This window comes from Brachybacterium kimchii, from assembly GCF_023373525.1.
GTDB lineage: Bacteria > Actinomycetota > Actinomycetes > Actinomycetales > Dermabacteraceae > Brachybacterium > Brachybacterium kimchii.
Genome location: NZ_CP097218.1, coordinates 1,699,134 through 1,756,804, shown reverse-complemented (window position 1 = coordinate 1,756,804; position 57,671 = coordinate 1,699,134). Strand labels below are relative to the sequence as shown.

Sequence of the window (57,671 nt, the reverse complement as noted above, 5' to 3'; positions counted from 1 at the left end):
TCTGGACCGCCCTGTGCGACGAGATGGACGTCCCGGAGTCGCGGCGCTGGGAGATCCCTCCCGAGCTGCGGCATCGCTGAGCGGCCGGGCGACACCTGAGCAGCATGCGAGCACCACTCCCACGCGGCGCGCCGGATCACCGGCGCGCCGCGTGTCGCATGCGTGCGTTCGAACATCTGTTCGGGTATCGTGGTGCCCGACGACCGGTTCCGCACAGGACCGATCCGCCCTCCCTCACGGGTCCTCCCCAGGGGCCCTCCATCCACAGGCGGGGCGGGATCCTCCCGGATGTCCGACCGTCGACCTAGTGTGGCCGCACGGCACGCATCCGCCGGTCGCACCGGCTCCCCGGAAGGAACACAACATGCCCGCAGCGAAGTCCAGCTCCGCACCCAAGGACCGCGCGTCCAAGGACCGAGCGTCCTCCCTCGACAACGCCCTCGCCCAGATCGACCGCCAGTTCGGCAAGGGCTCGATCATGCGCCTCGGCGATGACACCCGCCCTCCGGTCGAGGTCATCCCCACCGGCTCGGTCGCCCTCGACGCCGCCCTCGGCATCGGCGGCCTGCCCCGCGGGCGCATCGTGGAGATCTACGGCCCGGAGTCCTCGGGCAAGACCACGGTGGCCCTGCACGCGGTCGCCAACGCCCAGCGCAACGGCGGCATCGCCGCCTTCATCGACGCAGAGCACGCCCTGGATCCCGAGTACGCGAAGAAGCTCGGCGTGGACACCGACGCCCTGCTGGTCTCCCAGCCGGACACCGGCGAGCAGGCCCTCGAGATCGCCGACATGCTGATCCGCTCCGGCGCCCTGGACGTGGTGGTCGTCGACTCCGTCGCCGCGCTCGTGCCCAAGGCGGAGATCGAGGGTGAGATGGGCGACTCCCACGTCGGCCTGCAGGCGCGCCTCATGTCCCAGGCGCTGCGCAAGCTCACCGGTGCGCTGTCCTCCTCGGGCACCACCGCGATCTTCATCAACCAGCTGCGCGAGAAGATCGGCGTGTTCTTCGGCAGCCCGGAGACCACCACGGGCGGCAAGGCCCTGAAGTTCTACGCCTCCGTGCGCATGGACATCCGCCGCATCGAGACCCTCAAGACCGGTCAGGACTCCGTGGGCAACCGCACCCGCGTCAAGGTCGTGAAGAACAAGATGGCCCCGCCCTTCAAACAGGCCGAGTTCGACATCCTCTACGGCGAGGGCATCTCCCGCGAGGGCGGTCTCATCGACATGGGCGTGGAGAACGGCATCGTGCGCAAGTCCGGGGCCTGGTTCACCTACGAGGGCGACCAGCTGGGTCAGGGCAAGGAGAACGCCCGGCAGTTCCTCAAGGACAACCCGGACCTCGCCGCCGAGATCGAGCAGAAGATCCTGCAGACCCTCGGTGTGGGCGAGTACGCCGTGAAGGAGGAGGCTCCGGCCGAGGCCGCGAGCGAGTCCTTCGATGCCGGCGAGTTCCTCGACGAGGACGTCCCGGCGACCATCTGATCCGGTCCTCCGGATCGGTCGCTCATGATCGGAACGGAATCCGACTCAGCGCGCGGCGGCATGCATCCCATGCCGCCGCGCGCTCTCGTCCCCAGGACTCCTGAGCCATGACACCGACGCACTCCTCATCCTCGCGGCGCGCGCCCGTGCATCGCGATCTCGCCGCGCGCACCGACGAGATCCTCTCCCACGCACCCGCCGAGCCCACGGAGGCCGAGCGCGAGCGCGAGAAGCAGATCGTCTCCCAGTGCCGCTACCTCATGCGCCTTCTCGCCACGAGACGCCGCAGCGCCGGGGAGATGTCCGCGCGACTGCGCGAGCGCGAGGTCCCGGCCGATGTGGCCCACGAGGTCATGCAGCGGATCGCCCGCGCGGACCTCATCGACGACGCGGCCTTCGCCCGCGACTGGGTGGCCCAGCGCCGGGAGCTCCGCGGCCTCGCGGACGAGGCCCTGCGGCGCGAGCTCGAGGCGAAGGGCGTCGCGGACGCCGACATCGACTCGGCACTGGTGGCGCAGGCTGGCACGCCGCAGCATGCGGAGCTCGAGGAGGAGGAGCGGTGCCGCGAGCTCGTGCGCGGCCGCATCGCACCGGAGAGCCGCCGCACCGACATGGAGGACCGGGCCCAGCGGGCCCGTATGGCCCGCCGTCTCGAGGGATACCTGCGCCGCCGCGGCTATGACGGCGCACTCATCCGGCGGGTGGTCTCGAGCGAGCTGCTCGCCGCCACCGGACGCTGACGGCGCTGACGGCGCTGCGGCGGGGCGTCACTCCTCCACGAGCGTCGCCGTGCGCGCCACGCGGGCGCCCCTCCGCTGCAGACGGCCATGGCGCTGTACCCACACCGCCAGGCGCGAGAGCAGCACGTTGAGGGTCACGAACACGGCGGCGCCCACGGCCAGCAGCGGGAGCAGGTAGTCGGCATTGGTGAGGGCGTCGGCGACCCGGCTGATCTGCCGCAGCAGCTCCGCGTAGCCCACGATGTACCCGAGCGAGGAGTCCTTGATGAGGACGACGCCCTGGGCGATGAGCGAGGGGAGCATCATGCGCACCGACTGCGGCAACTGGATCGTGCGGTAGATCAGGCCGCTGCGCATCCCCAGCGAGTACGCGGCCTCGGTCTGGCCGGCAGGCAGCGCGCTGATCCCCGCGCGCAGGATCTCCGCGAAGACCGCCGCGTTGTAGACGACGAGGCCGAAGACCACGGCGACCAGGGGCGAAGCACCGGGAAGCACCAGGATCCCGAACAGCATGACGAGCACGACGGGCAGCGCGCGGAAGACCTCGATCACCGCCGAGGCGAGCCACCGCAGACCTCGCCACGGCGCCGAGCGGAGCGAGACCAGGAGGATCGCGAGGATCATCGCGAGCGGCAGGGAGATCACCGCGGCCAGCATTGTGTTGAGGAGCCCTCGGAACACGGCCGACCAGATGTCCTGCACCTGGTAGCCGGCGAAGTTCGGGGGCGCCTCGAAGAGGATCCTCCAGCGGTCGTCGAACACGCCGTTGGAGGCGAGACGCCACCCCAGCACCGCCAGGACGATGATCACGACCGCGCCGACCACCCAGCTCACGCGGCGTTCGCGCCGCTTCTCGTCGGGCCCGGGGACGTCGTACAGGACAGGACCGCTGCTCATCGTGCGAACGCCGCCTTCCGTTCGAGGGCCGCCGCGAGACGGCCGAGCGGGATGCAGATGATCAGGTAGCACAGCGCGATGCCCACGAGGATCGCGATGACGTCCGAGGAGTGCGCGTTCGTCAGCCGCTTCGAGAGCGCGAACAGCTCGAGCACGCTGAACGCACCTGCGACCGACGTGTTCTTCACGAGGGCGATGAGCACGCTGATCAGCGGCGGGATCGCCGTGCGGAAGGCCTGGGGGAGCACCACGATCGCGAGGTTCTGGCCGAACGACATGCCCAGCGACCGCGCCGCCTCCGCCTGGCCCACCGCCACCGAGTTGATGCCGGAGCGCACCGCCTCCGCCACGAACGCCGAGGTGTAGCAGGTCAGCGCGATCACCGCCGCCACCTTGTAGGCGAAGGTGAACCCCATCGAGGGAGTCACGAACACGAAGAAGAAGAACACGATCGTGAGCGGGGTGTTGCGCAGGAACTCGGTGTACACCGTCGCCACGGTGCGCAGCGGCATGTAGGGGGAGACCCGCATGGCGGCGAGCAGCGTCCCCAGCAGCAGTGCGAGCACTCCGGCGGTGACGGCGAGGAAGAGGGTGGTGGTGAACGCGTCCCAGACGGCGGCGCGCGAGGCGAGGAGGCTTCCCATGGGCGGCGGCTCGGCGGCGGGCGCTCAGTAGCGGTCGATCTTGGGCGGGTCCGGGGTGGGCAGGACCTGCCCGGCCGTGGACTTCCAGGCCTCCGCCCAGCTGCCGTCGTCGTAGGCCTTCTGGAGGGTGTCGTTGATGAACTCGCGGAAGTCGTCGTCGCCCTTCTTCAGACCGATCCCGTAGGGCTCCTTCGTGAAGGTCTTGCCGTCGTCGACCATCTGCAGCTTGTCCTTGTCCGCGGCGACGAAGCCGGCCAGGATCACGTTGTCGGTGGTGACCGTGTCGGCCTGACCGTTGTCCAGGGCGGTGACGCACTTGGAGTAGGTGTCGAAGGTGACGAGCTTGGCGTCGGGGTAGTTCTCGTCGATGTTCTGCGCGGGGGTCGAGCCCTCGACCGAACAGACGTTCTTGTCCTTGAGATCGTCCGGTCCCGTGATCGCGTCGTCGCCCTTCTTCACCATGAGCGCCTGTCCGGCGGTGTAGTACGGGCCCGCGAAGTCGACGACCTTCTTGCGCTCGTCGTTGATCGTGTAGGTCGCGACCACGATGTCGACCTGGCCGTTCTGGATGAACGGCTCGCGGTTCGCCGAGACTGTCTCGGTCCACTCGATCTTGTCGGCCTTGATGCCCAGGGCCGCGGCGATCATCTTCGCGATCTCGACGTCGAAGCCGGTGGGCTTGCCATCCGGCCCCGCCTGGCCGAACAGCGGCTGGTCGAACTTGGTGCCGACGGTGATCTTCCCGGCGTCGGCGAGCTTCGCCATCGTCGAGCCCTCCTCGAAGCTCGAGGAGTCGACATCGGCGACGTCGTCGGAGGCGTCGTCGCCCCCGCCGCACGCGGCGAGGGTGAGCGCCGCGGCGGCGCCGACCGTGCCGGTGAGGAAGACGCGCCGGCTGAGGGCTCCCGGGCGCAGGGAGAGACCGGTGAGACCGGTGCGGTCGGCGGGGCCGGTGGGGGAGGACCGGTGCTCGGTGGGGACGTGATCGGGACGCTGGCGTGACATGGCGGGCTCCTTCGGTGCCTCGGGTGCCGGGCGGCTCTGCGCGGCGGTCAGTGGTGGAGGATCTTGGACAGGAAGTCCTTCGCGCGCTCGGACTCGGGCGCGGTGAAGAACCGGTCGGGCGGGGCGACCTCGAGGATCCGCCCTGCGTCCATGAACACGACCCTGTCGGCCGTGCGGCGTGCGAAGCCCATCTCGTGGGTGACCACGATCATCGTCATCCCCTCGCGCGCGAGGTCGGTCATCACCTCGATGACCTCGTTGATCATCTCGGGGTCGAGGGCCGACGTGGGCTCGTCGAACAGCATGAGCTTGGGCTGCATCGCCAGGGAGCGGGCGATCGCGACCCGCTGCTGCTGCCCGCCCGAGAGCTGCGCGGGCAGCTTCTGCGCCTGGTCGGCCACGCCCACCCTCTCGAGCAGGCTCATGCCGAGCGCCTCGGCCTCGCGGCGCGGCAGCCTCTTGACCTTGATGGGGGCGACGGTGACGTTGTCCAGCACGCTCTTGTGCGCGAAGAGGTTGAACGATTGGAAGACCATGCCGACCTCCGCCCGCAGCCGCGCGAGGCCGGGCCCGGAGGCGGGGAGCGGACTGCCGTCGATCGTGATGTCGCCGGAGTCGATGGTCTCCAGACGGTTGATCGTGCGGCACAGCGTCGACTTCCCCGACCCCGAGGGGCCCAGCACCACGACCACCTCGCCCGCGTCGACCTCGAGATCGATGTCCCGGAGCACGTGGAGATCCCCGAAATGCTTCTGCACCTCTCGCATCGTCACGAGAGGAGGGGCCGTCCCGGACTCGCTCCGGGACGCAGATGTGGTCTGGGTCATGGCGTGACCGTACGCTCTCCCGGCCGCGCGCATCCTCGCTCGAGCCGGTCCGTTACCCCATGGTGACCTTCGCGGAGCCCTCGTGGACGGGCTGCACCCTGGTCGCATCATGACTTCCGTGCTCGCCCCGCAGAACGACGACGCCGCCTCCGCCGCCCGCGCTCACACGGGTCAGCGCGCCCCGACGCTCCCGCGACCTGCCAGGGCGCGGCGGGCCCATGCCGGATCGTCGCTCGTGACCGTGTCGACGCCGAGCTCGACCGCGCGGTGCAGGGGCGCCTCGTCGTTGATGGTCCAGGCGTTCACGAGGTGCCCGGCCTCATGGGCACGGGCGACGTCGGCGTCGGGCAGCTTCGACATCTGCAGGCTGACCGCCTCGGTCCGGAGCTCCGCGGCGAGCGCCCAGAAGTCCTCGTCGGCGACGTGCGTGACCGCCGAGAGCGGGATCTGCGGCGCCACCGCGCGGGCGGCGCGCAGCGCCTCGGGCTTGAAGGAGATGATCCAGGCGGGGGCCACCCCGTCGGCGCTCTGGTCCAGGTCCCGGTCGACGAGCAGCTGCGCGGTCTGCTCGGCCGCCGCGACGGCCTTGACCTCGACGTAGATCGGGACGCCCGCACCCTGGGCGATGTCGAGGACGGCCTCGAGCGAGGGGACGCGCTCGCCGTCCGGCAGCAGCACGGTGTCGAGCTCGGCGCGGGTGAGGTCCGCGAGGGACCCGCTGCGCAGCGGCGAGTCCTCGGCGGCGGTGCGGTCGATCGTGGTGTCGTGCATGATCACGAGCTGCCCGTCGGCGCTCAGGTGCACATCGCACTCGAGCAGGTCCGCGCCCGCGTCGACGCCCGCGCGGAAGGCGCGCAGCGTGTTCTCGGGTGCGAGCCTCGCGGCACCGCGGTGTCCTACGATCTTCGGCTGCATCAGCCGATCACCTCCTGCAGGTCGTCATGGTTCTCGTCGAGGATCTTCTGGACGGCCTCGGCGATCGGCACGAGCCCGGTGTTCGGGCACGGACATCAGAGCGGTCGGAACCCGATGCCGGGGCGCTCGCGACGGGTCGTCGGGGTGGGGCGGGGCGGGCTCAGGCGTCGAGCTCGTCGACTTCCGCGCCCAGGCGCTCCTCGAGCTCGTGGAAGAACGCGATGACGGTACGCAGCCCGCACTCGATCGCACGGTCGATCTGCTGATCGGAGGCGCCCGAGCTGAAGTCTGAGGTGACCTCGCCGTACAGCCCCAGCAGGCCCTCGGACTCGCGTCGCACGTACACCTTCGGCCAGACGCGGCTCATGTTCCACTCGTTGCAGAGCTTGAGCATCTCGGGCTTGTGGGCGCGCGAGACGGAGCGGTTCCAGCGGCCGCGGATCTGCAGCACGCTCCCGGCCTCGCCGGTGAGCATGAACTGGAAGCGGTAGTCGTCGAACCGTGCGCGCAGCACCTCGGGATGATCGGTGTCCTCCACGAAGGCATAGCCGTGGCCGGACAGCGCCGCCTCGACGCGGTCGGTGCTGATCGGGTCCAGACCCTCCATCGACGCGGTGGCGGAGGAGGCCTGCTGCTGTGTCACCTGGAACCTCGTGGACGTAGGGGCGATCGGGACGCGCCCCACACTAGCCCCTTGCGCGCGCGAGGGCACCGCCGGGGTCGTCCACGGCACTCCGGGTACAGTGCGCAGCATGCCCGCGCCCGCCCCGCACCCTCCGATCCTGGCGATCGTCGGCGCGACCGCCACGGGCAAGTCCGATCTGGCGCTCGACCTCGCCGAGAGCCTGGACGGCGAGATCGTCAACGCGGACGCGCTGCAGCTCTACCGCGGGATGGACATCGGCACCGCGAAGGTCGGCGCCGCCGAGCGCGAGCGCGTCCCGCACCATCTGCTGGACGTGCTCGACGTGACCCAGGAGGCCAGCGTCTCCGCCTACCAGCGCGAGGCCCGCGCGGCGATCGCGGCGATCCGCGCCCGCGGGCACGTGCCCGTCGTCGTCGGCGGGTCCGGGCTGTACGTGCGCGCCCTGCTCGACGACATCCGCTTCCCGCCCACGGACCCCGAGGTCCGCGACCGTCTGGAGCGCCGCGCGGAGAGCGAGGGCGTCGACTCGCTGCGCGCCGAGCTCGAGCGCACCGATCCCGAGGCCGCCGCGGCGATCGGCGCGCACGACGTGCGGCGCATCGTGCGCGCTCTCGAGGTCGGCGAGATCACCGGTGGCTCCTTCCGCGCCTTCCTCCCGCGGCGTGAGTACCTGGACCCCGCGACGCTGCAGATCGGTCTGCACCGCGAGCGCGAGGAGCTGCGTGAGCGGGTCGCCGTGCGCGTGGACCGGATGGTCGAGCAGGGGCTGCTCGACGAGGTCCGCGCCCTGCGCGCGCAGGGGCTCGACGAGGGCGCGACCGCGCGCCGCGCGATCGGGTACGAGCAGGCGCTCGCCGTCCTCGACAGCGCCATGACGTGCCGCGAGGCGATCGACGCGACGGTCGCGGGGACCCGGCGCCTGGTGCGCAAGCAGGACACCTGGTTCCGGCGCGACGAGCGCGTGGCCTGGCTGCCGGCGTCCTGCGACGACCTCCTCGCACGTGCGCTGGACCTCGTCGCCGCGCATCGCGCGGGGGTGCGCGCGTAGGCTTCCCGGCATGCCGACACACCGTGACGAGTCCTCCGCGGCCACCGCCGCCGCGCCCCTCGCGCTGCGCTTCACCAAGGGGCACGGCACCCGCAACGACTTCGTGGTCCTCGACGACCCGGAGGGCGCCCTCGCGCTCGACGCGTCCGTGGTCGCAGCGCTCGCGGACCGCCGCGGCGGCATCGGCGGCGATGGTGTGATCCGCGTGGTGCGCACCCGCGCCGCCGGCATCGAGGCCCCCGCCGACGCCCCCGAATGGTTCATGGACTACCGCAACGCCGACGGCTCGATCGCCGAGATGTGCGGGAACGGCGTGCGCGTGTTCGCGGCCTTCCTCTCGCGCGCAGGGCGTCTGCCCGAGGGCGACGCGCCCCTGGACATCTGGACCCGCGCCGGCGTGCGCCGCCTCGAGGTCCTCGCGGATCCGCCGGCCCCCGGCGACCCCTGGCAGGTGCGCGTGGGCATGGGCCCTGCGCGCGTGTCCGACGGGCCCGTCCGCACGGTGCGCATCGCCGGGCGCGAGCTCCCCGCCTGGGACGCGGACATGGGCAATCCCCACGCGGTCGTCGAGCTGCCCGAGGACCTGGTGCTCGAGGACCTCGATCTGACCGTCCGCCCGGGCCTCGACCCCGAGCCCGAGCACGGGGCGAACATCGAGTTCGTCGTCCGCCGCGGCCCCGCGCACGTGGCGATGCGCGTCTTCGAGCGGGGCGTCGGCGAGACCCAGTCCTGCGGGACGGGCGCGACGGCCGTCGGCGTGGTCTCGGCCCTGTGGGCCGGGGACGACGGCAGCGGTCCCTGGAGGGTTGACGTGCCCGGCGGGACCCTCGAGGTCGCCCGTGCCGAGGACGGCCAGGTCACCCTCGCCGGCCCCGCGCAGCTCGTGGCGGACGGGGAGACGGCGCTCCCGCACGCCTGATCGGTCCGGAGGAGACGATCGGCCGATCGGCCGATCGGCCCCGCACGATCGCCCCGCATGATCGGCTCCCACACGAGCGATCGGCTTCCGCCCGGCTGCTCGGGCTCTCGCGTCCGCGGTCGCGTGCACCCGTGGAGGCGCGCTCAGCCCTCTTCGCGCGGACCGACCTCGAGGATCCGGAAGCCCTTCGCGCTCGCGACCTTCTGCACAGTGCGTCCGGGCAGCTGGCCGTCGAGCCATGCGGCCAGGGGATCCGCGCCGAGGTTCCTGCCGACCACGAGGCCGGCCGTCCCCGGCGCGGAGAGGCGCCCGCACCAGCGCAGCAGGAGGTCGTGCAGTTCCTGCTTGCCGATCCGGATCGGCGGGTTCGACCAGATGGTGTCGAACAGCAGCTCGGAGGGGACGTCGTCGGGCGCGGCGACATGCACCTGCAGGCCCAGTCGCTCGGCGTTCTCCGCGGTGACCTCGCGGGCGCGCTCGGAGACGTCGACCGCCCAGACCTCCGCATCGGGGTGGAGCAGTGCGGCGCTGAGCGCGATCGGCCCCCAGCCGCAGCCCAGGTCGAGGATCCGCGCCCCTGCCGGCACCGGGGCGAGCGTGTCCAGGCGGTCCAGGAGCACCGCGGTCGCCTTGTCCAGTCCGCGTGCGGAGAACACCGCGCGGGAGGTGACCAGGTCCCGCTCGGCGCCGGCGAGCCGCGCGGTCAGCGGCAGGCGGGAGGCGTCGGTCGCGCTGGTGGGGGAGAAGTAGTGCTCGGACACGGACACAGCGTACGCATCGGGCCCACCCGGACCACGTCCGTCGGTGCGCCCTGGGCATAAATCTCTCGCCCCGCGCGCCGGGGCGTGGGATTCTTGATGCTCACGATCCGCCTCACGGCAGATCCTCGCAGCACCCCGTCCGACGCACCCCACAGGAAGAAGGCCGCCACCGTGCCGATCGCTTTTCACCCGGACTCCGAGAACGCCCCCGCGCAGGAGCACGGCGGCGAGGAGGTCGCCGGAGCGGACGAGCGCACGAGCAGCGACCCCCTGACCCGTCGGATCCTCGCGCGCGGCGACGCCTCCGTCTCCGCCGTCACCTACGCCTCGGACACCGACGGCGAGCAGCTCGACCTCGCCGACCGCCGCGCGCTGCGCCGCGTCGCGGGCATCCGCACGGACATCGAGGACGTCACCGATGTCGAGTACCGCCAGCTGCGCCTCGAGCGCGTGGTCCTCGCCGGCATCTACACGTCCGGCAACTCCGAGGACGCCGAGAACAGCCTGCGGGAGCTCGCCGCGCTCGCCGAGACCGCCGGCTCCGAGGTGCTCGACGGCGTCATGCAGCGCCGCCAGCACCCCGACCCCGCGACCTTCCTGGGCAAGGGCAAGGCGGCCGAGCTCGCCGAGATCGTCACCGAGACCGGTGCGGACACGGTCGTGGCCGACGGGGAGCTCGCGCCCAGCCAGCGCCGCGCCCTCGAGGACATCGTCAAGGTCAAGGTCGTCGACCGCACGGCGCTGATCCTCGACATCTTCGCCCAGCACGCCAAGTCCCGCGAGGGCAAGGCTCAGGTCGAGCTCGCACAGCTCGAGTACCTGCTGCCGCGCCTGCGCGGCTGGGGCGAGTCCATGTCCCGCCAGGCCGGCGGGCGCGTCGCCGCGGGCGGCGCCGGCATGGGCTCCCGCGGACCCGGCGAGACGAAGATCGAGCTGGACCGCCGTCGCATCCGCACGCGGATGTCCAAGCTGCGCCGCGAGATCAGGGAGATGGCTCCGAGCCGCGAGGCCAAGCGCGCCGACCGTCATCGCCGCGAGGTGCCGGCCGTCGCGATCGCCGGCTACACCAACGCCGGGAAGTCCTCGCTGCTGAACCGGCTCACGAGCGCCGGCGTCCTCGTGGAGAACGCCCTGTTCGCGACGCTGGATCCGACGGTCCGGCGGGCCCAGACGCCCGACGGCCGCGAGTTCACCTACGCCGACACGGTGGGCTTCGTGCGCCATCTGCCCACGGAGCTCGTCGAGGCGTTCCGCTCGACGCTCGAGGAGGTCGGCGACGCCGACCTGCTGCTCCACGTGGTCGACGCCTCGCATCCAGATCCCGAGGGTCAGATCCGGGCCGTGCGCGGCGTGCTCGCCGACATCGACGGCTTCGACGTCCCCGAGATCATCGTGCTGAACAAGGCCGACATCGCGTCGCCCGAGACGATCGCACGCCTGCGCAGCCTGGCGGGGGAGTCCGCCGTGGTCTCCGCGCGCACCGGCGAGGGCGTCGACGAGCTGCGCGACCTCATCGCCGACCGCCTCCCGCGGCCCGCCGTCGAGATCGACACCGTCGTGCCGTACACGCGCGGCGACCTCGTCTCGCGCGCGCACTCGACCGGGGAGATCCTCGACGAGGAGCACCTGCCCGAGGGCACGCGCCTGCACGCGCGGGTCGACTCCGCGCTCGCCGCGGAGATCCGGTCGCTCGTCGGCGCCTGAGGCCGCGACCGAGGGGCTGTGCCAGAGGGCCGCGCCCGAGGGCGTCGGCTCCTCCCTGGCCGACGTGACGAGTCCCCTCCGCGGGCACCGACGCGCCTCGGCGATGCGCGCACGGCCCGCGGCTAGGGTGGGCCGGTGCCTGCCGCCCGTGAAGCCTCCGCGTCGCCGATCGCCGATCTCGACGTGCTCATGGAGGCCGCCGTGGAGGGCCTGGAGGGGACGCGCCGCGAGGGACAGACCCGGATGGCGAGCGCGGTCGACACGGCGCTCGAGGGGCAGCGCCACCTGCTGGTCCAGGCCGGCACCGGCACCGGCAAGTCGCTCGCGTACCTCGTGCCCGCTCTGCGCCACGCGGTCGTGACGGGACGGCCGGTCGTGGTCTCCACGGCGACCATCGCCCTGCAGTCGCAGATCGTGCGCAAGGACCTCCCGCGCATCGTCGAGGCGCTCGCCCCCCACCTCCCGCGCACACCCACGTTCTCCCTGCTCAAGGGGCGCGGGAACTACCTGTGCCTGCACAAGATCGACGGCGGCTACCCGAGCGACATCGACCCCGGGGCGCTCTTCTCCCAGACCGCCGCCGATCCCGCGAGCGGCTCCTCCGAACGCCTCGGGGAGCAGGTGAAGCGGCTGCGCGAGTGGTCGGCGCTCACCGACACGGGCGACCGCGACGACCTGGACATGCCGGTCTCCGACCGCGCCTGGCACCAGGTCTCGGTGACCGGCTCGCAGTGCCTGGGAGGGCACTGCCCGCTCGTGGACCAGTGCTTCGCCGAGCGCAACCGCGCCGTCGCCCGCGAGGTCGATCTCGTGGTCACGAATCACGCGCTGCTCGCGATCGACTCCTTCGACAACCACGGCATCATCCCCGACCACGATGCGGTGGTCTTCGACGAGGCGCACGAGCTCACGTCCCGCGTGACGAGCGCCGTCACCGACCAGCTGACCGTGGGCATGGTGCGCGGGGCCGTCCGCGAGCTGCGCGGGCTCGGCGTCGCCGCGACCGCCCTCGACGACGCCGGCGAGGAGCTGAACACGGTCCTTCCCGAGCTGCCCGACGGGAGGGTCATGGGCGCCCTGCCCAGCGCCGCCGCCGATGCGCTCGTCCACCTGCGCACTGAGGCCCGGGGTGCCCACGCCGACGCCAAGGACGCCGGCGGCGACGCCCCGACGGCGGCAGGCGCCCGCAAGGCCGTGCGCGCGAACCTGCAGGAGATCGTCGACGTCTGCGAGCGCCTCACCGCGCCCGACGAGGACGACGTCGTCTCGGTCTCCCACTCCGAGCGCACCGGGCGCTCGAGCCTCCAGGTCGCCCCGCTGGATGTCGCCGGCGCCATGCGCGGACGCATCCTCGAGGACACCACCGCCGTGCTGACGTCCGCGACGCTCGCCCTCGGCGGGCGCTTCGAGCCGCCCGCCCGCGCCATCGGCCTGGGCTCGCGCCGACGCATGGACGCCGAGGACGTCCCCCCGCTCGAGGACCGCAGCGCATGGGCCGGGATCGATGTGGGCAGTCCCTTCGACTATCGCCGCCAGGGCATCCTCTACGTCGCCTCCCACCTGCCCGCGCCGGGCCGCGAGGGCCCGTCGCTCGCGATGCTCGATCACCTCACCGAGCTCGTCGAGGCCTCGCGCGGCGGGGCGCTCTGCCTGTTCTCGTCGAGGCGGGGAGCGGAGGCTGCGGCCGAGCACGTGCGCGCGCGTCTCGACCTGCCCGTCGGCCTGCAGGGGGAGGACTCCCTGCCCCGGCTCGTCGAGCAGTTCCGCGGTGAAGACACCGCGAGCCTGTTCGGAACCATCGGGCTGTGGCAGGGCGTGGACGTGCAGGGACGCACGTGCCGACTGGTGACCATCGACCGCCTGCCGTTCCCGCGCCCCGACGATCCGCTCACCTCCGCACGCTCGGAGCGGGCCGACGCGGAGGGCGGCAGCGGATTCATGCAGGTCTCGGTGCGCCATGCCTCGCTGCTGCTCGCGCAGGGCGCCGGTCGCCTGATCCGCTCGCACGAGGACCGCGGCATGGTCGCGGTGCTCGACCCGCGTCTGCGCACCAAGCGCTACGGGGCCGTGCTGCGCGAGGCGATGCCGCCGCTGTGGCCGACGCAGGATCCCGAGGTCGCGCTCGCCGCCCTCGGACGACTGGCCCGCGCGGGGGACTGAGCCCGCAGGAGCCGAGCGCGCGCAGGGGATCGCAGGCGCGAGCGTCGGGGGCGGGAGGAGCGCGTCAGACGGCGCGCAGCACCGCCACGACCTTGCCGAGGATCTCGGCGTGGTCGCCCAGGATCGGGGCGAACGCGGGGTTGTGCGGCATCAGCCAGACATGGCCGTCGCTCTGGGCGAAGGTCTTGACCGTCGCCTCGCCGTCGATCATGGCCGCCACGATCTCGCCCTTCTGCGCGACCGGCTGCGAGCGCACGACGACCCAGTCGCCGTCGCAGATCGCGGCATCGACCATCGAGTCCCCGACGACCTGCAGCAGGAACAGCTCGCCGTCGCCCACGAGCTGCTGGGGCAGGGTGAAGACGTCCTCCACCTGCTCCTCCGCGGTGATCGGGATGCCCGCGGCGATCCGGCCGACGAGCGGCACGCTCACCGACGCGGAGGCCGCGGCGGCGCCGATCGACTCGACGGGCGCGAGGGTCGGCTCACCGGCGTCGTCGGGCAGCACGACCTCGAGCGCGCGCGGGCGCTTCGGATCGCGGCGCAGGAATCCCTTGCGCTCGAGCGCCTGGAGCTGGTGCGAGACGGAGGAGGGGGAGGTGAGGCCGACGGCATCGCCGATCTCGCGCATGGTCGGCGGGTAGCCGTGGCGCTCGATGGCGGCGGTGATGGTCTCGAGGATCCGTCGCTGGCGCGCGGTCAGGCCGTCGTCGGTCAGGTCGGGACCAGAGGTCGTCGGGGTCATCTGCGCGGCTCCTCGCTTCGTCTGTCCCACCCCTGCGTTTCAGTGGGACTCGTCGCTCAGCCTAGGCGTCGGGCGACCTGATTCCAAACATGTGTTCGAGGAAGGTCTTGCGTGTCGCGCACGGCGGGCCTACAGTCGTACACGTATTCGATCGAACAGGAGTTCGGACAATGGCCACCATGCTTCCCCTCCCCACCTCTTCGGCCCACGCCGGGCAGGGTTCTGCTCGCAAGGGTGTTCGACTGCAGCTCACCCGTCGCGGCCGCATCCTGCTGGCCGCCGTCGCGTTCCTCGCGGGCATCCTCGTCGCCCTGCTGGGCGTCCTGGTCCTCGGTGTCCCCTCCGCCTTCGCGGGCGATCCGCAGGAGCCTGTCACCGTGACCGTGGAGGCGGGCGACACGCTCAGCGACTACGCCGAGCAGTACGCCCCCGCCGGTGAGGACTCCCAGGACTTCGTGCGCGAGATGCGTTCGCTCAACGGCCTCTCGAGCCCCCGCATCACCGAGGGGCAGTCGCTCGAGCTCCCCGAGGGCAGCGTCGACGCCGCCTGATCCGCCGGGGCGCTGCGGCGGGAGCGCCGCGGGCCCTCCCTCGGCCCTCCGGTGCGCCCGGTAGGCTGGAGGACGTGCACTGCCCGTTCTGCCGCCACCCCGATTCGCGCGTCGTCGACTCGCGCACTGCCGACGACGGCGCCTCGATCCGGCGTCGTCGCCAGTGCCCGAACTGCTCGCGCCGCTTCTCCACGATCGAGACGGCATCCCTCGCGGTCCTCAAGCGCTCGGGAGTCAGCGAGGCGTTCAGCCGCTCCAAGGTGATCTCCGGAGTGCGCAAGGCCTGCCAGGGCCGCCCGGTGAGCGACGACCAGCTGGCCGTTCTCGCCCAGCGGGTCGAGGAGACCATCCGCCAGAGCGGCCAGGCCGAGGTCGACGCCCACGCCGTGGGCCTCGCGATCCTCCAGCCCCTGCGCGAGCTCGACGTGGTCGCGTACCTCCGCTTCGCGAGCGTCTACCAGGACTTCGACTCCCTCGACGACTTCGAGTCCGCGATCTCCGAGCTGCGTCAGGACGCCTCCGCGGGCAGCGGCGGCGCCTCGTCCTGAGCCGCGGAGCGGCCCGTCGGCCCTCGGGTCCGAGGCACGCGAGCCGCTGGATTCGTGGCGGATCCGTGTCGATCGGTGGAAAACGGTCCGAAGCACGGGCGTCATGCCCTTAAGATGTTCAGGGCGCGCCCAGCGGGCGCGCCGCCGACCGGCGGTCGTGGAGGGGAAGCCACGGCCGCCGGTCTTCTCATGTCCGGGGTGAGGACTCGGCCTCGGTGCCGGTGAGGCCCACCGGGAGCTCCCGCGCGTGCACCACGTCCAGTCGCTGGGTCGCCCGGGTCATCGCGACATAGAGGTCTCCGGCGCCTCCCTCGGAATCGGCGAGGATCTCCGCGGGCTCCACGAGGACCACCCCGTCGAACTCGAGTCCCTTGGCGTCCTGCGGGGTCATCACCGCGATCGGGTCGTCGATGCCGCGGCTCCCGGTGCCGATGCGGCCCAGGGCGTCCCGTGCCCGCAGCGCGCGCACCACGTCCTCGAGAAGTCGTCCGGGGGTGAGGACGACGAGGCGCCCGATCGCCTCGGACTGCTGCGCGGCGACGGCGTCGGCCACCGCCTCCGGCAGCCCCGCCTCGTCCCCGGAGTGCAGGAGCACGGGCCAGTCGCCCTCGCGCACCGAGGTGACGTCGGTGATCGGGAGGTCGCGGGACTCGGCCACGGCCTGCGCCACGTCCATGATGCGACGCGGCGTGCGGTAGTTGACGCTCAGCGGCTCGACCTCGAGACGGTCCTCGACGTACGGGGCGAGCGCCCGCTCCCACGAGGAGGTCCCCGCCGACGACGAGGTCTGCGCGACGTCGCCGACGATGGTGAACGACTTCGAGGGGCACCGGCGCATGAGCGTGCGCCACATCATCGCCGAGAGCTCCTGCGCCTCGTCCACGACCACGTGCCCGTAGGTCCAGCTGCGATCCTCCGCGGCCCGTTCGGCGAGCGTGCGGCCGTCGGAGGTGCGGTCCATCCGGTCCGCGAGGTCCTCGTCGCGCACGATCCCCGAGGTGTCGATGTTCTCGATGACCTCGCGCGCATAGCTGAGATCCGCCTCGCGGCGTCGTCGGGAGCGCTCGGCATCCGCCTGCTGGGCCTGATCGTCCTCGCCCAGCAGCTCCGCGACCTCGTCGAGCAGGGGCACGTCCTCGATCGTCCACGGGGCGTCCTTGGCGCGCACGAGGACGTCGAGATCCGCGCCGGCGAGGGAGCGCGGCGCGGCCGCGCGCAGCCGCTCGGGATGCGCGAGCAGGACCCGCAGGAACGACTCCGGGGTGTACGGCAGCCACGCCAGGTTCAGCGCGCGGCGCACCTCGGGATCGCGGCGCAGGTCGTCGAGATACCCCGCGCGGTCCTCGGGGATCACGGTGGTCCCGCGGCGGGAGAGCTCCGCCTCGTACTGCTGGACCAGCCGGTCCAGGGCGGCGCGCACGAACACGGCGCGCGCGGCGTTGTGGGGCTTGTGGGTCGAGCGCGCCTCGCGCCGGGCGTCGGCCAGGATCTTCCGGGTGATCCTGAGGGGCGTGCCGTCGATGGCCAGCTCGAGATCCCTCTCCGGCACCAGCTGACGCTGCTTCACCGCGCGCGAGAGGAGCTCGGCCATTGCGGGGGCGCCCTTGAGGCGCGCGACCTCGGGCGCATCGTGCAGCGTCGTCTCCACGCCCGGGAAGAGCCCGCCCGGGGTCGACATCACCACGCCGGACTCTCCGAGGCTCGGCAGCACGCGCTCGATGTAGCGCAGGAAGCCGCGCGTGGGGGCGACGATCAGCACGCCCGAGTGCTCGAGGCGGCGGCGATGGGTGTAGAGCAGATAGGCGGCGCGGTGCAGGGCGACGGCGGTCTTGCCCGTGCCGGGCCCGCCCTGGACGACCAGCACCCCGCGGTTCGAGGAGCGGATGATGCGGTCCTGCTCCGCCTGGATGGTGGCGACGATGTCGCCCATGCGCCCGGTGCGCTGCGAGGAGACGGCGGCCAGGAGCGCGCCCTCGCCCTGCAGCACGACCTCCTCGCCCTCCGCGCCCTGCGCGAGCATGGACTGGTCGAGCACGTCGTCCTCGAGCCCCACGACGGTGCGCCCCTGGGAGATGAGGTGGCGGCGCAGGCGCACGTCCAGCCGCTCGAGGCTGGTCGCCTGGTAGTAGGCGGCCGCGGCCGGAGCGCGCCAGTCCACGAGGAGCTGCTCGCGCTCCGGGGTGAACAGGCCGATGCGGCCGATGTAGTGGCGCTCGCCCTCGTCCGTGTCGAGCCGGCCGAACACGACGCTCGAGCTCACCGTGCGCAGCAGCGCGAGCCGGTCCTCGTACAGCGCCATGAACGCGTCCCGCTCGGAGCGGTTCTGATGGGTCGCCGCGTCCTGCGACCCCTGGACCTCGTCCAGGCTGGTCTGGATCTGCGCCATGAGCTCGTCCACGCGCGCGTACAAGCGGTTCGCGTAGTCCTGCTCGAGGGCGATCTCACGGGCGACGTGCGCCTCCTCGCTCGCCGGCGCATCCGGCCGGGGTTCTGCTGGCTCCACGGGGCGTCCTTCCGGTGGCCGCGCGCACGAGGGGGTGCCGCCCTGATCCTGTGCGCGCGATGACATGGCGATCCATTATGGTGGAACGCGTCGAACGCGGGGAAAAGCCCTGCTCGACGGCGACTGCGAGGAGCGAGGTGCATCGATGCGTGACCCCCGTGACCTCTACGCCTACGAGTCCGCAGATGTGATCGCGGCGGTTCCCCGCGGACGCCTGACCCTCGTGCACGCCCTCCCCGGCCTCGTGGACGCCGGCAACTCCTGCCGGATCGCCTCGACCTACCTCAAGGATTCCCTGCGCCACGTGCGGATCGTGACGTTCGACGTCGACGAGCTCGTGGACTACCGGGGCTCCCGCCCGCAGGCGGTGTTCGACGGCGCGGTCTACACCGAGGTGACCGTTCCCGAGATGTCCCTGTACCTCATGTACGACGAGGGCGACCGCCCGTTCCTCTACCTCGACGGCCCCGAGCCGGACCTGCAGTGGCGCCGCCTCAGCCAGGCCGTGATCGACCTCATCGAGTTCTTCGACGTCGAGAAGGTCGTGGGCATGAGCGCGATCCCGATGGCCATGCCGCACACGCGGCCGATCGCCATGATCACCCATGCCAACGACCCCGACCTGATCCCCGCGCACGAGCCCGAGCAGGGCGGGGAGATCGTGGTCCCGGCCTCGTTCGGCGCGCTGCTCGAGCACGAGCTCGGCAAGGCCGGACACCCAGCCATCGGCTATGCCGCGCAGATCCCTCACTACCTCACGCGCACCGACTTCCCGGCAGGCGCGCTCGCGCTGCTGCGTCGGGTCAGCGAGGGCGCGGGCCTGGACATCCCGCTCGTGGACCTCGGAGACCTCACGGAGGCCGCGGGCGCGGCGCTCGAGAGCACCCTCACCGACAACGAGGAGGTCCTCAGCATGGTCGCGGCCCTCGAGGAGCAGTACGACGCGCAGTCCACCGAGAGCGACGGCGTCTTCAGCACCACGATGGACCTGCCCACCGGCGAGGAGCTCGCGGATCGCTTCGAGCGCTTCCTCGCCGGCGAGGAGGACGACGGCCCCGGCGGCGGATCGGGGCGGGGGCCAGGCTCCGGCCCCGAGGTCTCCTGAGGACGGGCCTCCGCCGCACCGGCGACCCGCCGTCCATCGGTCATCGCGCGCCCTCGGCGCACGCAGCAGCGCATCATCGCAGGACACAGGGAGTGACGCTTTCCATGGCAGAGAGCACCGTGCAGGGCACCGTGAAGTGGTTCAACGGCGAGAAGGGCTACGGCTTCATCGAGGTCGACGGGCCCGGGGCCGACGTCTTCGTGCACCACAGCCGCATCGACATGGACGGCTACCGCACCCTCGCGGAGGGCCAGAGGGTCGAGGTCGACGTGGTGCCCGGCGAGAAGGGGCCGCAGGCCGAGCAGGTCCGCCCGCTCTGAGATCCGGTCCTCCTCCTGGGAGGCGCCGGCCCATCGCGCATCAGCCCTGCGCAGCGCCCTCGAGCACCGTTCCGGGGGCGGCGATCCGCGCCGCGTCCTCCCCGGCGGCCAGCCGCACCGCCACCGGGTCCGAGCGCAGCGCCCGGTCGAGCGAGGCCGGCAGCGGCGCGTCGGAGGCGAGCAGCACGCAGTTCCCGCGCCGTCTGCCCTTGAGGTGGGCCGGCTCGGCGATCGCGCCGACGTGCGCGAACACGCTCGAGAGCGTGGTCAGCTCGTCGGCGAGCAGACGGGATCCCGGGCGGGAGGCGCAGTTGGCCAGGTAGAGGCCGTCGTCGGCGAGCACGCGGCGGGCGTGGCGGGCGGCCTCGACCGAGGTGAGCGAGGCCGGCGTGCGATCTCCCGCGAAGACGTCGCGGGTGAGCACGTCGAAGCGGTCCTCGCGCCACTCCTCGAGCGCATGGGCGGCGTCGTCGACGCGGATCCTCAGCTGCGGGGAGCGGGGGAGGGAGAACCAGGTCCGCACGTGCTCGGCGAGGAGCGCGTCGAGCTCCACGACGATCTGACGGGCGCGCGGCCAGTCGTGGGCGAGCGTGCGCGGCAGCGCGCACCCGGCGCCTCCCAGATGGGCGACGGCGAGTTCGGGCCCGCGCCGCGAGGAGCCGGCGCCGTCCGCCCCGTCCCCGGCGCGCCTCTCCAGGATCCAGCAGCGCATCGCCGTGCGCATCCACCGCATGTACTCGAACACCAGATGGTCCGGATCGGGATCCAGGTGCGAGGAGGGAACGCCGTTGACCAGGAGCAGCACCGATCCGTCGGATTCGACGACGAGCTCGGCGCTGCCCGTCGAGATGGGGACGGCCTCGCCGACTGGCCCGAGACCGGGGAACGGCGCCTCCGAGGAGCTGCGGCGACGGCCGCGGGGTGGTGGGGTCACCCGGACACTCTAGAGCCGGGAGCCCCGCGCATCGGCCTCCGCGCGCGCAGATCCGGAGCGGACTGCGCGAGCCGCCCGTCGGCCCTCCCCAGACGCCCTCCGTCCACAGCGCCGACGCTGCCGCGTCGGATGTCGGTGCATCCGCCTAGCGTTCCCACCATGACCACGCACACAGCGGAGCTCGTCCATCTGGATCAGGATCTCGCCGCCCTCGAGAGGGCCGAGGCGATGCTCGCCCGCGCCCAGGAGCTCGCCGGGACCGACCCGCGCGCCTCCTACGAGCTCGTGCATCGTGCGGCCCTGCGCACCGCCGGCGTCCTCGTCACCCGGGCGAACCGGGCCCGGCGGCGCAAGCTGCCGCTGAACGTGTGGACGGCGCTCGACCGCATGGGCGGGGAGCGCCGGCGCTGGGCGGAGGACGCCTCGCGCTTCGTGGTCGAGCGCGACCGCCTGGACCGCGACCAGCGCGCGACCCCGGACCCCGTCCTGCTGGCGCTGCACCGCGAGGGGACCCGCGCACGCATCGCCCAGGTCCGTGAGGAGCTCCTGGCCTCCCTCGCTCCCACGGAAGCGGTCGCCCTCGCCGGGTGAGGTCGGGGATCCGGCACGGCCGGTGCGGTCCGCGCCGTCGGCGGCCACGGTGTCCGGGCCCGCTCGCGTCGATCGGGGAGCCCGGTCCGATGGCTCCTCCGGGACCCGACTAGCATGGTGCGCTCCGGCCCGCGCGCGCGGCCCGGGGGAGGAGCAGCGGAGGGAGCGCGGATGTCGGGCACGGAGGGCTGCACGATCCTGCACCTGGACATGGATGCCTTCTTCGCCTCCATCGAGATCCGCGACGACCCCGCCCTGCGGGGTCTGCCCGTCGTCGTCGGAGGAGCGGGATCGCGCGGCGTCGTCGCCGCGGCGAGTTATCCGGCGCGCGAGCGCGGCATCCGCTCCGCCATGCCGATGGTCACCGCCCGCCGCCTCGCACGGGACCTGGTCATCGTTCCGCCGCGCATCGACCGCTACCGCGAGGTCTCCGCGCAGGTCATGGACCTTCTCCGGGAGGTGACACCCGCGATCGAGCAGATCAGCGTCGACGAGGCCTTCCTCGACATCTCCGGCGCCCGCCGCCTGTTCGGGTCGTCCGAGCAGATCGCCCAGCGCCTGCGCACCCGCATCCGCGAGGAGCTCGACCTGCCCAGCAGCGTCGGAGGGTCCGTGTCCCGGGCGGTCGCGAAGATCGCGTCCGCCCGCGCCAAGCCCGACGGCATGCTGATCGTCCCGTCCGAGCAGACCGCCGCCTTCCTCTCGCCGCTGCCCGTGGGCGTCATCTCGGGCGTCGGTCCCAAGGCGCAGCAGGCCCTCGAACGGCTCGGGGTGCGCACCGTCGGCCAGCTGCGCGACATCCCCGCGGGGGCGCTGCGTCGGGCCGTCGGCCCCCAGGCGCCCATGATCGCGCGGCTCGCGGCGGGGGAGGACCGCACAGGGCTGGGCACACGGGTGCGCGATCGCAGCGTCGGCACCGAACGCACCTACGAGGAGGACCTCGTGGACCCCGCCGAGGTGCGTCGCCGCCTCACCCTCATGGCCGACGAGGTCTCCCACAGCCTGCGCCGCAGCCATCTCGCCGCGCGCGCCGTCTCCGTCAAGCTCCGTTCACCGGACGGCACCACCATCACCCGCTCGGCCACGATGGACCAGCCGACGGCGAGCGGGGAGCGGCTTCGCGAGCACGTGGTCGCCCTCTGGGAGAGGGAGGTGCCCCGGATGCCGGCGGTGCGTCTGGCCGGGGTGCGGGCGGAGCGCCTGCAGGAGACCAGCGCCCAGCCCGCGGCGGCCGAGCTCTCCGGCCGCGGAACCGGGTGGCAGGGCCTTGAGAGCGCGATGGACCGCGCCCGCGACCGCTTCGGCTCGGGAAGCCTCTCCCGCGGATCGACCCTCCGTGCGCCGGACGGAACCCCGTCGGACGGAGCGCAGCAGGACGGACCCCGGGACGACGCGTCCGGGACGTGAGAGGGAGAGTGTCAGGCGTTGGGCCGACGAGTTCCCAATCTCCAGCGGGCGGCAGTATCCTTAGTGGATCGACGATGGGGCTCGAGCCGCCCACGTCGATCGCGTTCAGCCGCAGGGAACACGGCACGGGACAAGGAGCCGGAACGATGCCGCTTTCGGAGCACGAGCAGAAGATGCTCGATGAGATGGAGCGTCAGCTCTTCGCCGACGATCCCCGGCTCGCCCGCGCCTTCCGCTCCGGCGCCCAGGACCGTCGCGACCGCCGGCGCATCGTCCTCGGCCTCGCCGGAGTCGTCGTCGGACTCGGCGTCCTCGTGCTCGGGGTCTCCCTGAACTTCATCTGGCTCGGCGTCCTGGCCTTCCTGCTGATGCTCGCCGGAGCCGTCTACGCCGTGACCTCGCCGCGCAGCCGCCCGGGAGGCCCGGCCGCCGATCAGGGCGACGGGGGCGAGCAGCCCCGGCAGCCCGAGAACGGCGGCAGCGATTTCATGCGCCGCATGGAGGAGCGCTGGGAGAAGCGCTCGGGGGACGACCCCCGGGGCTGAGCGCTCCGCTCTCCTCCACGCCGCACCACCGCTTCACCAACCCACGACCCCGAGCCCTCGGCCCGGGGTCGTCGTCTGTCCGGGCCCTGCCACTGGGCACCGGGGCACGGGCCCCTCGGTGAGCGTGCGTGCCCGCCCCGCGGGCTCCTCCTCGGCGCTCCGCCGCCTCCCTCCGCCCCGTACGACCGCGCCTCTCCGCCTCGCGTGATCGCGTCCCTTCGCTGCGCGTGACCGCCCCGTTCGCCGCGCGCCTCCACTGCGCTCCCCGCGGACTCCTCCACTCCGCTCCCCGGGGTCCCTCCACTTCGCCCCACGCACGGTCCCGAGTGTGCCCCGGCCTCCGATCGCAGGCCGCACCGGGGCAGTGACCTGCGCGCTTGCTGAACGCACTCCCAGGGTCCGATGGCCTCGCCAGGCACGGACACGCCCCGGAGCGGCTCGGCCGCACGATTCCACTCCACCCCGCTCCACCCTTCTGACCTGCTCTGATACTGCGGATCCGTGGTGGATTCGGCGAATGGGTAGCGGGATGTGGTGAGTTGTGGGGTAAAGTGGGGCGTGCAGGAGGGAGATGGTGATCCCTCGTCGAGAAAGGGGGCGCGGATGTTCCTCGGAACCTTCACGCCCAAGCTCGACGACAAGGGCCGCCTGATCTTTCCCGCGAAGTTCCGGGACGAGCTCGCCTCGGGCCTGGTGATGACTCGGGGACAGGAGCACTGCATCGCGGTGTACCCCCTGGCCGAGTTCCGCCAGAAGCTCGAGGAGGCCAGGCGGGCTCCGACCACGGATCAGCGCACGCGCGACTACCTGCGTGTGCTGCTCTCCGGGGCGGAGGACGTCATCCCGGACAAGCAGGGCCGCATCACGATCCCCGGCCAGCTGCGCACCTATGCGGGCCTGGACCGGGAATGCGCCGTGATCGGCGCTCTGGACCGTCTCGAGGTCTGGTCGCTCCCCGCGTGGGAGACCTACCTCGAGCAGAAGGAGGAGGGCTTCGCCCAGACCGCCGAGTCGGTGGTCCCGGGCCTGTTCTGAGGGACTCCGTCCCGCGAGACCTCTCGTCGCTCCCGCCCCGACGCAACTTCCCCGGTGGCGGGTCGGGAGCGACGAGGAATCCCGCCGGACGGCACCACGAGCAGCACGCGATGCCGCACCACGACGATCGAGAAGCACGCATCACGCAGGAGAGGCGGTGGCATGGACGAGAACCAGCATCCGGTCCGGGCCCAGGACCGCCACGCTCCCGTCATGCTGCAGGCGTGCGTCGATCTCCTCGCCCCGGCTCTCGCCGGGCCGGGCTCCGTCTACGTGGACGCGACGCTCGGGATGGGCGGCCACGCGAGCGCCGTGCTCGCCGCCTGCCCGCACTCCCGCCTGATCGGCATCGACCGTGACACCGCCGCCCTCGAGCTCGCCCGCGAGCGCCTCGCGCAGGAGGGGTTCGCCGACCGCATCGACCTCGTGCACGCCACGTACGACGCGATCCCCGAGGTCCTCGCCGAGCGTGGGCTGACCGCGTCGGCCGTGATGATGGACCTGGGGCTCTCGAGCTTCCAGATCGACACCTCCGAGCGCGGCTTCTCCTATGCGGCCGATGCGCCCCTGGACATGCGCATGGACCCCGCCTCGGGAGGCCCCACCGCTGCCGACCTGCTGCGCGATCTCGACGAGAAGGAGCTCGCCCGCATCCTGCGGGAGTACGGCGACGAGCGCTTCGCCCCGCGCATCGCGCGCCGCATCGTCGCCGAGCGCGCCGAGCACCCGCTGGAGCGCAGCGGAGAGCTCGTCGACCTCCTGGACCGTGCGATCCCTGCGGCCTCCCGCGCCCACGGCGGCCACCCCGCCAAGCGCTCCTTCCAGGCCCTGCGGATCGCCGTGAACGACGAGCTCGCGATCCTCGCCCGTGCGATCGACGGGGCGCTGGACTCCGTCGGCGTCGGCGGCCGCGTGGTCGTCGAGTCCTACCACTCGGGCGAGGACCGGCTCGTGAAGACGGCCCTGGCCCGTCGCACCCGCTCCTCGGCGCCGCCGGACCTGCCCTTCGAGCTCGAGGAGCACAAGCCCACCTTCGCCGCGCTCACGCGCGGCGCGCTCCAGGCCGACGAGGCCGAGCGCGAGTCCAATGCCCGCTCCGCCTCGGTGCGCCTGCGCGCCGCCGAGCGCCTCCGACCCGCACACTGACGAACGACCGACGAATCGGAACGCATCATGGCCATCAGCACCGCACCCCGCGTCGCACCCCGCCGCGCCGCGCGACCCGTCGCCCGCGCCTCCGCCAGGCCCCGCCTCGCGGTGGTCGCCGCGCCGTCGACGCGCCGCAGCCCGCTCCCGTTCGCGATCCTGTGCACCCTGATCGCCGTGGTCACCCTCGCCGCGGTGCTGTTCCTGAACATCCAGATGTCCGACACGAGCTACGAGATCACTCGTCTCCAATCCACCTCCCAGAAGCTCACCGAGCAGTCCCAGGGGCTGCAGGAGCAGGAGGACGAGCTGAGCACTCCCCAGGAGCTCGGCAAGCGCGCGAAGGATCTGGGCATGGTCCAGGCCGGGGACCCGGGCTACATCGATCTGGGAAGTGGCAAGGTCGTCGGCGAGGCGCAGACGGTCCAGGGCGCCTCAGGGGCAGAATCGTCCTCGATCCCCGCGGCCTCGATCTACGAGGACGCGGAGACGTACCACGGAATGGGCAACGAGGGGGACTGATCGATGGCCTCGAACTCCCGTGACCGAGGACGTTCGGGCTCCTCGTCCTCGCGCGCGTCGTCCGGATCGGCGCGCGGCTCGGCGTCGCCCCGACGTCGGCAGACCCGCGCCGCCCATCCGGTGATCCCGGCGCCGCGCGTGGGCGAGCCGATGATGCGCCGCCGTCTCATGCTCACCCTCATGGGCGCGGGCGCCGTCACGCTCGGGGGTCGGCTGGTGTGGGTGCAGGGTCTGGACGCGAGCGCTCGCGCCGCGGAGGCCGTCGACCAGCGCACCACCGATCGCACCATCACCGCCCTGCGCGGCGAGATCGTCGATCGCAACGGCGCGGTGCTCGCGCGCAGCGTCGAGCGCTACGACCTCTGGGTCAACCAGCTGCAGGTCGGCGACTTCAAGCCCAAGGACAAGGACCTGGGCACGGGCGTGAAGGCCGCCGCCAAGGTGCTCTCCCCGCTGCTGGACGAGGACGTCGACGATCTCGAGAAGACCCTCACGGGCAAGCGCGGCTTCCTCTACCTGCGCAAGAACGTCGAGCCCGACGTGCGCGAAGCCGTCATCTCGCAGGAGATCCCCGGGATCGGCTCCGACCGCGTCTCCGAGCGCATCTACCCGGCCGGGGAGATCGGCGCCAACGTCATCGGCTTCATGGGCGGCGACGGCACGGCGCTCGCCGGGGCCGAGTACAAGTACGACAAGAACCTGCGCGGCAGGAACGGCAAGGTGCGCTATGAGCGCGGCGCCGGCGGCCAGGTCATCCCCACCGGCAAGCAGACCACCGAGGAGGCCGTCGACGGTGACGACCTCGTCCTCACGATCGACGAGAACCTGCAGTGGAAGTCCCAGCAGGTCCTCGCCGAGACCGTGAAGAAGTTCGGGGCCGACGCCGGCAGCGCGGTCATCTACAACGTCCGCACCGGCGAGCTGCTCGCCCTCGCCGACTACCCGACCTTCGACCCCAACAAGCCCGGCAAGACCGACCCGGAGTACCTGGGCAACCAGTCGCTGTCCAACGTGTTCGAGCCGGGCTCGACGGGCAAGCTGCTCACCGTCGCCTGCGCTCTCGAGCACAAGAAGGTCACGCCGTCCTCCCGGTACACCGTGCCCTACACGATGGACTTCGACGGCAACCGCATCAAGGACTCCCACCCGCACGAGACCCAGCACCTCACCCTGGCGGGCGTGCTGAAGAACAGCTCGAACGTGGGCACCGTGCAGATCTCCAAGACCGTCTCCGACAAGCAGCGCTACGCGACCCTCAAGGCCTTCGGGATCGGCGAGAAGACCGGCATCGGCCTGCCCGGGGAGTCCTCGGGCATCCTGCACCCCGTCGCCGACTGGGCCGGTCGCCTGCGCTTCACGATCGCCTTCGGCCAGGGGTACTCCGTGACCCCCATCCAGATGACCGCCGCCATCGGCGCCTTCGGCAACGACGGCGTGCGCATGCAGCCCACGATCGTGGCGGGCACCCGCGACGAGAAGGGCTCGCTCACGGCGGCCACCACCGCCAAGGGCGTGCGCGCGTGCTCGAGCGAGACCGCCCGGACCATCCGCAACCTGATGGACAACGACATCGACGACGACACCGCGTCCAATGCGGCCGTCCCGAACTACGCGGTCGGCGGCAAGACGGGCACGGCCGAGAGCGGCGCCGGCTACACCGCGTCCTTCATCGGGATGGCGCCCATCGACGACCCGGAGATCGCCATCGGCGTGTTCGTGTACGGGCTGAAGACCTTCATCTCGGGCAACACGGCGGCCGCCCCCGCGTTCTCCGAGCTCATGCAGTACACCCTCCAGACCCAGGGCATCGCGCCCACCGGGAAGAAGGGCAAGACCCTGGAGGACGAGTGGTGAGCGGAAATCCCCGCGCGGTCCCGCCCCGGCCCCGGCGCGACGAGGACGGCGCAGACGCCCCCGCGGCCCCGCGGATCACGACGGGCGAGCTCGCCCGACTGCTCGGAGCGGAGGTGGTCGGTCCCGGGGACGACGCGATCGAGCTGACCGGCGCGACCCTGGACTCCCGCAGCGTCGAGCCCGGCGATCTGTACTGCGCCCTGCCCGGGGCCCGCACCCATGGCGCCCGCTTCGCCTCGCAGGCCGCGGGCTCGGGCGCGCTCGCGGCCCTCACCGATCCCGCCGGCGCCCAGCAGTGCGTGCGCGCGGGCCTGGTCGCCCTGGTCCTGGACGATCCCCGCGCCGCGACCGCGCGCGCGGCGGCCGCCGTCTACGGCGACCCCTCCCAGCGGCTCACGATGATCGGCGTCACCGGGACGAACGGCAAGACGTCCGTGGCGACGATGCTGCACCGCACCCTGCTCTCCCTGGGGATCCCGGCCGGCGTGATCGGCACCAACGGCACCGAGTACCGCGACGGCGGGGGAGAGGACGCCGAGGTCACCACCGTGCGCACGACCCCGGAGTCCCCGGACCTCCAGGGCATCCTCGCGCGCATGCTCCAGAGCCGCGTGCAGGTGTGCGTCATGGAGGTCTCGAGCCACGCGATGGTCCTCCACCGTGCCGACGAGATCGCCTTCGACGCGGTCGCCTTCACCAACCTCTCCCAGGACCACCTGGACTTCCATCCCACGATGGAGGACTACTTCCACGCCAAGGCCTCCCTGTTCGCGCCCGCCCACGCGCGCGTCGGCGTGGTCTGCGTGGATGACGACTGGGGCATGCGGCTCGCCCGCGAGTCCCTCATCCCTGTCACGACCTTCACCACCGACCCGGGCCGCTCCGCGGACGTCGTGGTCGAGCAGGTCGAGCCGCGTGCCTTCGGCAGCTCCCTTCGCGTGCGCGAGGCCGACGGCTCGACCCACGACCTGCGCTCGCAGATCCCCGGCATGCCGTACGTCGCCAACACCGTCGCGGTCCTGCTCCTGCTCGAGGCCGTCGGCCGCAGCGGCCCCGAGGTGCGAGAGGCGATCTCGAGCTCCGGCCGTGTGCCCGGGCGGATGGAGCTCGTCGCCGACGAGCCCGTGCGCGGCGTCGTCGACTTCTCCCACACCGAGGACGCCCTCGCCAAGACCCTCGCCACCCTGCGCGCGGTGCCGGGCACCAGGCGGCTCCTCGCCGTGATCGGCGCGGGCGGCGATCGCGACGCCGGCAAGCGGCCCCACATGGGGGCCGTCGCCGCCGACCTCGCCGATGTCGTGATCATCACCGACGACAACCCCCGCAGCGAGGACCCCGCCTCCATCCGCGAGCAGGTGCGCGCCGGCGTCCCCGCGGACACCACCGCCGAGGTGCACGTCGTCGCCGGTCGCGAGCGCGCGATCGACCTCGCCTGCGAGCTGGCCCACGTGGGCGACACCATCCTGCTGGCCGGCAAGGGCGCGGAGACCGGTCAGACGATCGGCGATACAGTCCTTCCGTTCGATGATCGCGTGCAGCTGCGGCGACGACTCCCCGGGTCCGACGCCGCGCCCGAGGATCCGGACGATGCCCCGACCCGACCCCGAGAAGGACGCTGAATGCTCGCCATCACAGCCCAGGAGATCGCCGACCTCACCGGCGGTGAGCTGATCGGCGGCGCCACGGGCACCGAGCAGGTCACCGGCGCGGCGCGCATCGACTCCCGCGCCGTGGCCGAGGGGGACCTCTTCGCCGCCTTCCACGGCGAGAACGTCGACGGCCACCGCTTCGTCGGCCCCGCCCGCGATGCCGGCGCGGCCCTCGCCCTGGTCACCGACGCGGTCGACGTCCCCGCCGTGCGCGTGGCCGACGTCGAGACCGCCCTGTCCGACCTCGCCCGCGCCCAGCTCGCGAGCGCCCGCGCGCGCCGCGAGGACCTGCTCGTCGTCGCTCTCACCGGCAGCGCCGGCAAGACCGGCACCAAGGACCTGCTGGGGGCGCTGCTGCGGGAGGTCGGGCCGACCGTCGCACCCGCCGGCAGCCCCAACAACGAGCTCGGCCTGCCGCTCACGGTGCTGTCCCTCACGGAGGACACCCGCTTCCTCGTGCTGGAGATGGGTGCCCGCGGCATCGGGCACATCGCGCACCTCACCGCGATCGCCCCGCCCGACGTCTCCCTCGTGCTGAACGTCGGCAGCGCCCACCTCGGCGAGTTCGGCTCGGTCGAGGCGATCGCCCAGGCCAAGGGCGAGATCGTCGAGGCGCTCCCGTCCACCGGCCGGGCCGTCCTCAATGCCGACGACGCCCGCGTCGCACGCATGGCCTCGCGCACGTCGGCGCCCGTCACCACCTGGGGCATGGCCTCCGGCGACGTGCGCGTCCAGGATCTGCGCCTGGACGACCAGGCCCGCGCCCGCCTCACCCTCGCCGTGCCCGAGGGCCTCACCCGCCTGGACGGCAGCGCCATCCCCGCGGACACCCGCGAGATCACCCTCGACCTGCTCGGCGAGCACCAGGCCCTGAACGCGGTAGCGGCCGCGACCGCAGCCCTCGTGCTCGGCATGGACCTCGAGGACGTCGCGCGCCTCCTTCCGCGCCTCCACCTCAGCTCCGGCCAGCGGATGGAGGCCGTGCACGCCGCCGGGGACGTGCTCATCCTCAACGACGCCTACAACGCGAACCCCGATTCCATGCGCCAGGCGCTGAAGACCCTCGCGCACCTGGGTCGCACCCGGCGCACCATCGCCGTGCTCGGCGAGATGCTCGAGCTCGGCGAGGACTCCCTGCGCCTGCACGACGAGGTGGGCCGCCTGGCCGTCCGCCTCAACATCTCCCAGCTGATCGCCGTCGGCCCCGGGGCCAGGCTGATCCATCGGGGCGCCTGCCTCGAGGGCAGCTTCGGCGACGAGTCCGAGGAGGTCCCCGACCTCGACGCCGCCCTCGAGCGCCTCGTCGAGATCGTGGAGCCCGGGGACGTCGTCCTGCTGAAGTCCTCGCGCGACGCCGGACTGCGCACGCTCGCCGAGCCCCTGCGCGATGCCCTGGACGCGCGCGCGGACGGCGGGGGAGGCCCTGCCGCCGCGCCGAGCGCCGGATCCGCAGGCGCTCACGCCCGGGCGGCCACCGGCATGGCAGACTCGCAGGACACGGCGCCGGACCCGGCAGCGACCGGGCCCGCACCCACGACAGACCACCACGAGCCAGGAGACGCAGGAGGCGCACGCGCATGATCGCGATCATCATCGCCGGCGGCGCCGCGCTCGTCCTGGCGCTCATCGGCACCCCGCTCTACATCCGGGTGCTCGTCAAGCGCCATTACGGGCAGTTCATCCGCGACGACGGACCGACCTCGCACTCCACCAAGCGCGGCACCCCCACGATGGGCGGCGTCGCGATCATCCTCTCGGTGCTGATCGGGTACGCGGTCGCCCACCTCATCACCCAGCAGCCGCCCTCGGCCTCCGGCCTGCTCGTGCTGTTCCTGATGACCGGCCTGGGCGTCGTCGGCTTCCTCGACGACTTCATCAAGATCACCCGCCAGCGCAGCCTGGGCCTGCGGGCCTACCAGAAGCTCATCGGCCAGTTCGCCATCGCGACGGCCTTCGCCGTCATGGCGCTGCTGTTCCGCAACGACTCGGGCCATGCGCCCGCGTCCACGCGCCTCTCCTTCGTGCGGGACCTGCCCTGGCTCGACCTGGCCTTCGCCGGCACCACGATCGGCTTCGTGCTCTTCGCGATCTGGGCGAACTTCCTGGTCGCCGCCTGGTCCAACGGCGTGAACCTCACCGACGGGCTCGACGGACTCGCCACCGGCGCCACCATCATCTTCGCGGGCGTCTACCTCGTGATCTCCTTCTGGCAGTGGCGCCAGACCTGCACGAGCGGGCACCTCCTGCTCGACTCCGCCCACTGCTACAGCGCGCGCGACCCGCTGGACACGGCGATCATCGCGGCCGCGATCGGCGGCGCGTGCATCGGCTTCCTCTGGTACAACACCTCGCCCGCGAAGATCTTCATGGGCGACACCGGCTCCCTCGCCCTGGGCGGCGCCCTCGCCGGCCTCACGATCGTCTCGCGCACCGAGCTGCTCGGCGCGATCATCGGCGGCCTCTTCGTGATCATCTCGCTCTCGGTGATCATCCAGGTCACGAGCTTCAAGCTCACCCGCAAGCGCGTGTTCCGGATGGCCCCGCTCCAGCACCACTTCGAGCTCAAGGGGTGGAACGAGGTCACGATCGTGGTCCGCTTCTGGATCATCGCGGGTGTCCTGGGCGCCGCCGGACTGGGCCTGTTCTACCTCGACGCGCTGCCGGGGATCGCCTCGTGAGCTCGGACGGCACCCCGGTCGACGCGCGCCCCTGGCCGGGCCTCGACGTCGCCGGGCTCAGGATCCTCGTCGTCGGCTTCGGCGTCTCCGGGTACGCGGTCGCCGACCAGACCATGCAGCGCGGTGCGAGCGTGATCGTGGTGGATGCTGCGGACACCCCGCGCAATCGCGAGCGCGCCCGCATCCTCGAGGTCTTCGACGTCCACGTGCGCCTGGGCGCCGAGCACACTCGCACACTCCCCGAGGACGCGGACGTCGACCTCGTGGTCACGTCCCCCGGATGGCGCCCCGACCAGCCCCTGCTCGCGCAGGCCGCAGCCGCTGGCATCCCGGTGTGGAGCGAGATCGAGCTCGCCCGGCGCATGCAGGCGCCGGACGGTCCCGCGTGGCTCGGCGTCACCGGAACCAACGGCAAGACCACCGTCGTGACCATGCTTGAGACGATCCTGCGCGCCGACGGGCTGCGCGCCGTCGCCTGCGGGAACGTCGGCCTGCCCGTCATCGAGGCGGCCCTCGACCCCGAGGGGTTCGACGTCCTGGCCGTCGAGCTCTCGAGCTTCCAGCTGCACTGGACCCAGCACGTGGACTGCGAGGCCGCCGCCGTCCTCAACATCACCGAGGACCACCTCGACTGGCACGGCGGCCTCGAGGCCTACGCCCGCGCCAAGGGCAAGATCTTCGAGGGCGTCCGTGTGGCCTGCGTCTACAACACGGCCGACGACCTCACCCGGAGGCTCGTCGAGGACGCCGACGTCATCGAGGGCGCCCGCGCCGTCGGCGTGACCCTCGGCGCCCCCGGCCCCTCCGAGCTCGGGGTCGTCGACGACCTGCTCGTGGACCGCGCCTTCGTCGAGGACCGCCGCCGGCAGGCGGCCGAGCTCGGCTCCCTGGCCGACCTCGCCCACCTGGGCCCTCACGGCGCTCCGCCCCACGTCGTCTTCAACGCGCTCGCCGCCGCGGCCCTGGCCCGCGCCCACGGCGTCTCCCAGGCGGCAGTGCGCGAGGGGCTCCGCGCCTTCCGCGCCGGCAGCCACCGCAGCGAGATCGTCGCGGTCGGCGCCGGCATCGCCTACGTCGACGACTCCAAGGCCACCAATCCCGACGCGGCCCGCGCCTCGCTGCTCGGCATGGAGCACGTGGTCTGGATCGCGGGCGGGGACACCAAGGGGGCCGACGTCGACGCGCTGGTCGCCGAGGTGTCCGGACGCCTCCGCGGCGTCGTCCTCATCGGCGCCGACGACGCGCCCTTCCGCGAGGCGCTCGAGCGACACGCGCCCGCAATACCCAGCGTGCGCGTGCCCGCGGGTGACACTGAGGACCCCGAAGGACGTTCCCGACTGATGCGGGAGGCCGTCGACGCGGCGGCCGGACTGGCCCGGGAGGGCGACGCGGTGCTCCTCGCACCCGCTGCAGCCTCCATCGACCAGTTCGCGGACTACGCCGAGCGCGGCGACCTCTTCGCCGCCGCCGCCCGCGCGGCCACGGGGATGCAGGACGCCGAGGACACGCAGGAGCCGGACGGACCGGAAGGACGCGCATGAGCCCCCAGCAGACGCCCCGTCGGGCCCCTGCTGTGGTGCGTCCGGACGAGGACCGCCCTCTGGGCGACGTCGGCGGTCGCGTGCGCAACGGCCTCGGCGACTGGGGGCGCTCCCCGGTCCTGGACTTCTACGGCCTGATCTGCGTGGGCACCCTGCTCATCGGCACCGGCCTGGTGATGGTCCTCTCCAGCAGCTCCGTGGTGAGCATCGCCAAGGGCGACTCCCCGTTCGCGGGCCTTCTCGCACAGGGGAAGTTCGCACTGATCGGGCTCGTCGGCCTGCTCGTCGCCGCGTTCCTGCCGCCGCGCACCTACGAGAGGTTCGCCTGGGTGCTGCTCGGTCTCGGCATCGCCCTGCAGTGCCTCGTGCACGTGCCGGGCATCGGGGTCGCCGCCGGCGGCAACACGAACTGGATCCGCATCGCCGGCCAGACCCTCCAGCCGTCCGAGCTCCTCAAGCTCGCGCTCGCCGTCTGGCTCGGGGCGATCCTCACCCGCAAGCGGCCTCTGCTGCACCGCACGATGCATCTCGTGATCCCCGTGGTGCCGGTCATCGTGGTCGCTCTGGGCCTCGTGCTGCTCGGCCACGACCTGGGCACGATGATGATCATGGCGATGCTGGTCGCCGGCTCCCTCTGGATCGGCGGCGTGCCGCGGCGCTGGTTCGTGCTCGGCGGCGGCGTGGGCGTGGCCGCGATCCTCTTCTTCGCCCTCACCAACGCCAACCGCATGGCCCGCATCGGCAACTGGCTGCACGGCACCTGCGAGGGTGACTCCTGCCTGCAGTCCGACCAGGGCCTCATGGGTCTCGCCGAGGGCGGATGGTGGGGCGTCGGTCTGGGGCAGTCGCGCCAGAAGTGGGGGCGCCTGCCCGCCGCCCAGGACGACTACATCTTCGCGATCATCGGCGAGGAGCTCGGCCTGATCGGCACGCTGGGCGTGCTGCTGCTGTTCTCCGTGTTCGCGCTCATCCTCTTCCGGATGATCACCCGCGCCCGGGACCCCTTCATCCAGATCACCATCGGCGGCGTGGGCGCCTGGCTGCTCGGCCAGGCCTTCGTGAACATGATGGTCGTCACCGGCATGCTGCCCGTGCTCGGTGTGCCGCTGCCCTTCATCTCCTCCGGCGGCTCCGCCCTGGTCGCCTCCATGCTGGCCCTGGGCATGCTTCTGTCCTTCGCCCGCCACGAGCCCGGCGCCCAGGAGGCCCTCGCCGCCCGCATGGGCACGGTGCGCAGCGCTCTCGCCGTGATCCCCGCCGGCCGCGGGGAAGAGGGCGCACGCCGTCGCCGCCGCGGCCGCCGCGGGGCGAAGTCGGCGCGCGGCACGTCGTCCGCGCGGAAGACGAAGACGACGGCGGGAACGGCGAAGGCATCCACCGCGCGCGCCGCCGCCTCCGGCGGGCGGGCCCGCGCCGCAGCCCCCTCCTCCCGCTCCCGCGGCGCCGGTGCACGCAGCTCCGGGACCCGCACCACCGGGTCCCGCGGCGCCGGAGCTCGCAGCTCGGGCACCGCGCGACGCAGCCGTGCCCGCTCGTCGGCCCGAGCGGCCGAGCCCACTGCACGCCCCGACACCGAGGGATACGCCCGCTGATGAACGCACCGACCGTCCTGCTGGCCGGAGGCGGCACCGCAGGCCACGTCTCGCCCCTTCTCGCCACTGCCGCGAAGATCCGCGAGCTGGACCCCGAGGCCGAGGTGCTCGCCCTCGGCACGGCCGACGGCCTGGAGGCCGACCTCGTCCCCGCCGCGGGCCTCGAGCTCGTCACCATCGAGAAGGTGCCCTTCCCGCGCCGTCCGAACGGTGCGGCGCTGCGCTTCCCGGCCCGCTTCGGCGGCAGCCTCCGCGAGGTGCGCGCACTCATGAAGGACCGCGGTGTCGGCGCTGTCTGCGGCTTCGGCGGCTACGTGTGCCCGCCCGCCTATCTCGCCTCCGCCTCGGCGCGCATCCCGCGCCTCATCCATGAGGCGAACCGTCGGCCCGGCCTCGCCAACCGCCTCGGTGCCCGCGGGGCGGCGGCCGTGCTCACGGCCTTCGAGAACACCCCGCTGCCCGGCGCCCGCCGCATCGGCATGCCCATGCGCGAGGGCGTCGCGACCCTCGACCGCGCGGCCCGCCGCACGGACGCCGTGCGCTCCTTCGGGCTCGACCCGGAGCGTCCCGTGCTGCTGGTCACCGGAGGGTCTCTGGGTGCCCAGCACCTCAACGAGGTCGTCGTGCACAGCGCCGAGACGGTGCTCGCTCACGGCGGCCAGATCCTCCATGTCACCGGCCGCGGCAAGACCGAGGTGGGGGCCGCCCTCGCGGATCGCGACGGCTATCAGCTGGTCGAGTACGTGAGCGCCATGGAGGACGCCTACGCCGCCGCCGACCTCGCCGTCACCCGCTCCGGGGCCGGCACCGTCAGCGAGCTCACGGCCGTCGGCCTGCCCGCGGTGTTCGTGCCGCTGCCGGTCGGCAATGGGGAGCAGGCGCTGAACGGCCAGGAGGTCGTGAGCGCCGGCGGCGCCCTCATGATCTCCGACGCCGACCTCGACGAGCAGGTCATGAGCGGCACGATCCTGCCGCTGCTGAGCGACCCCGAGCGCCTGCGCGCGATGTCCGAGGCCTCCCGTGCCTTCGGCATCACCGACGCCGCCGAGCGCCTCGCCGGTCTCGTCCTCGCCGCCGCCCACCGCGGCTGACCCCCTCGCGACCGCCCCAGCGCCGCCGACCCAGCACAGCCGACCCCACGCGGGCGACCCCTCCGCGCGCCGGCCGAAGGGGCTCCGCCCGCCTCTCTCCGGGCACGTGACCGACGACGCGCGGAGAGCCTCCGGGAGCCTCCGAGGAGCGCCGGTTACCGTGGGCGCATGACCGCGCGCGCTGCCTCCGACGACCTTCCCGCCCTGCCCGACGGGGTGCGCACGATGCTCCGTCGCGGAGACGTGGTCACCGACTCCGCATGGCCCCAGGGCCCCGTGCGCTCGATCCACGTGGTGCGCATCGGCGGCGCGGGGATGTCCGCCGTCGCGCGGCTCGCTCTCGAGGCGGGCCTCGCCGTGAGCGGCTCGGACTCCCAGGACGGCCAGTTCATCGGCCCGCTGCGCGCGGCGGGCGCTCGCATCGGGATCGGCTTCGACGCGGGCCTGCTGGCGGATGACGTCGATCTCGTCGTCGTCTCCACCGCCGTGCGCGCCGACAACGTCGAGGTGATCGCCGCCCGCGAGCGCGGCATCCCCGTCATCCATCGCGCCGCGGCCCTCGCGGGGCTCCTGCAGGACCGCCGGCTGCTCGCGGTCGCCGGCACCCACGGCAAGACGTCGACGACGGCGATGGCCGTGCTCGCCCTGCGCGGCGCGGGCGGCGACCCGGCCTGGGCCCTCGGCGCCGCGGTCCCGGACCTGGGCCGCAATGCCGGACTGCGCGAGGACGCGGGCTCCGAGCGGCCGACGGGCGAGGGCGTTCCCGAGAGCCCTCTCGCGGTGATCGAGGCCGATGAGTCCGACGGGTCCTTCCTCGCCTTCGCGCCCTCCGCGCTCGTGGTCACCAACCTCGAGGCCGACCATCTGGACTTCCATGGCGACGAGGCGACCCTCGTGGCCGCATTCGACGCGCTCGTCGACCGCCTCGCGACGGGCGGCGCCCTCGTGGTCTGCGCCGACGACGCGGGCGCCGCGGCGCTGGGGGAGCGGTCCTCCGCGCGCGGCGTCGACGTCCTGACCTACGGCCGCGCCTCCGGTGCCGACTGGCGCCTGCTCGAGGAGACGCCCGAGGCCACCGGCACGCACGCCCGGATCGCCGGACCCGTCGGCGAGATCGAGCTGGACCTGCACGTCACCGGGCACCACAACGTGCTGAACGCCATGGGCGCGCTGGCCGGGTGCCTCGCCCTGCTGCTCGCCGACGGACACGGGGCGGCCGACGTCGCCGATCCCGCGGCGGTCTCCGCCTCGACGTCGGACCCCGCGACGATCGCGCGGGCCCTGGCGACGGGAGTCGGCCCGTTCACCGGTGCCTCGCGCCGCTTCGACCTGCGCGGGGTGGTCCGCGGCGTGCCCGTGTTCGACGACTACGCGCACCACCCGCGGGAGGTCGAGGCGACGATCGTCGCCGCCCGGGGCATCGTCGGCCCCACCGGGCGCGTGCTCGTCGCCTTCCAGCCCCATCTCTACTCGCGCACGCGCGCCTTCGCGGGAGACTTCGCCCGTGCCCTCGGCCAGGCCGACGAGACCTGGGTGATGCCCGTCTACGGGGCCCGGGAGGATCCCGACCCCGCCGTCGACGCGCGCACCATCACCGATCGCGCCGAGCCGGGCGCCGTGCTGCACGCGCTCACCGACCGCGCCGAGGTCGCGCCCTCCCTCGCGGCCGCCGCCGAGGACGGCGACATCGTCCTGATGCTCGGGGCGGGGGACATCGTCGAGGCGACACCGGGGGTGCTCGCAGCACTCGGCGGTGAGCAGTCCTGATGGCGCGCCGTCCCACCCCTCCGCGGCCGCGTCCCGGAGCACCGGAGGCCCGCCCGTCGGCCGACGAGCGCTCCGCGACCCCTCAGCGCAGGCAGCCCGCGTCCCGCCAGACGCCCGCGCAGCGCAGGACCCCCGCGCAGCGCGAGACGCCCGCGCAGCGCGAGGCGCCCACGACCCGGAAGAGCGCCGGGCAGCGCCCGGGGACCGCGTCGCAGAAGGGGTCTGCGCAGCGCCGGGACTCCGCGGCGCAGAAGAGCTCCACACAGCGCCCGGCGACCGCGCCGCGGACTGCCCGTGCGGAGGACCGGGCCTCCGCGCAGCGACCCGCGCCCTCCGGGGCCGCGTCGGCCCCCGCCCCGGGGCGCACGGGCGCCGACGCGTCGCACGAGGAGACGACGGGCCGGGGCCGCGTCGTCCAGGCCGCCGACCGCTTCGGCGGGATGCTGCGTGCGCGTCCCTGGCGGCGCCGCCGCCGCGCGATCATCCTCGGCACCGCAGGCACGATCCTCGCCCTGATCGTCCTGCTGGTCGTCGCGATCACCATCCCGCCGCTGCGGGTGCACGAGGTGACGGTGACCGGCGCCGGCTACGTGGATTCCTCCGCGGTCACCGACGCCGCGGCCCCGCAGGAGGACCACAGCATGCTTCTCGTGCGCTCGGGCGCCGTGGAGGAGGAGGTCGAGAAGGTGCCCGGGGTGAAGTCGGCCCAGGTCTCCAAGAAGTGGCCCAGCACGCTGAGCGTCGAGGTCACCGAGCGCACGCCCCTGGCGACCCTCAAGGAGGCCGACGGCTCGACGCACATCCTCGATGCCGACGGCGTCGAGCTTCCCGAGGCCGCGGGGAAGGACGAGAAGCTCGTCCCGCTCACGATCGGCGGGAAGGGCGGGGACACCGACGCGATCTCCGGATCCATGCTCTCCGTGCTCGCGGCGCTGCCGGACTCGATGCGCACCACCGTCACCGCCATCACCGCGTCCTCCACGAACGACGTGACGCTCACGGTGAAGACCGACTCCGGGACGAAGACCATCGTGTGGGGCAACGCCCAGGACAGCGAGCTGAAGGCGAAGGTCGCCACGACCCTGCTCTCCCAGCCGGGCAGCGAGATCGACGTCACCAGCCCGGTCGCCCCCGTCACCCGCTGAGGAGGCGAGGGAGTCCCGCCTGCTGAGGCGGGAGGAGCCCGCGCGCGGCCCAGCGAGCGGGTCGGCGGCGCTCCGGCGGGCGGTGCGCCCGCGCAACTCGTCGCAACACGCCGCGACACGCGCGGGGCGGTCGTTGCGCCGATCAGACCTCGTCCATAGCGTCGAGACAAGGGATGAGAGCGGAGAAGTCCCAACCTCAACTCGAGGTCGAGGGTCATGGTTCGCGGACCTCGCCCCTCTCTCATCAGCACGAGTACGACAAGAGCAAGGACCTGAACGTGGCCGGATCCCAGAACTATCTCGCTGTCATCAAGGTCGTCGGCATCGGCGGCGGCGGTGTCAACGCCGTCAACCGCATGATCGAATCCGGCCTCAAGGGCGTCGAGTTCATCGCGATCAACACCGACGCCCAGGCGCTGCTCATGTCGGATGCCGACGTGAAGCTCGACGTGGGCAAGGAGATCACCCGCGGCCTCGGCGCCGGCGCCGATCCCGAGGTGGGCCGCAAGGCCGCCGAGGACCACGGCGAGGAGATCGAGGAGGTCCTGCGCGGGGCCGACATGGTCTTCGTGACCGCCGGCGAGGGCGGCGGCACCGGCACGGGCGGCGCGCCCGTGGTCGCCAAGATCGCCCGCAGCCTCGGCGCGCTGACCATCGGCGTGGTCACCCGTCCCTTCACCTTCGAGGGCCGCCGCCGCTCGAGCCAGGCCGAGTCCGGCATCGAGGCGCTGCAGTCCGAGGTCGACACCCTCATCGTCATCCCCAACGACCGCCTGCTCTCGATCGCCGACAAGCAGGTCTCGATGCTCGACGCGTTCAAGAGCGCGGACCAGGTCCTGCTCTCGGGCGTCCAGGGCATCACGGACCTCATCACCACGCCGGGCCTGATCAACCTCGACTTCGCCGACGTGAAGTCCGTCATGCAGGGAGCCGGCAGCGCCCTCATGGGCATCGGCTCCTCCCGCGGGGACGATCGCGCCCTGCAGGCCGCCGAGCTCGCCGTCTCCAGCCCCCTGCTGGAGGCCTCGATCGACGGCGCCTACGGCGTGCTGCTCTCGATCCAGGGCGGCAGCGACCTCGGCCTCTACGAGGTCTCGGAGGCCGCTCGCCTGGTGCAGGAGGCCGCCCACCCGGACGCGAACATCATCTTCGGCTCCGTCATCGACGACGCCCTGGGCGACGAGGTCCGCGTGACCGTCATCGCCGCCGGCTTCGAGGGCGGCGGGCCCACCCCGCGCACCGATTCCTCGAGCGCCGTGCGCTCGGGCGGATCGGACCGCGGGGACCGCGGCCTGGCCGCGGGCGGATCGGACCGCGCCTCCCGTCAGGAGGGCGCCGCCCGCGCCTTCGGCGCGAGCCGTCCCTCGCCGTCGGCCCCGGCCCGTCCCGAGCCGCGCCCGGTGCGCTCGGCCGATTCCGCGTCGACCGCGACCAGCGGCGGCTGGGGAGCTCCCCAGCAGAGCTTCACGCCGTCGCAGCAGGCGCCGGCCGGCGAGCCCGCCGCGGCCGATCCGGCGGATGTCGAGGAGGAGGCGCCCCAGCAGGCGCAGCCCGTGCAGCCGGCCCCCGTCCAGCCGCAGTCCTCCCCGGTGCGCCCGCCGCGCGTCGAGGAGCCCCCGGCCGACGACGACGACCTGGACCTGCCCTCGTTCCTCAAGTGAGCGACCGGCAGCAGTGAACGACCAGCGGCCGACGGCCGTCACCGGTGCTCGGGCCCCGCGGCTTCGCGGGGCCCGAGCCCTGTTCACGACCCGTCTCGGCGGGGTCTCCGAGCCCCCGTTCGAGGGGCTGAACCTCGCCCATCACGTGGGCGACGCCCCGGAGGCCGTGACACGGAACCGCGAGCTGCTCGCCGCGCACATCGGCGCGCCCCTCGTCTTCGTCGAGCAGGTCCACTCCGACCGCGTGCACGTGCTGCGGGCGTCGGAATCCGCCGCAGGGGATGCGGAGGATGCAGGGGGCGCGGGGGAGCGGCAGGTCGTGACAGCGGATGCGCTGGTCACCGACCGCGCTGACGTGGCCCTGGCGATCATGGTGGCCGACTGCCTCCCGGTGCTTTTCAGCGACGCCGAGGCCGGCGTCGTGGCCGCGGCGCATGCGGGCCGTGCGGGCCTGCTCGGCGGAGTGCTCGAGCGCACGCTCGAGCAGATGCGAGCGCTCGGCGCGCGCCCGGAGCGCACGCATGCGGCCATCGGCCCGGGCATCTGCGGGTCCTGCTACGAGGTGCCCGAGGAGATGCGCGCCCGGGCCTCCGCAGACCTCCCGGCCGTCCGGGCGACCACGCGTCAGGGCACCCCGGCCCTCGATCTGCGCGCCGGCGCCCGCGCGGTCCTCGAGAAGGCGGGTCTGGCTTCGTCGGCCGTCGACGACGACCATCCGTGCACCCTCGAGACCGACGCCCTGTTCTCCTACCGCCGCGCGCAGCGCACGGGCCGGTTCGCCGGAGTGATCCGCCGCGCGTGACCCGGCGCGGCTGCGCCCGCCCCGGCCCGACCGCGGCCGCCGCGTCGCGAGCGCCGGTGACATGCGCCGCGACCGCGGGTGATGCGACACGCCGGTCGACGACACGCCGTCCACGTCCGTCGGAGCGTCGCGACCCTCCGGTAGGTTCTTGACCGGGACTCCCGCGCACTCCCCGTGCTTCCCCGGAGTCCCACCAACCGCAGCGGACGAACGAATGCACAGGGAGAGCACCATGGGAGCCTGGCACAACGCGATGGTCGCTCTCGGCCTCGCCAACGAGGTCGACGAGGACTACTACGAGGACGAGCAGCCGCGTCGCGACGAGGTGGCGCCCGTGCGCCGCACCGAGCGCGCGCCGGAGCCGGCCCACGAGCGGGAGGCGCAGGTGACCCCGATCCGTCAGCGCCAGAGCAGCGTGGTGGCCGTCAGCCACCCGTCGGAGGACACGATGCAGCGCATCACCACCATTCACCCGCGCTCGTACAACGACGCCAAGGCGATCGGCGAGTCCTTCCGGGACGGCGTGCCGGTGATCGTGAACCTGAGCGACATGCAGGACGGCGATGCCAAGCGCATGGTCGACTTCTGCGCCGGTCTGGTCTTCGGGCTGCGCGGCAGCATCGAGCGCATCACCGGGAAGGTGTTCCTGCTCTCCCCGGAGTTCGTCGAGGTGGACGGCGAGTCCACCACGGACGAGGGCAGCTTCTACAACCAGAGCTGAGCGCGCAGTGCAGCTGATCGCCTCGATCCTCTACCTCGCGCTGCTGCTGTACACGCTGGTCCTGCTGGCACGTCTCGTGCTCGACTGGATCCGCTCGTACGCGCGCGACTTCCGGCCCCGCGGCATCGTGCTGCTGCTGTTCGAGATCGTCTTCACGCTCACGGATCCCCCTGTGCGCGCTCTGCGCCGGGTGATCCCGCCCCTGCGGCTGGGCAGCTTCTCCCTCGACCTCAGCCTGCTGATCCTGCTGCTGGTGTGCTCCCTGCTGATGCGCGTGCTCTGGGGCATCGCGATCTGAGGCCCGCGCGGGCGCCCTCGCGCCCTGGGGTCGGGAGGCCCTGCCCGCGGACGTGGTGCCTGCCACGGCGGCGGGGTTCACGACCTGGCCGTGGCACCTCGCGCGATCCGCTACGCTGTGCAGTGCGACGCTGAGCGGCGCGTTGACCACACGACGTACGAGAAGGTGACCCATGGCTCTGATGCCCGAGGACCTGGAGAACAAGCGGTTCACCCCGGTTCGGTTCTCCGAAGGCTACGACATGGACGAGGTCGACAATTACCTCGACCTCGAGGTGCTTCCGCGCCTGCAGGAGCTCATCGACGAGAACGCCCGGCTGACCAAGGAGCTCGAGGAGGCGCACAACCGCGTCGCCGAGCTCGAGAGCGCCGCGCAGGACGGCTCCGCCGCCGCGGCCGCCGCTCCGGCCGAGCCGGTGGAGGACGCGACCTCCGAGACCGCTGCCGTCAGCGAGAGCGCCGCGGCCCCCGAGGCCGCGACCGCCGAGACCGGCACCACGGAGGCGGACACCGCCGCCCTCGCCGATGCGCAGTCCACGCAGGACGCCGCGGCCGCCGTCGCCGAGACGCCCGACCAGTCGGCCGCAGGCATCATCGCCCTCGCCAACCGCCTGCACGACGAGCACGTGCGCAACGGCGAGGCCGAGCGCGACCGCCTCATCTCCGAGGCCAACGACGAGCACCAGCGCATCGTCGGCGAGGCCGAGGAGAAGTCCCGCACCACGCTCGACGACCTCGAGACCAAGAAGGCCGATCTCGAGAAGAAGATCGAGAAGCTGCGCACGTTCGAGCGCGATTACCGCAACCGTCTGCGCAACTACCTGGAGAACCAGCTCAGCGAGCTCGAGACGAGCGAGACCCAGGACAAGCACGCGAACTTCGGCCTGTGAGCCGCAGCTCCACCGCATCGGCGGCCGCCGGACCTGACGGGTCCGGCGGCCGCCGCCGTTCGCCGGTCCCCGGCGGCGGGGCAGACGGCGCGCTGCGGGGCATCTCCCGGACGACCGCGCTGATCGTCGTCGTGGCGGTGGCCGCGGTCATCCTGATCCTCGACCAGGTCACCAAGCACTGGGCGGAGGCGCACCTCGCACCGCTCACCCCGCAGCCGCTCCTCGGCGAGATCCTGCAGCTGAACCTGCTGTACAACTCGGGCGCGGCCTGGGGGATGGGATCGGGCATCACCCCCGTGGTCACGATCGTGCAGATCGTCATCGCCGTCGCCGTGGTGGTGTTCGCCCTGCGCTCGGTGCGCTCGCGCCCCTATGCGATCGCCCTCGGCCTCGTGCTCGGAGGGGCGCTCGGGAACATCCACGACCGCCTGCTGCGGGCCCCCGGCCCCTTCACCGGCTGGGTCGTCGACTTCCTGCAGCTGCCGCACTGGCCGATCTTCAACGTCGCCGACATGGGGGTGACCGGCGGAGCCCTGCTCGTGGTGCTTCTGGGCCTGCTCGGCCGACCCGCGAACCCGTCGGCCGCGGACCCGGACGCGACCGCAGACCCGGCCGCCCCCGACGACCCGACCTCCCAGGAGCCGCCGCGATGAGCGAGGAGCGCACCGTCCCCGTGCCCGACGGCCTCGCAGGGGAGCGCGTGGACGTCGGCATCGCCCGGCTGTTCGGGCTCTCGCGCACGCGCGCCGCGGACCTCGTGATGGCCGGCGAGGTCGCGGTGGACGGCGCGATGCCCGCGCGCTCGACCCGACTTGAGCCCGGCGCGATGCTCACAGTGCGCATCCCGCAGGAGGCGCCGCCCCTCGAGGTGCGCCCGAGCATCGTCGAGGGCATGGGCCTCGTGCACCAGGACGACGACATCGTGGTGATCGACAAGCCCGTGGGCGTGGCCGCCCACCCCAGTGCGGGCTGGAGCGGGCCGACGGTCCTCGGGCACCTCGCCGGCGCGGGTGTCAGCATCGTGACCTCGGGAGATCCGGAGCGCCGCGGCATCGTCTCCCGCCTGGACGTGGGCACGAGCGGCCTCATGGTCGTCGCCCGCACCGAGCGCGCGTACACCGTGCTCAAGGACGCCTTCCGCGCCCGCGAGGTCTCCAAGACCTACCACGCGCTCTGCCAGGGGCGGCCGATGCCGCCGCAGGGCACGATCGACTCGCCCATCGGGCGCTCGCCGAACCACCACTACAAGTTCGCCGTGCTGCGCGACGGCAAGCCCTCGGTCACGCACTACGACGTGATGGAGGAGCTGCCCGGCGCGGCGCTCTGCGAGGTGCACCTCGAGACCGGGCGCACCCACCAGATCCGCGTGCACTTCTCCGCCATGCGCCACCCGCTGGCGGGGGACCCCCTGTACGGGTCGGACCCGACGCTCGCGGCGCGCATCGGCCTCGAGCGGCAGTGGCTGCATGCCATGGAGCTCTCCTTCGTGCACCCCGTGACCCGCGAGCAGGTCACCTTCACCTCGCACTATCCCGCTGATCTCCAGCACGCGCTCGACGCCCTGCGTGAGGGTGCCTGAGCGCCTCGTGCCCGTGGTGGGTGCGCGTCGGGCCCGCGGTCGGGGCGCCTGTGAGCACCGACTCCGACGGAGCGTATCGATGACGGGTGCGCACCCGCGGGGCCTGTACGGTCGAGGCATGAGCGAGGAGCGACCCGACCCCGATGCGGGCACATCCCTGATCCCGCCCCATGAGCGCGCGCTCGCGAGGCCCGGCTTCCCCGTCGGCCGCGTGGCCCGGCTGCTGGGGCTGGATCCGGCGGATGCCGAGGTCGTCCTCCACGACGAGGAGCGCATGCACCGGGCCATCACCGAGGCCGGCCGCGCCTTCCTCGAGGCCGACGACGACCGGCGCGCGGGCCGCATGCCGCGCTCGGCGATCGCCATGGACCCCGAGTTCCCCACAGGCACGGGCATGGCGCTGCTCGGGGCGGCCGCGCTCTGGGAGCACCGCGAGCACGTGCCCAGGATCGCCCTGCGCGTGGCCAAGGACCTCTACGAGAACCGCGAGGACGCGCTGGCCGCGAGCTTCCTGGGCCTCGTCCAGGAGTCCGTGGATCCCGGCGGCGACGAGGCCTCCGCCTGGGCCGCCCAGTCCCTGCTGATGCAGGTCATGCAGCGCTCGGGCGATCCCGCGAAGGCCGACGAGATCGCCCGCGACCTCGCCGCCCACTCCGTTCCCCTGGATCTCTGGCGCGACGACGACCCCACCCTGCCGGACGACTCGATGGCCTGGCACGGCGGTGCCTTCGTGGGCGGCATCCCGCCCCGCCGCGACGAGCGCCACCTCAGCTACGAGGACGTCCATGACTACCTCGACCAGCTGCTCACCGGCATGCGCCGCGAGCAGGAGGCCGAGGAGGACGGGACGGCCGAGCAGGGCCGGCCGGGCCATGAGAACGGGACGGCCGAGGAGGACGGAAGTACTGGGAGGCCGTCCGACGGGTGACCCCGGCGGGCGGGCCGACGGGGACACCCGATGCCGGCGCCAGGGCCGACGGCTCCGGGCCCGTCGGACGAGCCCGAACTGTCGCGCACCGGCGCCGGTGCGACCTCTCTGGCATATATGGCAGAGGGGTCCGGTATACGCCGGTCGGTGACAGCGGGACCGGTGGCCCGTGGCCCGTACCGGTGGCCGGTGGCCGTACCGCTGACCGGTGACCGGGGACCGGCGGCCCGTGACCGGTGGCCAGGGACCGGGGACTGGGGAGAGGGGACAGGGGCGTCGACCGCCCCGCCGCGAACGCTCGGAACCCCGCCCGCATTCCCGACGCGCCCGACCCGCCGGGGTGACCTCCCCGACCCTTCCGAGAGTCGACGGGACGGCCCGTCCGTCGGCCCTCACCAGTACGCTGGAGCGCATGGCCGACGACTTCGTTCACCTCCACGTCCATACCGACTACTCGTTGCTGGACGGGGCCGCGAAGGTCGACAAACTCATCGACGAGGTGGTCCGCCAGGACCAGAAGGCCATCGCCATCACCGACCACGGATATGTGTTCGGCGCCTACGAGTTCTACAAGACCGCGACGGCCGCCGGCGTGAAGCCGATCATCGGCGTCGAGGCCTACGTGACCCCGGGGACCAGCCGCCACGACCGCACCCGCGTGCAGTGGGGCACGAAGGCCCAGCAGGAGGCCGGGGACGACGTCTCCGCCCGCGGCGCCTACACGCACCTCACCCTGCTCTCGCGCTCGACCGAGGGCATGCACAACCTGTTCCGCCTGGCCTCGGAGGCCTCGCTCGACGGGCAGATGGGCAAGTGGCCTCGCATGGACCGCGAGATCCTGCAGAAGTACTCGGGGGGCCTGATCGCCTCCACCGGCTGCCCCTCGGGCGAGGTGCAGACCCGCCTCCGGCTGGGCCAGTGGGACGAGGCGGTGAAGGCCGCCGGCGAGTTCCAGGACATGTTCGGCAAGGAGAACTACTTCGTCGAGCTCATGGACCACGGCCTCGATCTCGAGAAGCGCGTGACCAAGGAGCTCATCGAGCTCTCGAAGCACATCGGCGCGCCGCTGCTGGCGACCAACGACCTCCACTACGTCACGGAGGAGGACGCGAAGATCCAGGACGCCCTGCTGTGCATCAACTCGGGCTCCACCTTCGACACCCCCGGGCGCTTCAAGTTCGGCGGTTCCGGCTACTACCTGAAGTCCGCCCGCGAGATGCGCGAGCTGTTCCGCGAGCTGCCCGAGGCCTGCGACAACACCCTGAAGATCGCCGAGATGTGCGAGGTCTCCTTCACCACGACCGCCGAGGGCGCGAACTTCATGCCCGTCTTCCCCTGCCCGCCCGGCGAGGACGAGCACTCGTGGTTCATCAAGGAGGTCCAGCGGGGGCTCGAGTACCGCTTCCCGCAGGGGATCCCGGACGACGTGAAGAAGCAGGCCGAGTACGAGACCGGGATCATCACCCAGATGGGCTTCCCGGGCTACTTCCTCGTCGTCTCCGACTTCATCAAGTGGGCCAAGGAGAACGGGATCCGCGTGGGACCGGGACGAGGCTCGGGCGCCGGCTCGATGGTCGCCTACGCCATGCGCATCACCGACCTGAACCCCCTCGAGCACGGCCTGCTGTTCGAGCGCTTCCTGAACCCCGACCGCGTCTCCATGCCCGACTTCGACGTCGACTTCGATGATCGCCGCCGCGGCGAGGTCATCGAGTACGTGACCCGCAAGTACGGCGACGACAAGGTCTCCCAGCTGGTGACCTTCGGCGTCATGAAGACCAAGAACTCCCTCAAGGACGCCTCGCGCGTGCTGGGCTACCCGTACGCGATGGGCGACATGCTCTCCAAGGCGCTGCCGCCGTCGGTCATGGGCAAGGACATCCCGCTCTCGGGCATCCACGACCCCGAGCACAAGCGCTACGCCGAGGCCGGCGAGTTCCGCCGCGTGGTCGACGAGAACCCCGACGCGCAGCGCGTCCTGGAGATCGCGAAGGGCGTCGAGGGCCTGGCCCGCGGCTGGGGCGTGCACGCCTGCGGGATCATCATGTCCAGCCACACCCTGACGGACATCATCCCGATCATGCGTCGCCCCTCGGACGGCCAGGTCATCACCCAGTTCGAGTACCCCGAGTGCGAGGCGCTCGGGCTGCTGAAGATGGACTTCCTGGGACTGCGCAACCTCACGATCGTCTCCGACGCCCTCGACAACATCGGGAAGAACGGGAAGACCGCCCCGGACCTGGAGACCCTCGAGTTCGACGACCCCGCGCCCTACACCCTGCTCCAGCGCGGCGACACCGCGGGCGTGTTCCAGTTCGACTCCGCCGGCTACCGCGAGCTCTGCCGGCAGATGAAGCCCGACAAGTTCGGCGACATCTCGGCGCTCGGCGCGCTCTACCGCCCCGGCCCGATGGGCATGAACTCCCACACGAACTACGCCCTGCGCAAGAACGGGCTGCAGGACATCACCCCCATCCACCCCGAGCTCGAGGAGCCCCTGCAGGAGGTCCTCTCCGAGACCTACGGCCTGATCGTCTATCAGGAGCAGGTCATGCAGATCGCGCAGAAGGTCGCCGGGTACTCGCTCGGCGAGGCCGACATCCTGCGCCGCGCGATGGGCAAGAAGAAGAAGGCGGAGCTGGACAAGCAGTACGTCTCCTTCGAGGCCGGCATGAAGGAGCGCGGCTACTCCGCCGCCGCCATCAAGGCGCTCTGGGACACGCTGCTGCCCTTCGCCGACTACGCGTTCAACAAGTCGCACTCCGCCGCCTACGGCGTGGTCTCCTACTGGACGGCCTACCTCAAGGCGCACTTCCCGACCGAGTACATGGCGGCTCTGCTCACCTCCACCCAGGAGAACCGCGACCGCCTCGGCTTCTACCTCGGCGACTGCCGCCACCACGGCATCACCGTGCTGCCTCCGGACGTCAACGAGTCCGACATGTACTTCTCGGCCGTCGGGGACGACATCCGCTTCGGACTCTCCGCGATCCGCAACGTGGGTGCGAACGTCGTCGAGGCGATCCTGCAGGCCCGCGAGGAGAAGGGCGCCTTCACGTCCTTCACCGACTTCCTGGACAAGGTCCCGCTCACCGTGTGCAACAAGCGCACCATCGAGTCCCTCATCAAGGGCGGCGCCTTCGACTCCCTCGGAGCCAACCGCCGCTCGCTCGTCCTCATCCACGAGGACGCCGTGGACTCCGTGGTCGGCGTCAAGCGCAAGGAGGCCCAGGGCCAGTACGACCTGTTCGGCTCCGACCTCTTCGGCGGAGGCGAGGAGGGAGACGCGGCCTCCGGCTCCTCGGCGACGATCACGATCCCCGAGGTTCCCGAATGGGACCGCAAGGAGAAGCTCGCCTTCGAGCGCAACATGCTGGGCCTGTACGTCTCGGACCACCCGCTGCACGGGCTCGAGCACATCATCGCCCAGAACTCGACGACCACGATCAGCTCCCTGGCGGATGACGGCGCGATCGAGGACGGCACGATGGTCACGATCGCCGGCCTCATCACGGGCCTGCAGCGCAAGACCACCAAGAAGGGCGACATGTGGGCGATCGCCACCGTCGAGGACCTCGAGGGTGCGATCGACTGCCTGCTGTTCCCGACCACCTACCAGACCGTCGCGACCGAGCTCGCCGAGGACCTCGTGGTCTCCATGAAGGGTCGCGTCGACACCTCCAAGGGCATGCCCGAGATGCGCGTCATGGAGATGACGATCCCCGACACCTCCAGCTCGATGGGCACCGACGGCCCCGTGATCATCACCGTGCCCGCCGCCCGCTTCACCCAGCGGATCGCCGAGGACCTGCGCGGCGTGCTCGAGGACAACCGCGGCATGAGCGAGGTGCGGCTGAAGCTCCAGGAGCCCGGACGCTCCACGCTGATGGAGCTCGACCGCAGGCTCGCGGTCTCGCCGTCGGCCGCGCTCTACGCCTCGCTCAAGGCTCTGCTGGGCCCCGGCTGCCTGCACTGATGAGCGCGCACGCGGGGCGGACCGGACCGGCCGGGCGTGCTGGACGGGCGGGGACACTGCGCGCGGCGACCTTCAACATCCATCACGGCGCCTCGGCCGACGACCACCTCGACCTCGCCCGCACCGCGGCGGAGATCCGCGCCCTGGACGCGGACGTCGTGGGCCTGCAGGAGGTCGACGTCGCCTTCGGCGACCGCTCCGCGGGCGAGGACCAGGCCCGGGCGCTCGCCCAGATGCTCGGGATGGACGTGGCCTTCGCGCCGGCCATCGACCGCCCCGGGACGGACCTCGACGGGCCCCGGCGCCAGTACGGGGTCGCACTTCTGGTCCGAGGGCGGATCCTCGACTCCGCGACACACCTGCTCCCCGCCGGCCCGGGCCTCGGCCCGCTGCGCGAACCGCGGGCCGTGCTGTGCGCGAGCGTGCGCAGAGCACGGGACGAGGACGGCGCAGCGGATGCACCGGCGGGGGACCGGTCCGATCCCGCGGACGCGCCGATGCGCGCCGACCTCACCGTCCTCGTCACGCACCTGGACAAGGAGCACCCTGGGCATCGCCGCGCACAGATCGGACGGATCCTCGAGATCGAGGCTCGGCGCGCGCTGGACCTGCACGGCCCGGGTGACGGCGAGCCCTCCGCTCCTCCCGCGCTGCTGCTCGGAGACATGAACGCCGACCAGGGCGCCACCGAGATGCGGATGCTCGCTTCCGCGGGCTGGCGCGACGCGGCCCTCGAGGCCAGTGGCCGGGCCCCTTCCGGCGGTGGCCGCACCGAGGAAGGCGGGCTCGCGGAGGGCCGTGCCGTCGGCGGCGCATCGGCGGTCGGGCGCGTGGGGAGGACACTCACGGCGGCACTGCGCTCGCCGGCGCTCGCCATCGCGACCACCGCGGTGGTCTCTGCGGCCTCGAACGTGGCCGCCGCCGTGGCCTCGCACCTCCCGGGCACGGGAAGCGCGATGGGCGCGGGCGTGCGCGGATCGTTCCCCGCCGTGTTCCCGGTGCGGAGGATCGACGGGATCTGGGTGCACGGGCCTCTCACCGCGCGCGCCGTCGAGGTGCCGCCGGGGAAGGCGTCGGACCATCGGCCCGTCGTCGCCACCCTTGAGGACACGGGCCCGGCCTGAGCGGCCCGCCCCTGGCCTACGGTGGGGCCATGACCGTCGACGCCGTCGCCCTCCTGCCCGATCCTCTGCTGCGCAGCTTCCGCGAGCGCGCCGCGGTCCACGACCGTGAGAACACCTTCCCCCGTGATGACCTCGAGGATCTCCGGGAGCTCGGCTACCTGCGCCTGCTGGTGCCCCGCGAGATGGGCGGGTTCGGCGCGAGCCTGCTGGAGGCGAGCCGCATCCAGCGCCGTCTCGCCGGCGCCGCGCCCGCGACCGCCCTCGCCATGAACATGCACCTGGTGATCACCGGAGCCGCCCTGCACGCCCATCGCCTGGGCGCTGAAGGGGTCGAGCCGATCTTCGAGTACGCCCTCGCGGGCCGCCTGCTCGCCTTCGGCATCTCAGAGCCCGGCAACGAGGCGATGCTCTTCGACTCCCAGACCGTCGCCCGCAGCGACGGCCAGGGCGGATACCTGCTCGAGGGCACCAAGATCTTCACCTCCCTCGCGCCCGTCTGGGACCGGCTGGTCGTGCACGGCAGGATCCCCGGGGACGACGTCGACCTCCCGCTCGTCCTCGGCTCCATCGAGCGCACCGAGGCGGTCGAGACGCTCGAGGACTGGGACACCCACGGCATGCGGGCCACCCAGTCGCGCACCACCCGTCTGCACGGCGCCCGCCTCGCGGCCGAGGACGTCATCACGCGGACGCCCGTCGGCCCGAACACGGACCCCTTCGTGATGGGGATCTTCGGGGCCTTCGAGCTGCTCCTGGCGTCGGTGTACACGGGACTGGCCGAACGCGCCGTCGAGCTGGGCACGCAGATCGCGTCTCGGCGCCGCAGCGCCACACGCGGCATCGTCCTCGCCGACGACCCGGACGTGCGCCGCCGCCTCGCCGGCGCGGCGATCGCGCTGGACGGGTCCATGCTGCAGATCGAGAAGCTGGTCGCCGATCTCGACGCCCTGGGCACGGGCACGAGCGCACCGGGGACCGTGGATCACGGCCCGCGCTGGTTCCTGCAGCTCTCCGGCGTGAAGCACCGCGCGACCGAGGCGGCGATCGGCGCGGTCGACCAGGTGCTCCGCGCGAGCGGCGGCGCGCACTTCTCGCGCACCTCGGAGCTCGAGCGCCTCTCGCGGGACGTCCGCGCCGGCCTCTACCACCCCTCGGACGAGGAGTCCGTGCACGCCTCCTATGCCCGGGCTCTGCTCGGGGAGATCGGCGCCGATCGGGAGGAGTGAGCGCCGGGCGAGCCACAGGGCCCCCGGCCCTCGGCTCGGACCCGTCGGCGCTCAGGGCCTCAGGCCCGTCGGCGCTCAGGTCCGCCGGTAGCCGAGGACGACGGCGGGGGAGCCGGTGACCTGGTAGCGGAAGTCCGGCAGCAGCTCGACGTAGCCGCAGCGACGGTACAGGGCCCGCGCCGGATTATCGGGGCCCGTCGACAGCAGCGAGGTGGCCTGGGGCATCGTCGCGTGCAGGTGCTCGAGGAGCGCACGGGCGAAGCCGCGTCCGCGGGCCCACGGGGTGGTCGCGACCTCGACCACCTCGAAGGCGTCGAGCGTCCAGTCCGCGAGCCCCGCCGCCTCGAGCGCGCCCTGCACCTGCCGCGGCCACCAGGAGCTCGGGTGGTAGACGTGTCCGAACAGCATGGAGTGCAGCTGCGAGGTCCGCTCGTCCTCCACGACGGCGATGCGCGTGCCCGGGACCATCGAGAGCGAATGACGGATCCGACCGCGCAGATGATCGAGCAGGGACGCGCTCGCGTCCCATGCGGCGCGGTACACCTCGAGGACCTCCTCGAGGCGCGCACGGGCCTCCTCGGGAGTCAGATCACGCGCGATCGCAGAGGGCACAGCGACAGACTAGAGCGGGAGACGACAGGGCGCAGGGCGGCTGTGGACGAAGGTGCGTGCCGTCGGTCACCGGTGCGTGGGGCGAGTCACCGGAACGCAGTGGCCGTCTCACGGACGCCCAGGTTCCATATTCCGGACACAATTCCGCATGTCGAGACTTGAGCGTAAATTCGCCGATCGTGACGCACTATCCCGCCCCGACGGCGTCGGCCCCCTCCGAGCCGAACGCTCCCGACGCAGCCCCCGCGAACACCCGCGGACGCGTGATCGTCGCCTCGATGGTCGGCACGACCATCGAGTTCTTCGACTTCTACGCGTACGCGACCGCGGCCTCGCTGGTCTTCCCCGCGCTCTTCTTCCCGAACGAGACGCCCACGACGCAGCTGCTGAGCTCCTTCGCCATCTTCGGCGTCGCGTTCTTCGCGCGCCCCATCGGCTCGATCATCTTCGGGCACTTCGGCGATCGCATCGGCCGCAAGCGCACGCTCGTGGCGAGCCTGCTGGTGATGGGCATCGCGACCTTCCTCATCGGCGTGCTGCCCACGGCATCCGCTCCCGGATTCACGATCCTCGCGCCCGCGATCCTCGTGCTCCTGCGCTTCTGCCAGGGCGTGGGACTGGGCGGCGAATGGTCCGGCGCGGCCCTCCTCGCGACCGAGAACGCCCCGCCCGGCAAGCGCGCCCTCTACGGCACCTTCCCGCAGCTCGGCGCGCCCATCGGCTTCATCCTCTCGAACATCCTGTTCGTGATCCTCAGCCTCACCATGACCGAGGCCCAGTTCGCCTCCTGGGGCTGGCGCCTGCCGTTCCTGTTCTCCGCGGCGCTCGTGATCGTGGGCCTCTGGGTGCGGCTGAAGCTCATGGAGACCCCCGCCTTCCAGAAGGTCCTCGACGAGCAGCGCGTGGCCTCGGTGCCGATCGCCCGCGTGTTCAAGACCGCCTGGAAGCCGCTGATCCTCGCGACCCTCGCCATGGTCGCGACCTACGTGCTCTTCTACATGATGACCGCGTTCCTCATGGTCGTCGGCACCACGCCGGCCGACGGGGCCGTGCCGGGGCTCGGCTACGCGCGTCCGACGTTCCTCACCATGCTCATCATCGGCGTCGTCTTCTTCGGCATCTTCACCGTGGTCTCCGGCCCGCTCGCCGACCGCATGGGGAGGCGCCGCATGCTGCTCATCGTCACCGTGCTCATCGGCATCTACGGCCTGCTCCTGCACCCCCTGGTGGGCGCCGGCACCGTGGGCGTCATGGTCGCGCTGATCATCGGCTTCACGCTCATGGGCCTCACCTTCGGCCCGATGGCGGCGTTCCTGCCCGAGATGTTCAAGGCCGACGTCCGCTACACCGGCAGCGCCGTCAGCTACAACATGGCCTCCGTGATCGGAGCGGCGCCCGCCCCCTACGCGCTGATCGCCCTGTGGACGGCGATGGACGGCCAGCTCTGGCTGGTCGGCGGCTACCTCGCGCTGGCCGCCGTGGTCACCCTGGTGTCGCTGTTCATCGGCTCGGAGACCAAGGACGTCGACTACCTCGCCTGAGTGAGCGCCGCGGCGCGGCGCGACCCGTCGGCCGAGGACGGAAGAGATGAGGCTGGCGAACCAAGGACACAGGTTCTTGGTTCGCCAGCCTCATTCTTCTGCCTGGGCTCGTGGGCTCGTGGGCGCCTGGGCGCTCCGGCGGCTGGGCGACAGGCGGTACGAGTTCTCGGGTGCCCGAGCGGGCAGGCCCGTCTACAGGTGGTCGTGGGGGCGGATGCCCCCGCGTCCCTTGAGCAGCAGGTTCAGCAGCACGGCGCTGAAGGCGGCGGCGCTCACGCCGGAGCCCAGCACCATCGCGGCGAGCGACGGCAGGGCGTCGTAGAGCGCAGGGACGGCGACCGGGAGCACGGCGAGGGACAGCGAGACCGCGACGATGAGCGTGTCGTGGCCGGCGTCGCGGTCGTCGCGGCGCGGGGCCTCGCCGATCGTGCGGATGCCCGCGGCGGCGACCGAGCCGAACAGCACGAGGCCCGCGCCGCCCAGCACCGGCTGGGGGACGGCCGCGACCACGCGGCCCAGGAGCGGCACGAGCCCCAGCAGCACGAGGATCACGCCGCCCGCCGCCACGGTGAAGCGGGACCGCACGCGGGTGACGGAGATCAGCCCGATGTTCTGCGCGAACGCGGTCGCCGGGAACGAGTTCACCAGCGGGGCCAGTGCGCTCGCGGCCATGTCGGCGCGCAGGCCGTCGGCCAGGCGCCGAGGGGGCAGGTCGGTGCCGACGACCTTGGTGACCGCGAACAGGTTCGCGGTGGTCTCCATGAGGGTCACGATGATGACCACGACCATCGGCACGATGGCCGCGAGATGGAACGTCGGCACGCCGAAGGCGAACGGGCGCGGCAGGGCGACGACGCTGCCGGTGAGGACCTCGGAGAAGTCCGCGGCCCCGACGATCGCGGCGATCACGGTGCCCACGGCGATGCCCAACAGGATCGCGACGCCCGAGAGCGCCCGGATCCGCGAGAACACGAGCACGGCGACGAGAGTGAGCGCGGCGAGGCCCAGGTGCAGGGCGCTCCCATAGCCGGGCGCCCCCTCCGTGCCCATGATCCAGCCGGCCGCGACCGGCAGCAGCGAGATGCCCATCGCGGCGATGATCGTGCCCGTCACCACCGGCGGGAACAGCGGCTGCAGACGCGAGACCACCGGTGCGAGCAGGAAGCCGACGATGCCGGCGACGATCACCGAGCCGAACACCGAGGGGAGTCCGCCGTCGCCCGCGATGATGACGAGCATCGTCGAGACCGCGCCGAAGGTGGTGCCCTGGACGAGCGGCAGCTTCGCCCCGAAGAAGGGGATGCCCAGCGACTGGAGCAGCGTGGTCACGCCCGAGACGAACAGGGCCGAGGCGACGAGCACCCCGATCTGGTCCCCCGGCAGACCCGCGGCACCGCCGACGATCAGCGGGACGGCGACCACGCCGCCGTACATCGAGAGCACGTGCTGGGCGCCGTAGACGAGGCTGCGGGGGAGCGGCAGGCGCTCGTCCTCGGGGCGTGCTGTGAGGGGCGCGGCCGTCGAGGCCGACGGGCCCGCGAGCGCGGGGTCGGCCGACGGGGCCGTGGACGCGGGGACGGCCGACGTCCCCGTGGGTGCGGGATCGGTCGATGCGGCCGGCCGCTCGGGATCGGTCGAGGGGTGTCGTGGGGTGGGGGTCTCGGGCACGGAGGGTCCTGACGCGGGGGAGCTGGGGTCGACGGACCGGATGCGGCGCGCAGCGCGACGACCGGCCGGAATGCAGAAGCGCCCACCGCGGCGACGGTGAGCGCTGGGATCAGGGTACTCGCGGCGGATCGCGCGGCGCACGGAGGGGCGTCCGGCGAGACGCCGGGCGGTGAGGTGCGTGGAGCCGGGAGCCGGGAGCTGGGAGGTGCGGCCGCGGAGGCGCTGGGCCACGGGCCACGGGGCCTCTGCGCCGCGGGGCATGGTGCGTGGTGCCCCTCGAAACGGCGAGTGGTACGAAACGGTTGCCATGGGCGCTCATGGCAACCGTTTCGTACCACTCGAGGTGCGTCTGCCGACCGGGATGCCTGCCGATTAGGGAGCCTGTCGACCGGGGAGTCTGTCGACCGGGGCGCTGGGTGCAGCGCCCCCTCGAACCGACGAGAAGTACGAAATCGTTGCCAAGAGTGCTCATGGCAACGATTTCGTACTTCTCGAGGTGCTGCCGCCGAGCCGGCGTCGGCCGGGGCGCCGACGCGCAGACGGCACCCGGCGCCCGGCACCCGGCGCCCGGCGCCCGGCGCCCGGCGACCGGGATCAGACGGTGCGGTGGTCCCGGTAGTAGCGGATCAGCTCGGCGGTCGAGGAGTCCTGGGCGTCGATGGCGGCATCGTCCCCGGCGACGGCGGGGGCGAGGTCCTTGGCGAGCTGCTTGCCGAGCTCCACGCCCCACTGGTCGAAGGAGTTGATGCCCCACACGGAGCCCTCCACGAAGGTGATGTGCTCGTACAGGGCGATCAGCTGGCCCAGCACGCTCGGGGTGAGCGAGGGCGCCATGATCGAGGTCGACGGGCGGTCGCCGGAGAACATGCGGGCGGCCACGAGCGGTCCCTCGGTGCCCTCGGCGCGCACCTCCTCCTCGGTCTTGCCGAAGGCCAGGGCCTTGGTCTGCGCGAAGAAGTTCGCGAGGAACAGCTCGTGCACGTCCTGCTCGCCGTCCTTGAGCGGGCGCACGGGGTTCGCGAAGGCGATGAAGTCCGCGGGGATGATCCGCGTGCCCTGGTGGATGAGCTGGTAGAAGGCGTGCTGCCCGTTGGTGCCGGGCTCGCCCCAGAAGACCTCGCCGGTCTCGGTGACCACGGTGGAGCCGTCCCAGCGCACCGACTTGCCGTTGGACTCCATGGTCAGCTGCTGGAGGTATGCGGGGAAGCGGTGCAGGTACTGGGAGTAGGGGAGGACCGCGTGGGTCTCGGCCTCCAGGAAGTTCACGTTCCAGATGTTCAGCAGGCCCATGAGCAGCGGCACGTTCTGCTCGGCGGGGGCGGTGCGGAAGTGCTCGTCCATCGCGTGGAAGCCCGCGAGCAGCTCCTCGAAGGCCTCGGGGCCCAGGACCGTGGCGAGCACGGTGCCGATCGCGGAGTCCACGGAGTAGCGGCCGCCCACCCAGTTCCAGAAGCCGAAGGCGTTGGCGGGGTCGATGCCGAAGGCCTCGACCTTGTCGAGCGCGGTCGAGACCGCGACGAAGTGCTTGGCCACGGCCTCCTTCTCCTGCTCGGCGGTGAGTCCGGCGTTCTCGCGCAGGCCCGCGAGCAGCCACTCGCGCACCAGGCGCGCGTTGGTGATCGTCT

Annotated in this window: 51 protein-coding genes (2 of these 51 cut by a window edge); 38 read left to right on the top strand and 13 right to left on the bottom strand. The window is 72.4% G+C overall.

The window, feature by feature from the left end; translation table 11 throughout:
• The 3 genes from M4486_RS08335 to M4486_RS08325 form a co-directional block, all read left to right on the top strand.
• Window positions 1-80 carry the final stretch of a DUF3046 domain-containing protein gene (locus tag M4486_RS08335; RefSeq protein ID WP_249480708.1) on the top strand. Its footprint begins 145 nt before the window's first position, so only the last 80 of its 225 coding nucleotides appear in the window; its start codon lies off the left edge, out of view; the stop codon is at window positions 78-80.
• Window positions 81-364: 284 nt separating this feature from the next.
• Window positions 365-1,486: a recombinase RecA gene (recA, locus tag M4486_RS08330; protein ID WP_249480707.1), complete on the top strand. Its 1,122-nt coding sequence runs from the start codon at window positions 365-367 to the stop codon at window positions 1,484-1,486.
• A 107-nt stretch (window positions 1,487-1,593) separates the two neighbouring features.
• The gene (locus tag M4486_RS08325) at window positions 1,594-2,226 is read left to right on the top strand and encodes a regulatory protein RecX (RefSeq protein WP_249480706.1); all 633 of its coding nucleotides are present in this window, start codon (window positions 1,594-1,596) and stop codon (window positions 2,224-2,226) included.
• Between the two features lie 27 nt (window positions 2,227-2,253).
• On the opposite strand, the gene M4486_RS08320 is transcribed toward M4486_RS08325, so the two are convergent.
• The 6 genes from M4486_RS08320 to M4486_RS08295 all read right to left on the bottom strand — a co-directional run bounded on the left by M4486_RS08320 (window position 2,254) and on the right by M4486_RS08295 (window position 7,157).
• The gene (locus tag M4486_RS08320; protein ID WP_249480705.1) at window positions 2,254-3,123 is read right to left on the bottom strand and encodes an amino acid ABC transporter permease; all 870 of its coding nucleotides are present in this window, start codon (window positions 3,121-3,123) and stop codon (window positions 2,254-2,256) included.
• Window positions 3,120-3,767: an amino acid ABC transporter permease gene (locus tag M4486_RS08315; RefSeq protein ID WP_249480704.1), complete on the bottom strand. Its 648-nt coding sequence runs from the start codon at window positions 3,765-3,767 to the stop codon at window positions 3,120-3,122. Before M4486_RS08315 ends, M4486_RS08320 begins: the two co-directional genes overlap by 4 nt.
• Before the next feature lie 24 nt (window positions 3,768-3,791).
• Entirely contained in the window at window positions 3,792-4,772 is a 981-nt protein-coding gene (locus M4486_RS08310) for a glutamate ABC transporter substrate-binding protein (RefSeq protein ID WP_249480703.1), read from the bottom strand.
• Between the two features lie 47 nt (window positions 4,773-4,819).
• Window positions 4,820-5,539, bottom strand: coding sequence for an amino acid ABC transporter ATP-binding protein (locus M4486_RS08305; RefSeq protein ID WP_429798340.1), 720 nt, complete (start codon window positions 5,537-5,539; stop codon window positions 4,820-4,822).
• Window positions 5,540-5,770: 231 nt separating this feature from the next.
• The gene (locus M4486_RS08300) at window positions 5,771-6,514 is read right to left on the bottom strand and encodes a glycerophosphodiester phosphodiesterase (protein WP_249480701.1); all 744 of its coding nucleotides are present in this window, start codon (window positions 6,512-6,514) and stop codon (window positions 5,771-5,773) included.
• Between the two features lie 160 nt (window positions 6,515-6,674).
• Window positions 6,675-7,157, bottom strand: a complete 483-nt coding sequence (locus tag M4486_RS08295; RefSeq protein WP_249480700.1) for a type III secretion system chaperone family protein — start codon at window positions 7,155-7,157, stop codon at window positions 6,675-6,677.
• A 109-nt stretch (window positions 7,158-7,266) separates the two neighbouring features.
• On the opposite strand from M4486_RS08295, the gene miaA reads away from it, so the two are divergent.
• Complete coding sequence (gene miaA, locus M4486_RS08290; RefSeq protein ID WP_249480699.1) at window positions 7,267-8,208, top strand: tRNA (adenosine(37)-N6)-dimethylallyltransferase MiaA; 942 nt, start codon at window positions 7,267-7,269, stop codon at window positions 8,206-8,208.
• Window positions 8,209-8,218: 10 nt separating this feature from the next.
• Entirely contained in the window at window positions 8,219-9,127 is a 909-nt protein-coding gene (gene dapF, locus M4486_RS08285; protein WP_249480698.1) for a diaminopimelate epimerase, read from the top strand.
• Between the two features lie 143 nt (window positions 9,128-9,270).
• Here the strand turns inward: dapF and M4486_RS08280 are convergent, their stop codons facing one another.
• Window positions 9,271-9,888 (bottom strand): class I SAM-dependent methyltransferase, encoded by a 618-nt coding sequence (locus M4486_RS08280; RefSeq protein WP_249480697.1) that lies wholly within the window; start codon window positions 9,886-9,888, stop codon window positions 9,271-9,273.
• A gap of 96 nt (window positions 9,889-9,984) precedes the next feature.
• On the opposite strand from M4486_RS08280, the gene hflX reads away from it, so the two are divergent.
• Together hflX and M4486_RS08270 are read left to right on the top strand one after the other, a co-directional pair.
• Window positions 9,985-11,592 (top strand): GTPase HflX, encoded by a 1,608-nt coding sequence (hflX, locus tag M4486_RS08275; protein ID WP_249480696.1) that lies wholly within the window; start codon window positions 9,985-9,987, stop codon window positions 11,590-11,592.
• Between the two features lie 189 nt (window positions 11,593-11,781).
• Window positions 11,782-13,752 (top strand): ATP-dependent DNA helicase, encoded by a 1,971-nt coding sequence (locus tag M4486_RS08270; RefSeq protein WP_249481100.1) that lies wholly within the window; start codon window positions 11,782-11,784, stop codon window positions 13,750-13,752.
• Between the two features lie 64 nt (window positions 13,753-13,816).
• Here M4486_RS08270 and lexA read toward each other — a convergent pair whose 3' ends face one another.
• Complete coding sequence (gene lexA / locus M4486_RS08265; protein ID WP_249480695.1) at window positions 13,817-14,497, bottom strand: transcriptional repressor LexA; 681 nt, start codon at window positions 14,495-14,497, stop codon at window positions 13,817-13,819.
• A gap of 179 nt (window positions 14,498-14,676) precedes the next feature.
• On the opposite strand from lexA, the gene M4486_RS08260 reads away from it, so the two are divergent.
• Both M4486_RS08260 and nrdR read left to right on the top strand, forming a co-directional pair.
• Window positions 14,677-15,048 (top strand): LysM peptidoglycan-binding domain-containing protein, encoded by a 372-nt coding sequence (locus M4486_RS08260; RefSeq protein ID WP_249480694.1) that lies wholly within the window; start codon window positions 14,677-14,679, stop codon window positions 15,046-15,048.
• A 74-nt stretch (window positions 15,049-15,122) separates the two neighbouring features.
• Window positions 15,123-15,596 carry a transcriptional regulator NrdR gene (nrdR, locus tag M4486_RS08255; RefSeq protein ID WP_249480693.1) on the top strand — a complete coding sequence of 158 codons (474 nt, stop codon included), beginning with the start codon at window positions 15,123-15,125 and terminating at the stop codon, window positions 15,594-15,596.
• Between the two features lie 187 nt (window positions 15,597-15,783).
• On the opposite strand, the gene M4486_RS08250 is transcribed toward nrdR, so the two are convergent.
• Entirely contained in the window at window positions 15,784-18,099 is a 2,316-nt protein-coding gene (locus M4486_RS08250) for a HelD family protein (protein ID WP_249480692.1), read from the bottom strand.
• A gap of 145 nt (window positions 18,100-18,244) precedes the next feature.
• On the opposite strand from M4486_RS08250, the gene M4486_RS08245 reads away from it, so the two are divergent.
• Together M4486_RS08245 and M4486_RS08240 are read left to right on the top strand one after the other, a co-directional pair.
• Window positions 18,245-19,204, top strand: a complete 960-nt coding sequence (locus M4486_RS08245) for a PAC2 family protein (protein WP_249480691.1) — start codon at window positions 18,245-18,247, stop codon at window positions 19,202-19,204.
• A 104-nt stretch (window positions 19,205-19,308) separates the two neighbouring features.
• Window positions 19,309-19,524 carry a cold-shock protein gene (locus tag M4486_RS08240; RefSeq protein ID WP_200501133.1) on the top strand — a complete coding sequence of 72 codons (216 nt, stop codon included), beginning with the start codon at window positions 19,309-19,311 and terminating at the stop codon, window positions 19,522-19,524.
• 40 nt (window positions 19,525-19,564) lie between these two features.
• Here the strand turns inward: M4486_RS08240 and M4486_RS08235 are convergent, their stop codons facing one another.
• Window positions 19,565-20,458, bottom strand: coding sequence for a spermidine synthase (locus tag M4486_RS08235; RefSeq protein WP_249480690.1), 894 nt, complete (start codon window positions 20,456-20,458; stop codon window positions 19,565-19,567).
• A gap of 159 nt (window positions 20,459-20,617) precedes the next feature.
• On the opposite strand from M4486_RS08235, the gene M4486_RS08230 reads away from it, so the two are divergent.
• The 26 genes from M4486_RS08230 (at window position 20,618) to M4486_RS08105 (ending at window position 52,225) form a co-directional block, all read left to right on the top strand.
• A complete protein-coding gene (locus tag M4486_RS08230; RefSeq protein WP_249480689.1) occupies window positions 20,618-21,049 on the top strand; it encodes an SAV_6107 family HEPN domain-containing protein in 432 nt (143 codons plus the stop codon).
• Window positions 21,050-21,220: 171 nt separating this feature from the next.
• Window positions 21,221-22,456: a DNA polymerase IV gene (gene dinB, locus M4486_RS08225; RefSeq protein ID WP_249480688.1), complete on the top strand. Its 1,236-nt coding sequence runs from the start codon at window positions 21,221-21,223 to the stop codon at window positions 22,454-22,456.
• A gap of 146 nt (window positions 22,457-22,602) precedes the next feature.
• Window positions 22,603-23,001, top strand: coding sequence for a DUF3040 domain-containing protein (locus M4486_RS08220; protein ID WP_239203381.1), 399 nt, complete (start codon window positions 22,603-22,605; stop codon window positions 22,999-23,001).
• 603 nt (window positions 23,002-23,604) lie between these two features.
• A complete protein-coding gene (gene mraZ / locus M4486_RS08215; protein ID WP_109275379.1) occupies window positions 23,605-24,036 on the top strand; it encodes a division/cell wall cluster transcriptional repressor MraZ in 432 nt (143 codons plus the stop codon).
• Between the two features lie 162 nt (window positions 24,037-24,198).
• Window positions 24,199-25,182 (top strand): 16S rRNA (cytosine(1402)-N(4))-methyltransferase RsmH, encoded by a 984-nt coding sequence (gene rsmH / locus M4486_RS08210; protein ID WP_249480687.1) that lies wholly within the window; start codon window positions 24,199-24,201, stop codon window positions 25,180-25,182.
• A gap of 27 nt (window positions 25,183-25,209) precedes the next feature.
• Window positions 25,210-25,704: a cell division protein FtsL gene (gene ftsL, locus M4486_RS08205; RefSeq protein WP_249480686.1), complete on the top strand. Its 495-nt coding sequence runs from the start codon at window positions 25,210-25,212 to the stop codon at window positions 25,702-25,704.
• Window positions 25,705-25,707: 3 nt separating this feature from the next.
• A complete protein-coding gene (locus tag M4486_RS08200) occupies window positions 25,708-27,558 on the top strand; it encodes a peptidoglycan D,D-transpeptidase FtsI family protein (protein WP_249480685.1) in 1,851 nt (616 codons plus the stop codon).
• Window positions 27,555-29,177, top strand: coding sequence for a UDP-N-acetylmuramoyl-L-alanyl-D-glutamate--2,6-diaminopimelate ligase (locus M4486_RS08195; RefSeq protein ID WP_249480684.1), 1,623 nt, complete (start codon window positions 27,555-27,557; stop codon window positions 29,175-29,177). Before M4486_RS08200 ends, M4486_RS08195 begins: the two co-directional genes overlap by 4 nt.
• Window positions 29,178-30,788 (top strand): UDP-N-acetylmuramoyl-tripeptide--D-alanyl-D-alanine ligase, encoded by a 1,611-nt coding sequence (locus M4486_RS08190; RefSeq protein WP_249480683.1) that lies wholly within the window; start codon window positions 29,178-29,180, stop codon window positions 30,786-30,788. It abuts the gene before it with no gap.
• Window positions 30,785-31,885, top strand: coding sequence for a phospho-N-acetylmuramoyl-pentapeptide-transferase (gene mraY, locus M4486_RS08185; protein WP_200501122.1), 1,101 nt, complete (start codon window positions 30,785-30,787; stop codon window positions 31,883-31,885). Before M4486_RS08190 ends, mraY begins: the two co-directional genes overlap by 4 nt.
• The gene (murD, locus tag M4486_RS08180) at window positions 31,882-33,426 is read left to right on the top strand and encodes a UDP-N-acetylmuramoyl-L-alanine--D-glutamate ligase (protein ID WP_249480682.1); all 1,545 of its coding nucleotides are present in this window, start codon (window positions 31,882-31,884) and stop codon (window positions 33,424-33,426) included. Before mraY ends, murD begins: the two co-directional genes overlap by 4 nt.
• Window positions 33,423-35,018 (top strand): putative lipid II flippase FtsW, encoded by a 1,596-nt coding sequence (gene ftsW, locus M4486_RS08175; RefSeq protein WP_249480681.1) that lies wholly within the window; start codon window positions 33,423-33,425, stop codon window positions 35,016-35,018. Before murD ends, ftsW begins: the two co-directional genes overlap by 4 nt.
• Window positions 35,018-36,109 (top strand): undecaprenyldiphospho-muramoylpentapeptide beta-N-acetylglucosaminyltransferase, encoded by a 1,092-nt coding sequence (murG, locus tag M4486_RS08170; protein WP_249480680.1) that lies wholly within the window; start codon window positions 35,018-35,020, stop codon window positions 36,107-36,109. The genes ftsW and murG overlap by 1 nt, the downstream gene beginning before the upstream one ends.
• Before the next feature lie 168 nt (window positions 36,110-36,277).
• Entirely contained in the window at window positions 36,278-37,876 is a 1,599-nt protein-coding gene (gene murC, locus M4486_RS08165; protein WP_249480679.1) for a UDP-N-acetylmuramate--L-alanine ligase, read from the top strand.
• Window positions 37,876-39,021: a cell division protein FtsQ/DivIB gene (locus M4486_RS08160; RefSeq protein ID WP_249480678.1), complete on the top strand. Its 1,146-nt coding sequence runs from the start codon at window positions 37,876-37,878 to the stop codon at window positions 39,019-39,021. Before murC ends, M4486_RS08160 begins: the two co-directional genes overlap by 1 nt.
• A 278-nt stretch (window positions 39,022-39,299) precedes the next feature.
• Window positions 39,300-40,682, top strand: coding sequence for a cell division protein FtsZ (gene ftsZ, locus M4486_RS08155; RefSeq protein WP_249480677.1), 1,383 nt, complete (start codon window positions 39,300-39,302; stop codon window positions 40,680-40,682).
• Window positions 40,683-40,695: 13 nt separating this feature from the next.
• A complete protein-coding gene (gene pgeF / locus M4486_RS08150; RefSeq protein ID WP_249480676.1) occupies window positions 40,696-41,484 on the top strand; it encodes a peptidoglycan editing factor PgeF in 789 nt (262 codons plus the stop codon).
• 232 nt (window positions 41,485-41,716) lie between these two features.
• Window positions 41,717-42,205, top strand: a complete 489-nt coding sequence (locus M4486_RS08145) for a cell division protein SepF (protein ID WP_200501115.1) — start codon at window positions 41,717-41,719, stop codon at window positions 42,203-42,205.
• Window positions 42,206-42,212: 7 nt separating this feature from the next.
• On the top strand, window positions 42,213-42,503 hold the full coding sequence (locus M4486_RS08140) for a YggT family protein (RefSeq protein ID WP_200501114.1): 291 nt from the start codon (window positions 42,213-42,215) through the stop codon (window positions 42,501-42,503).
• 172 nt (window positions 42,504-42,675) lie between these two features.
• Window positions 42,676-43,392 (top strand): DivIVA domain-containing protein, encoded by a 717-nt coding sequence (locus M4486_RS08135; protein ID WP_249480675.1) that lies wholly within the window; start codon window positions 42,676-42,678, stop codon window positions 43,390-43,392.
• Window positions 43,389-44,045: a signal peptidase II gene (gene lspA, locus M4486_RS08130; RefSeq protein WP_249480674.1), complete on the top strand. Its 657-nt coding sequence runs from the start codon at window positions 43,389-43,391 to the stop codon at window positions 44,043-44,045. The genes M4486_RS08135 and lspA overlap by 4 nt, the downstream gene beginning before the upstream one ends.
• Window positions 44,042-44,971, top strand: a complete 930-nt coding sequence (locus M4486_RS08125) for an RluA family pseudouridine synthase (protein WP_249480673.1) — start codon at window positions 44,042-44,044, stop codon at window positions 44,969-44,971. Before lspA ends, M4486_RS08125 begins: the two co-directional genes overlap by 4 nt.
• A 118-nt stretch (window positions 44,972-45,089) precedes the next feature.
• Window positions 45,090-45,899: a hypothetical protein gene (locus tag M4486_RS08120; protein ID WP_249480672.1), complete on the top strand. Its 810-nt coding sequence runs from the start codon at window positions 45,090-45,092 to the stop codon at window positions 45,897-45,899.
• Window positions 45,900-46,311: 412 nt separating this feature from the next.
• Window positions 46,312-49,875 (top strand): DNA polymerase III subunit alpha, encoded by a 3,564-nt coding sequence (gene dnaE / locus M4486_RS08115; protein WP_249480671.1) that lies wholly within the window; start codon window positions 46,312-46,314, stop codon window positions 49,873-49,875.
• Window positions 49,875-50,999, top strand: a complete 1,125-nt coding sequence (locus M4486_RS08110; protein ID WP_249480670.1) for an endonuclease/exonuclease/phosphatase family protein — start codon at window positions 49,875-49,877, stop codon at window positions 50,997-50,999. Before dnaE ends, M4486_RS08110 begins: the two co-directional genes overlap by 1 nt.
• A 29-nt stretch (window positions 51,000-51,028) precedes the next feature.
• Window positions 51,029-52,225, top strand: coding sequence for an acyl-CoA dehydrogenase family protein (locus M4486_RS08105; protein WP_249480669.1), 1,197 nt, complete (start codon window positions 51,029-51,031; stop codon window positions 52,223-52,225).
• A 75-nt stretch (window positions 52,226-52,300) separates the two neighbouring features.
• On the opposite strand, the gene M4486_RS08100 is transcribed toward M4486_RS08105, so the two are convergent.
• Window positions 52,301-52,837, bottom strand: a complete 537-nt coding sequence (locus M4486_RS08100; protein WP_249480668.1) for a GNAT family N-acetyltransferase — start codon at window positions 52,835-52,837, stop codon at window positions 52,301-52,303.
• A 179-nt stretch (window positions 52,838-53,016) separates the two neighbouring features.
• Between M4486_RS08100 and M4486_RS08095 the strand changes: the two genes are divergently transcribed.
• Window positions 53,017-54,378, top strand: a complete 1,362-nt coding sequence (locus M4486_RS08095; RefSeq protein WP_249480667.1) for an MFS transporter — start codon at window positions 53,017-53,019, stop codon at window positions 54,376-54,378.
• A 192-nt stretch (window positions 54,379-54,570) separates the two neighbouring features.
• On the opposite strand, the gene M4486_RS08090 is transcribed toward M4486_RS08095, so the two are convergent.
• Window positions 54,571-56,046, bottom strand: coding sequence for a nucleobase:cation symporter-2 family protein (locus M4486_RS08090; RefSeq protein WP_249480666.1), 1,476 nt, complete (start codon window positions 56,044-56,046; stop codon window positions 54,571-54,573).
• 594 nt (window positions 56,047-56,640) lie between these two features.
• Window positions 56,641-57,671 carry the 3' portion of a glucose-6-phosphate isomerase gene (gene pgi / locus M4486_RS08085; RefSeq protein WP_249480665.1) on the bottom strand. 676 nt of this gene lie beyond the right edge of the window, so only the last 1,031 of its 1,707 coding nucleotides appear in the window; its start codon lies off the right edge, out of view; it ends in the stop codon at window positions 56,641-56,643.

Bases quoted from the DNA above. Each gene is read 5' to 3' on its own strand.
- dnaE (WP_249480671.1), top strand. From the start codon at position 46,312: ATGGCCGACGACTTCGTTCACCTCCACGTCCATACCGACTACTCGTTG.
- M4486_RS08310 (WP_249480703.1), bottom strand. From the start codon at position 4,772: ATGTCACGCCAGCGTCCCGATCACGTCCCCACCGAGCACCGGTCCTCC.
- M4486_RS08135 (WP_249480675.1), top strand. From the start codon at position 42,676: ATGGCTCTGATGCCCGAGGACCTGGAGAACAAGCGGTTCACCCCGGTT.
- ftsW (WP_249480681.1), top strand. From the start codon at position 33,423: ATGAGCCCCCAGCAGACGCCCCGTCGGGCCCCTGCTGTGGTGCGTCCG.
- dapF (WP_249480698.1), top strand. From the start codon at position 8,219: ATGCCGACACACCGTGACGAGTCCTCCGCGGCCACCGCCGCCGCGCCC.
- M4486_RS08305 (WP_429798340.1), bottom strand. From the start codon at position 5,539: ATGCGAGAGGTGCAGAAGCATTTCGGGGATCTCCACGTGCTCCGGGAC.
- M4486_RS08240 (WP_200501133.1), top strand. From the start codon at position 19,309: ATGGCAGAGAGCACCGTGCAGGGCACCGTGAAGTGGTTCAACGGCGAG.
- M4486_RS08145 (WP_200501115.1), top strand. From the start codon at position 41,717: ATGGGAGCCTGGCACAACGCGATGGTCGCTCTCGGCCTCGCCAACGAG.
- dinB (WP_249480688.1), top strand. From the start codon at position 21,221: ATGTCGGGCACGGAGGGCTGCACGATCCTGCACCTGGACATGGATGCC.
- mraZ (WP_109275379.1), top strand. From the start codon at position 23,605: ATGTTCCTCGGAACCTTCACGCCCAAGCTCGACGACAAGGGCCGCCTG.
- M4486_RS08245 (WP_249480691.1), top strand. From the start codon at position 18,245: ATGCGTGACCCCCGTGACCTCTACGCCTACGAGTCCGCAGATGTGATC.
- lexA (WP_249480695.1), bottom strand. From the start codon at position 14,497: ATGACCCCGACGACCTCTGGTCCCGACCTGACCGACGACGGCCTGACC.
- miaA (WP_249480699.1), top strand. From the start codon at position 7,267: ATGCCCGCGCCCGCCCCGCACCCTCCGATCCTGGCGATCGTCGGCGCG.
- M4486_RS08270 (WP_249481100.1), top strand. From the start codon at position 11,782: ATGGAGGCCGCCGTGGAGGGCCTGGAGGGGACGCGCCGCGAGGGACAG.
- M4486_RS08110 (WP_249480670.1), top strand. From the start codon at position 49,875: ATGAGCGCGCACGCGGGGCGGACCGGACCGGCCGGGCGTGCTGGACGG.
- mraY (WP_200501122.1), top strand. From the start codon at position 30,785: ATGATCGCGATCATCATCGCCGGCGGCGCCGCGCTCGTCCTGGCGCTC.
- M4486_RS08320 (WP_249480705.1), bottom strand. From the start codon at position 3,123: ATGAGCAGCGGTCCTGTCCTGTACGACGTCCCCGGGCCCGACGAGAAG.
- M4486_RS08190 (WP_249480683.1), top strand. From the start codon at position 29,178: ATGCTCGCCATCACAGCCCAGGAGATCGCCGACCTCACCGGCGGTGAG.
- ftsL (WP_249480686.1), top strand. From the start codon at position 25,210: ATGGCCATCAGCACCGCACCCCGCGTCGCACCCCGCCGCGCCGCGCGA.
- murC (WP_249480679.1), top strand. From the start codon at position 36,278: ATGACCGCGCGCGCTGCCTCCGACGACCTTCCCGCCCTGCCCGACGGG.
- M4486_RS08105 (WP_249480669.1), top strand. From the start codon at position 51,029: ATGACCGTCGACGCCGTCGCCCTCCTGCCCGATCCTCTGCTGCGCAGC.
- M4486_RS08160 (WP_249480678.1), top strand. From the start codon at position 37,876: ATGGCGCGCCGTCCCACCCCTCCGCGGCCGCGTCCCGGAGCACCGGAG.
- murG (WP_249480680.1), top strand. From the start codon at position 35,018: ATGAACGCACCGACCGTCCTGCTGGCCGGAGGCGGCACCGCAGGCCAC.
- hflX (WP_249480696.1), top strand. From the start codon at position 9,985: ATGCTCACGATCCGCCTCACGGCAGATCCTCGCAGCACCCCGTCCGAC.
- recA (WP_249480707.1), top strand. From the start codon at position 365: ATGCCCGCAGCGAAGTCCAGCTCCGCACCCAAGGACCGCGCGTCCAAG.
- M4486_RS08125 (WP_249480673.1), top strand. From the start codon at position 44,042: ATGAGCGAGGAGCGCACCGTCCCCGTGCCCGACGGCCTCGCAGGGGAG.
- M4486_RS08300 (WP_249480701.1), bottom strand. From the start codon at position 6,514: ATGCAGCCGAAGATCGTAGGACACCGCGGTGCCGCGAGGCTCGCACCC.
- M4486_RS08230 (WP_249480689.1), top strand. From the start codon at position 20,618: ATGACCACGCACACAGCGGAGCTCGTCCATCTGGATCAGGATCTCGCC.
- M4486_RS08200 (WP_249480685.1), top strand. From the start codon at position 25,708: ATGGCCTCGAACTCCCGTGACCGAGGACGTTCGGGCTCCTCGTCCTCG.
- M4486_RS08325 (WP_249480706.1), top strand. From the start codon at position 1,594: ATGACACCGACGCACTCCTCATCCTCGCGGCGCGCGCCCGTGCATCGC.
- rsmH (WP_249480687.1), top strand. From the start codon at position 24,199: ATGGACGAGAACCAGCATCCGGTCCGGGCCCAGGACCGCCACGCTCCC.
- M4486_RS08220 (WP_239203381.1), top strand. From the start codon at position 22,603: ATGCCGCTTTCGGAGCACGAGCAGAAGATGCTCGATGAGATGGAGCGT.
- M4486_RS08260 (WP_249480694.1), top strand. From the start codon at position 14,677: ATGCTTCCCCTCCCCACCTCTTCGGCCCACGCCGGGCAGGGTTCTGCT.
- M4486_RS08120 (WP_249480672.1), top strand. From the start codon at position 45,090: ATGAGCGAGGAGCGACCCGACCCCGATGCGGGCACATCCCTGATCCCG.
- M4486_RS08315 (WP_249480704.1), bottom strand. From the start codon at position 3,767: ATGGGAAGCCTCCTCGCCTCGCGCGCCGCCGTCTGGGACGCGTTCACC.